Origin of the sequence: Halostagnicola sp. A56 (assembly GCF_000691505.1) — an archaeon.
Lineage (GTDB): Archaea > Halobacteriota > Halobacteria > Halobacteriales > Natrialbaceae > Halostagnicola.
The window spans coordinates 1-55852 of sequence record NZ_JMIP02000016.1 but is presented as its reverse complement, the minus strand read 5'-3'; the positions used below and the strand labels follow the sequence as shown (position 1 = coordinate 55852).

At 63.3% G+C, this 55852-nt stretch carries 57 protein-coding genes (1 of these 57 cut by a window edge); 35 read left to right on the top strand and 22 right to left on the bottom strand.

Annotation, left to right across the window (positions count from 1 at the left end):
- Nucleotides 1-675: the 5' portion of an IclR family transcriptional regulator gene (locus EL22_RS07145; RefSeq protein ID WP_050050853.1), read on the bottom strand. It extends 87 nt beyond the left edge of the window; 675 of the gene's 762 nt are visible here — the first part of the coding sequence; the start codon lies at nucleotides 673-675; the stop codon falls past the left edge of the window.
- A 145-nt stretch (nucleotides 676-820) separates the two neighbouring features.
- On the opposite strand from EL22_RS07145, the gene EL22_RS07140 reads away from it, so the two are divergent.
- The 6 genes from EL22_RS07140 (at nucleotide 821) to EL22_RS07115 (ending at nucleotide 8408) form a co-directional block, all read left to right on the top strand.
- Nucleotides 821-2209, top strand: coding sequence for an acetate--CoA ligase family protein (locus tag EL22_RS07140; RefSeq protein WP_050050852.1), 1389 nt, complete (start codon nucleotides 821-823; stop codon nucleotides 2207-2209).
- Nucleotides 2202-2903 (top strand): acetate--CoA ligase family protein, encoded by a 702-nt coding sequence (locus EL22_RS07135; protein ID WP_050050851.1) that lies wholly within the window; start codon nucleotides 2202-2204, stop codon nucleotides 2901-2903. Before EL22_RS07140 ends, EL22_RS07135 begins: the two co-directional genes overlap by 8 nt.
- 151 nt (nucleotides 2904-3054) lie before the next feature.
- Nucleotides 3055-5004: a 3-hydroxyacyl-CoA dehydrogenase/enoyl-CoA hydratase family protein gene (locus EL22_RS07130; protein ID WP_050050860.1), complete on the top strand. Its 1950-nt coding sequence runs from the start codon at nucleotides 3055-3057 to the stop codon at nucleotides 5002-5004.
- A gap of 1 nt (nucleotide 5005) precedes the next feature.
- The gene (locus tag EL22_RS07125; protein ID WP_050050850.1) at nucleotides 5006-6196 is read left to right on the top strand and encodes a 3-ketoacyl-CoA thiolase; all 1191 of its coding nucleotides are present in this window, start codon (nucleotides 5006-5008) and stop codon (nucleotides 6194-6196) included.
- Nucleotides 6193-6735 carry a Zn-ribbon domain-containing OB-fold protein gene (locus tag EL22_RS07120; RefSeq protein ID WP_050050849.1) on the top strand — a complete coding sequence of 181 codons (543 nt, stop codon included), beginning with the start codon at nucleotides 6193-6195 and terminating at the stop codon, nucleotides 6733-6735. Before EL22_RS07125 ends, EL22_RS07120 begins: the two co-directional genes overlap by 4 nt.
- Nucleotides 6732-8408 carry a long-chain fatty acid--CoA ligase gene (locus tag EL22_RS07115; RefSeq protein WP_050050848.1) on the top strand — a complete coding sequence of 559 codons (1677 nt, stop codon included), beginning with the start codon at nucleotides 6732-6734 and terminating at the stop codon, nucleotides 8406-8408. The genes EL22_RS07120 and EL22_RS07115 overlap by 4 nt, the downstream gene beginning before the upstream one ends.
- Nucleotides 8409-8465: 57 nt before the next feature.
- On the opposite strand, the gene EL22_RS07110 is transcribed toward EL22_RS07115, so the two are convergent.
- The 3 genes from EL22_RS07110 to EL22_RS07100 form a co-directional block, all read right to left on the bottom strand.
- Nucleotides 8466-9797 (bottom strand): methyl-accepting chemotaxis protein, encoded by a 1332-nt coding sequence (locus EL22_RS07110; RefSeq protein WP_082146705.1) that lies wholly within the window; start codon nucleotides 9795-9797, stop codon nucleotides 8466-8468.
- A gap of 183 nt (nucleotides 9798-9980) precedes the next feature.
- On the bottom strand, nucleotides 9981-10838 hold the full coding sequence (locus tag EL22_RS07105; protein ID WP_050050847.1) for a branched-chain amino acid ABC transporter permease: 858 nt from the start codon (nucleotides 10836-10838) through the stop codon (nucleotides 9981-9983).
- A 3-nt stretch (nucleotides 10839-10841) separates the two neighbouring features.
- Nucleotides 10842-12119, bottom strand: coding sequence for an ABC transporter substrate-binding protein (locus EL22_RS07100; RefSeq protein ID WP_197075865.1), 1278 nt, complete (start codon nucleotides 12117-12119; stop codon nucleotides 10842-10844).
- Nucleotides 12120-12245: 126 nt separating this feature from the next.
- Between EL22_RS07100 and EL22_RS07095 the strand changes: the two genes are divergently transcribed.
- From EL22_RS07095 to EL22_RS07085, 3 genes are read left to right on the top strand one after another with little or no spacing between them, the layout of a single operon-like run.
- Nucleotides 12246-13271 (top strand): branched-chain amino acid ABC transporter permease, encoded by a 1026-nt coding sequence (locus EL22_RS07095; RefSeq protein ID WP_082146703.1) that lies wholly within the window; start codon nucleotides 12246-12248, stop codon nucleotides 13269-13271.
- Nucleotides 13272-13284: 13 nt separating this feature from the next.
- The gene (locus EL22_RS07090; RefSeq protein ID WP_050050844.1) at nucleotides 13285-14061 is read left to right on the top strand and encodes an ABC transporter ATP-binding protein; all 777 of its coding nucleotides are present in this window, start codon (nucleotides 13285-13287) and stop codon (nucleotides 14059-14061) included.
- Entirely contained in the window at nucleotides 14058-14780 is a 723-nt protein-coding gene (locus tag EL22_RS07085) for an ABC transporter ATP-binding protein (protein ID WP_050050843.1), read from the top strand. The genes EL22_RS07090 and EL22_RS07085 overlap by 4 nt, the downstream gene beginning before the upstream one ends.
- Before the next feature lie 15 nt (nucleotides 14781-14795).
- Here EL22_RS07085 and EL22_RS17090 read toward each other — a convergent pair whose 3' ends face one another.
- The 4 genes from EL22_RS17090 to EL22_RS07070 form a co-directional block, all read right to left on the bottom strand.
- Nucleotides 14796-15128, bottom strand: coding sequence for a hypothetical protein (locus tag EL22_RS17090; protein ID WP_156184071.1), 333 nt, complete (start codon nucleotides 15126-15128; stop codon nucleotides 14796-14798).
- A 195-nt stretch (nucleotides 15129-15323) separates the two neighbouring features.
- Nucleotides 15324-15881, bottom strand: a complete 558-nt coding sequence (locus EL22_RS07080) for a pre-rRNA-processing protein PNO1 (protein WP_050050842.1) — start codon at nucleotides 15879-15881, stop codon at nucleotides 15324-15326.
- A gap of 123 nt (nucleotides 15882-16004) precedes the next feature.
- Nucleotides 16005-18347, bottom strand: coding sequence for a DEAD/DEAH box helicase (locus EL22_RS07075; RefSeq protein ID WP_050050841.1), 2343 nt, complete (start codon nucleotides 18345-18347; stop codon nucleotides 16005-16007).
- Nucleotides 18348-18488: 141 nt separating this feature from the next.
- Nucleotides 18489-19013, bottom strand: a complete 525-nt coding sequence (locus EL22_RS07070) for a PH domain-containing protein (protein ID WP_050050840.1) — start codon at nucleotides 19011-19013, stop codon at nucleotides 18489-18491.
- A 133-nt stretch (nucleotides 19014-19146) separates the two neighbouring features.
- On the opposite strand from EL22_RS07070, the gene larE reads away from it, so the two are divergent.
- Together larE and EL22_RS07060 are read left to right on the top strand one after the other, a co-directional pair.
- Nucleotides 19147-20040 carry an ATP-dependent sacrificial sulfur transferase LarE gene (gene larE, locus EL22_RS07065; protein WP_050050839.1) on the top strand — a complete coding sequence of 298 codons (894 nt, stop codon included), beginning with the start codon at nucleotides 19147-19149 and terminating at the stop codon, nucleotides 20038-20040.
- Nucleotides 20041-20229: 189 nt separating this feature from the next.
- Nucleotides 20230-20586, top strand: a complete 357-nt coding sequence (locus tag EL22_RS07060) for a hypothetical protein (protein ID WP_050050838.1) — start codon at nucleotides 20230-20232, stop codon at nucleotides 20584-20586.
- 161 nt (nucleotides 20587-20747) lie between these two features.
- Here EL22_RS07060 and EL22_RS17085 read toward each other — a convergent pair whose 3' ends face one another.
- Nucleotides 20748-20900 (bottom strand): hypothetical protein, encoded by a 153-nt coding sequence (locus tag EL22_RS17085; RefSeq protein WP_156184070.1) that lies wholly within the window; start codon nucleotides 20898-20900, stop codon nucleotides 20748-20750.
- 1 nt (nucleotide 20901) lies between these two features.
- Nucleotides 20902-22662 carry a nitrite/sulfite reductase gene (locus EL22_RS07055; protein ID WP_050050837.1) on the bottom strand — a complete coding sequence of 587 codons (1761 nt, stop codon included), beginning with the start codon at nucleotides 22660-22662 and terminating at the stop codon, nucleotides 20902-20904.
- Nucleotides 22663-23033: 371 nt separating this feature from the next.
- On the opposite strand from EL22_RS07055, the gene EL22_RS07050 reads away from it, so the two are divergent.
- The 5 genes from EL22_RS07050 to hjc all read left to right on the top strand — a co-directional run bounded on the left by EL22_RS07050 (nucleotide 23034) and on the right by hjc (nucleotide 27129).
- Entirely contained in the window at nucleotides 23034-24317 is a 1284-nt protein-coding gene (locus EL22_RS07050; protein ID WP_050050858.1) for an adenosylhomocysteinase, read from the top strand.
- Nucleotides 24318-24664: 347 nt separating this feature from the next.
- Nucleotides 24665-25111: a DoxX family membrane protein gene (locus tag EL22_RS07045; RefSeq protein WP_343123187.1), complete on the top strand. Its 447-nt coding sequence runs from the start codon at nucleotides 24665-24667 to the stop codon at nucleotides 25109-25111.
- A 257-nt stretch (nucleotides 25112-25368) separates the two neighbouring features.
- A complete protein-coding gene (locus tag EL22_RS07040; RefSeq protein ID WP_050050835.1) occupies nucleotides 25369-25581 on the top strand; it encodes a hypothetical protein in 213 nt (70 codons plus the stop codon).
- 61 nt (nucleotides 25582-25642) lie between these two features.
- Nucleotides 25643-26443 carry a CPBP family intramembrane glutamic endopeptidase gene (locus EL22_RS07035; RefSeq protein ID WP_050050834.1) on the top strand — a complete coding sequence of 267 codons (801 nt, stop codon included), beginning with the start codon at nucleotides 25643-25645 and terminating at the stop codon, nucleotides 26441-26443.
- Nucleotides 26444-26604: 161 nt separating this feature from the next.
- Complete coding sequence (gene hjc, locus EL22_RS07030; protein WP_050050833.1) at nucleotides 26605-27129, top strand: Holliday junction resolvase Hjc; 525 nt, start codon at nucleotides 26605-26607, stop codon at nucleotides 27127-27129.
- Between the two features lie 13 nt (nucleotides 27130-27142).
- On the opposite strand, the gene EL22_RS07025 is transcribed toward hjc, so the two are convergent.
- Together EL22_RS07025 and EL22_RS07020 are read right to left on the bottom strand one after the other, a co-directional pair.
- The gene (locus EL22_RS07025; RefSeq protein WP_050050832.1) at nucleotides 27143-29053 is read right to left on the bottom strand and encodes an acyl-CoA dehydrogenase family protein; all 1911 of its coding nucleotides are present in this window, start codon (nucleotides 29051-29053) and stop codon (nucleotides 27143-27145) included.
- A gap of 82 nt (nucleotides 29054-29135) precedes the next feature.
- Nucleotides 29136-29774: an SWIM zinc finger family protein gene (locus EL22_RS07020; RefSeq protein ID WP_050050831.1), complete on the bottom strand. Its 639-nt coding sequence runs from the start codon at nucleotides 29772-29774 to the stop codon at nucleotides 29136-29138.
- A 47-nt stretch (nucleotides 29775-29821) separates the two neighbouring features.
- On the opposite strand from EL22_RS07020, the gene EL22_RS19135 reads away from it, so the two are divergent.
- Complete coding sequence (locus EL22_RS19135) at nucleotides 29822-30406, top strand: hypothetical protein (protein ID WP_343123186.1); 585 nt, start codon at nucleotides 29822-29824, stop codon at nucleotides 30404-30406.
- 40 nt (nucleotides 30407-30446) lie between these two features.
- Here the strand turns inward: EL22_RS19135 and priL are convergent, their stop codons facing one another.
- Nucleotides 30447-31520, bottom strand: a complete 1074-nt coding sequence (gene priL / locus EL22_RS07010) for a DNA primase regulatory subunit PriL (protein ID WP_050050829.1) — start codon at nucleotides 31518-31520, stop codon at nucleotides 30447-30449.
- Nucleotides 31521-31654: 134 nt separating this feature from the next.
- Between priL and EL22_RS07005 the strand changes: the two genes are divergently transcribed.
- Entirely contained in the window at nucleotides 31655-32545 is an 891-nt protein-coding gene (locus EL22_RS07005) for an alpha/beta fold hydrolase (RefSeq protein ID WP_050050828.1), read from the top strand.
- Between the two features lie 4 nt (nucleotides 32546-32549).
- Here EL22_RS07005 and EL22_RS07000 read toward each other — a convergent pair whose 3' ends face one another.
- Complete coding sequence (locus tag EL22_RS07000) at nucleotides 32550-32840, bottom strand: HalOD1 output domain-containing protein (protein WP_050050827.1); 291 nt, start codon at nucleotides 32838-32840, stop codon at nucleotides 32550-32552.
- Between the two features lie 73 nt (nucleotides 32841-32913).
- A complete protein-coding gene (locus EL22_RS06995; protein ID WP_050050826.1) occupies nucleotides 32914-33657 on the bottom strand; it encodes a DNA polymerase sliding clamp in 744 nt (247 codons plus the stop codon).
- 206 nt (nucleotides 33658-33863) lie between these two features.
- On the opposite strand from EL22_RS06995, the gene EL22_RS06990 reads away from it, so the two are divergent.
- The 7 genes from EL22_RS06990 to EL22_RS06960 all read left to right on the top strand — a co-directional run bounded on the left by EL22_RS06990 (nucleotide 33864) and on the right by EL22_RS06960 (nucleotide 41546).
- The gene (locus tag EL22_RS06990) at nucleotides 33864-34163 is read left to right on the top strand and encodes an ATP synthase subunit K (RefSeq protein WP_050050825.1); all 300 of its coding nucleotides are present in this window, start codon (nucleotides 33864-33866) and stop codon (nucleotides 34161-34163) included.
- 26 nt (nucleotides 34164-34189) lie between these two features.
- Nucleotides 34190-34771, top strand: a complete 582-nt coding sequence (locus tag EL22_RS06985; RefSeq protein ID WP_050050824.1) for a V-type ATP synthase subunit E — start codon at nucleotides 34190-34192, stop codon at nucleotides 34769-34771.
- A complete protein-coding gene (locus EL22_RS06980) occupies nucleotides 34768-35820 on the top strand; it encodes a V-type ATP synthase subunit C (protein ID WP_050050823.1) in 1053 nt (350 codons plus the stop codon). The genes EL22_RS06985 and EL22_RS06980 overlap by 4 nt, the downstream gene beginning before the upstream one ends.
- Nucleotides 35817-36149, top strand: a complete 333-nt coding sequence (locus EL22_RS06975) for a V-type ATP synthase subunit F (protein ID WP_050050822.1) — start codon at nucleotides 35817-35819, stop codon at nucleotides 36147-36149. Before EL22_RS06980 ends, EL22_RS06975 begins: the two co-directional genes overlap by 4 nt.
- Nucleotides 36150-36152: 3 nt before the next feature.
- Nucleotides 36153-37916, top strand: a complete 1764-nt coding sequence (locus tag EL22_RS06970) for an ATP synthase subunit A (protein ID WP_050050821.1) — start codon at nucleotides 36153-36155, stop codon at nucleotides 37914-37916.
- Between the two features lie 2 nt (nucleotides 37917-37918).
- Nucleotides 37919-39343 carry an ATP synthase subunit B gene (locus tag EL22_RS06965; RefSeq protein ID WP_050050820.1) on the top strand — a complete coding sequence of 475 codons (1425 nt, stop codon included), beginning with the start codon at nucleotides 37919-37921 and terminating at the stop codon, nucleotides 39341-39343.
- A gap of 589 nt (nucleotides 39344-39932) precedes the next feature.
- The gene (locus EL22_RS06960) at nucleotides 39933-41546 is read left to right on the top strand and encodes a long-chain-fatty-acid--CoA ligase (RefSeq protein ID WP_050050819.1); all 1614 of its coding nucleotides are present in this window, start codon (nucleotides 39933-39935) and stop codon (nucleotides 41544-41546) included.
- On the opposite strand, the gene EL22_RS06955 is transcribed toward EL22_RS06960, so the two are convergent.
- Nucleotides 41547-41855, bottom strand: coding sequence for a hypothetical protein (locus tag EL22_RS06955; RefSeq protein ID WP_050050818.1), 309 nt, complete (start codon nucleotides 41853-41855; stop codon nucleotides 41547-41549).
- Between the two features lie 62 nt (nucleotides 41856-41917).
- Here EL22_RS06955 and EL22_RS06950 point away from each other — a divergent pair, with 62 nt between their 5' ends.
- On the top strand, nucleotides 41918-42118 hold the full coding sequence (locus tag EL22_RS06950) for a zinc ribbon domain-containing protein (protein ID WP_050050817.1): 201 nt from the start codon (nucleotides 41918-41920) through the stop codon (nucleotides 42116-42118).
- Nucleotides 42119-42133: 15 nt separating this feature from the next.
- Here EL22_RS06950 and EL22_RS06945 read toward each other — a convergent pair whose 3' ends face one another.
- Nucleotides 42134-42568: a hypothetical protein gene (locus EL22_RS06945; protein ID WP_050050816.1), complete on the bottom strand. Its 435-nt coding sequence runs from the start codon at nucleotides 42566-42568 to the stop codon at nucleotides 42134-42136.
- A 16-nt stretch (nucleotides 42569-42584) separates the two neighbouring features.
- On the bottom strand, nucleotides 42585-42974 hold the full coding sequence (locus tag EL22_RS06940) for a 30S ribosomal protein S6e (protein WP_050050857.1): 390 nt from the start codon (nucleotides 42972-42974) through the stop codon (nucleotides 42585-42587).
- Nucleotides 42975-43153: 179 nt separating this feature from the next.
- On the opposite strand from EL22_RS06940, the gene EL22_RS06935 reads away from it, so the two are divergent.
- The 8 genes from EL22_RS06935 to solA all read left to right on the top strand — a co-directional run bounded on the left by EL22_RS06935 (nucleotide 43154) and on the right by solA (nucleotide 50749).
- Nucleotides 43154-43432: a hypothetical protein gene (locus EL22_RS06935; protein WP_050050815.1), complete on the top strand. Its 279-nt coding sequence runs from the start codon at nucleotides 43154-43156 to the stop codon at nucleotides 43430-43432.
- 61 nt (nucleotides 43433-43493) lie between these two features.
- Nucleotides 43494-44264: a TetR/AcrR family transcriptional regulator gene (locus EL22_RS06930; RefSeq protein ID WP_050050814.1), complete on the top strand. Its 771-nt coding sequence runs from the start codon at nucleotides 43494-43496 to the stop codon at nucleotides 44262-44264.
- A gap of 108 nt (nucleotides 44265-44372) precedes the next feature.
- On the top strand, nucleotides 44373-45359 hold the full coding sequence (locus EL22_RS06925) for a hypothetical protein (RefSeq protein WP_050050813.1): 987 nt from the start codon (nucleotides 44373-44375) through the stop codon (nucleotides 45357-45359).
- Nucleotides 45352-45684 carry a hypothetical protein gene (locus EL22_RS06920; RefSeq protein WP_050050812.1) on the top strand — a complete coding sequence of 111 codons (333 nt, stop codon included), beginning with the start codon at nucleotides 45352-45354 and terminating at the stop codon, nucleotides 45682-45684. The genes EL22_RS06925 and EL22_RS06920 overlap by 8 nt, the downstream gene beginning before the upstream one ends.
- Nucleotides 45685-45693: 9 nt before the next feature.
- Complete coding sequence (locus EL22_RS06915) at nucleotides 45694-46968, top strand: MBL fold metallo-hydrolase (RefSeq protein WP_050050811.1); 1275 nt, start codon at nucleotides 45694-45696, stop codon at nucleotides 46966-46968.
- A gap of 147 nt (nucleotides 46969-47115) precedes the next feature.
- Complete coding sequence (locus EL22_RS06910; RefSeq protein WP_050050810.1) at nucleotides 47116-48990, top strand: formate/nitrite transporter family protein; 1875 nt, start codon at nucleotides 47116-47118, stop codon at nucleotides 48988-48990.
- Between the two features lie 138 nt (nucleotides 48991-49128).
- Nucleotides 49129-49575 carry a hypothetical protein gene (locus tag EL22_RS06905; RefSeq protein ID WP_050050809.1) on the top strand — a complete coding sequence of 149 codons (447 nt, stop codon included), beginning with the start codon at nucleotides 49129-49131 and terminating at the stop codon, nucleotides 49573-49575.
- 49 nt (nucleotides 49576-49624) lie between these two features.
- Nucleotides 49625-50749 carry an N-methyl-L-tryptophan oxidase gene (solA, locus tag EL22_RS06900; RefSeq protein WP_050050808.1) on the top strand — a complete coding sequence of 375 codons (1125 nt, stop codon included), beginning with the start codon at nucleotides 49625-49627 and terminating at the stop codon, nucleotides 50747-50749.
- 67 nt (nucleotides 50750-50816) lie between these two features.
- Here the strand turns inward: solA and EL22_RS06895 are convergent, their stop codons facing one another.
- The 4 genes from EL22_RS06895 to EL22_RS06885 form a co-directional block, all read right to left on the bottom strand.
- Entirely contained in the window at nucleotides 50817-52037 is a 1221-nt protein-coding gene (locus tag EL22_RS06895) for a M24 family metallopeptidase (protein WP_050050807.1), read from the bottom strand.
- Nucleotides 52034-53941 carry a UvrD-helicase domain-containing protein gene (locus tag EL22_RS06890; protein ID WP_050050806.1) on the bottom strand — a complete coding sequence of 636 codons (1908 nt, stop codon included), beginning with the start codon at nucleotides 53939-53941 and terminating at the stop codon, nucleotides 52034-52036. The genes EL22_RS06895 and EL22_RS06890 overlap by 4 nt, the downstream gene beginning before the upstream one ends.
- A gap of 84 nt (nucleotides 53942-54025) precedes the next feature.
- Nucleotides 54026-54184 carry a hypothetical protein gene (locus EL22_RS17960; RefSeq protein WP_197075864.1) on the bottom strand — a complete coding sequence of 53 codons (159 nt, stop codon included), beginning with the start codon at nucleotides 54182-54184 and terminating at the stop codon, nucleotides 54026-54028.
- A 295-nt stretch (nucleotides 54185-54479) separates the two neighbouring features.
- Nucleotides 54480-54662 carry an HVO_0416 family zinc finger protein gene (locus tag EL22_RS06885; RefSeq protein WP_050050805.1) on the bottom strand — a complete coding sequence of 61 codons (183 nt, stop codon included), beginning with the start codon at nucleotides 54660-54662 and terminating at the stop codon, nucleotides 54480-54482.
- Between the two features lie 171 nt (nucleotides 54663-54833).
- On the opposite strand from EL22_RS06885, the gene EL22_RS06880 reads away from it, so the two are divergent.
- A complete protein-coding gene (locus EL22_RS06880; protein ID WP_050050804.1) occupies nucleotides 54834-55688 on the top strand; it encodes a molybdopterin-synthase adenylyltransferase MoeB in 855 nt (284 codons plus the stop codon).
- The last annotated feature ends 164 nt before the right edge of the window (nucleotides 55689-55852 follow it).

Here is a 55852-nt window from a genome sequence, read left to right as displayed (position 1 = left end):
GACGCGTTCCGTGGGACAGGCGATCCCGATACTCCCTTTGAGCTGTTCGTCGACGACGATCGGGACACCGATCGTCCCCATTCCCTCGATCTGTTGGTCCCAATCGACCGCGTAGCCGTCCGCGCGAACCGACTCGAGTTTCTCGAGCAGCGTCGCTCGATCCGTGATCGTCTCGCTCGTAATCGAATCGAGGCCGTGTCTGTCGATTATTTCGTCGACTCGGTCTTCCGAAAGCGTAGAGAGGATGGTTTTCCCGGACGCGTGTGAGTACAACGGGATCGTGATGCCGGAGTACAGTCCGAGTTCGATCGCCGTCTCGCCACGTTCTATGTGGAGGAAGACGGCCCTTCCGGCTTCCTCGACGATGAGCGTAACGACCTCACCGGTTTCCGCCGCGAGCTCCTCGAGGGCTGTCTGGGAGGCCTGGTAGATCTGGTTGCGGTGTTTGAGTCGCGACCCCATCGCCAGAAACGCGTGGCTGAGTTCGTATCTCCCATCGGTATTGACGACGTATCCCGTCGATTGCAGCGTCTGTAGGTAGACGTGGGCGGTACTCCGCGGAATGTCCATCTCCTCGGCGATTTCGGTCGGCCCAGCCCCGTCGAGTTCCCACAGGACGTCGATCACGTCGAAAGAGCGTTGAACCGATTTCATGGGGGATGTCGACCCTGACATACCAACGCGTTCTCGGGTATCGCTATTAAATGTTCGACCATTTTGGATGAGATAGCGGCCATCGGACACGCGCCGATCAGCCCGCCGCCCGATCGGTCGTCCACGGAGGGAAAAGATTTACACCCCCTTCAGCAAAGAGAGGGGTATGCCACTCGAGCGATTGTTCGACCCAGCGAGTATCGCAGTTATCGGCGCGTCCGCGACGCCGGGAAAGATCGGCTACGAGGCCATGCGAAACGTCCAGGCGTTCGACGGCGAGGTATTTCCGGTCAACCCGTCGGGCGATGGCGAGGTGTTCGGCCACGAGTTCGTCCCGTCGGTCGACGACATCGAGACGGCACCCGATCTGGCACTGCTCTGTGTCCCCGCGGCGGCGGTCCCCGACATCGTCGAAGAGTGCGGCGAGGCGGGTGTCGGCGGGGCCGTCATCTTCGCCGGCGGCTTCGCCGAAACGGGCGACGACGGCGCGGAGTTACAGGACCGTCTCATCGAGGCCGCAGAAGCCAGCGGCGTCGACCTTCTCGGGCCTAATACGAGCGGGTTTCTGGTCCCGGGGGACGACCTCTACGCGACGTTCACGACCGACCTCGAGACCATTCCGTCCGGGAATCTCGCGATCGTCGCCCAGAGCGGCGGCCTCTCCTACGCGCTGGGCTTTCGGGCACAGAACATCGACGTCGGCGTCTCGGCGATGGTCGGGCTCGGAAACCGGGCCACCACCGGCTTCACCGAAGCGATCGAATACTTCGACGCGGACGAGCAGACGGACACGATCCTCCTGCACGTCGAGGGGACCGCCGACGCGCGGGCGCTACTCGCGACGTGCGAATCGGTCGAGACGCCCGTCGTCGCCTACCACGTCGGCGAACAGGACGTCGGCGACTTCGCCGAGTCACACACCGGCGCGTTGACCGGGGAGTACGAGCTGTATCAGGCGGGGTTCGAACAGTACGGCGTGCCGACGGTTCGATCCTGCGCCGAACTGATCGACGCGGGGACCGCGTTGGCGAACTGTCCCGAACCGGACGGCCCGAACGTCGGCGTCGTCACCGCCCAGGCCGGACCGGGTATCGCGATCACGGATCAGCTGAAGGCCGCCGGCGCGAACCTGCCGTCGCTAACCGCGGAGACCCAGGACGTCGTGGAGGACATTCTCCCCGGCATTACGTTCGCCGAGAATCCCGTCGACACCGGTCGTCCGATGCCGGAGTTCGGCGAGGTTATTGGAGCCGTCGCCCGCGACGAAAACATCGACATCGTTCTCGTCTACGAGCTCTACGAAGCGGCGCTCGGGTACCCCGTCGAGGACCTCGAGTCCGTCGTTGAGGCAGTCGACAAACCCATCGTCTTCGCCAGCGGCGGGCCCGAGAGCATCCTCGACGAGGAACTGCCGAAACTCGAGGCGATCGGCGTCCCGACCTACCGAACGCCGGAGCGGGGGGCCGACGCCGCTGCCGGACTCGTCCAGTACGCGGTCCGGAACGCGCCACCGGAGGCGGCCGGGGCTCAGGTGGAGGTGCGAGCGGATGACTGAGACTTTCGAGGCCGTCGCTGCCGCCGAGCGTTCGACGCTGACCGAATCCGAGGCGAAGGAACTTCTCGCCGATCACGGCCTCTCGGTCCCGGACAGCAGGCTCGTTCGATCACCGGAAGCCGCGGTCGACGCGGCGACGGATATCGGCTACCCGGTCGTCGCGAAGGTCTCCTCGCCGGCCGTCCAGCACAAAAGCGAGTGGGCCGGCGGCCGCGGCGTCGCCGTCGGTCTCGAGTCGCCCGAGGCGGTTCGAGACGCGGCGGCAGCGATTCTCGAGGCTATCGACGAACAGGGGATCGAGGGTTCGGTCCTCGTCGAAGCCGGCGTCGACCTCGAGGCGGGCATCGAAGTCATCGTCGGCGGGACGCGGGATCCCTCGTTCGGCCCCACGGTCCTGCTCGGTCTCGGCGGCGTCGCCGTCGAACTGCTCGAGGACACGACCCATCGTATCGCACCGATTTCACACGCGGAAGCGGTCGAGATGACGTACGAACTCTCGTCCTCGCCGCTTTTCGACGGCTACCGTGGCGGTCCGACGGTCGACCGGGACGCGATCGCCGAAACCATCCAGACCGTCAGCGAACTGCTGGCGGCAAACGAGGACATCGCCGACGTCGAGATCAATCCGCTGCTCGCCCGCGAAGACGCCGCGATCGCGCTCGACGCGCTGATAACGCGGACTGACGGGGACTGAAATCAGCGGATCCGGAGAATTGCGTTTCCAGTTCCGATCGATTGTACTACCGCCGCGTTCGACACAGACAGCGAGTGACGCCAGAGAGCGAGCACCGCCGGCGTACGTTTCTTCCAAAGATATATGTATGGATCTCCCCCAGTTACGGATGATGACGCAGGACCTAGTGCAACGAGTGGCAGTGCTTGGCGCTGGCAGTATGGGCCACGGCATCGCCGAGGTTGCAGCGCTCGGCGGCTACGACGTGATGCTTCGTGACATCGAAGACGAGTTCGTCCAGGACGGCTACGAGAACATCGAGTGGAGCGTCGAAAAGCTCGCGGAGAAGGGCCAGATCGACGAATCCAGCGAGGCAGTCCTCGAGCGGATCGGAACGACGACCGATCTCGAGGCCGCCGTCTCCGATGCCGACCTCGTGATCGAGGCCGTCCCCGAACAGATCGAGATCAAGGAGGACACGTTCTCCTCGGTCGACGAACACGCGCCCGAGCACGCCATTCTGGCGTCGAACACCTCGAGTCTCTCGATTTCGGCTATCGCCTCGGCGACCGACCGCCCCAAGCAGGTCGTCGGACTGCACTTTTTCAACCCGCCGGTGAAGATGGACCTCGTCGAGGTCACGTACGGCGAGGCGACGAGCGACGAGACGGCAAAAATCGCCCACGAGTGGGCTGAATCGGTCGACAAGCGACCGATCTACGTGCGCAAGGATGTCCACGGCTTCGTCGTCAACACCGTCCTCGTCCCGTACATGGAAGAGGCAGCCTGGATGCTCTCGAACGACGAGACGACAGTTCAGGAAGCCGATGCGACGATGGTCTACGAGCGAGGCTATCCGATGGGGCCGTTCGAACTCAACGACTTCGGCGGCATCGACATCGCGTATCACTACCGCGACTCCTCCGACGATCCGATCCCGCCGGTCATCGAACGGAAAGTCGAGAACGAGAACCTCGGCAAGAAAACCGGCAGCGGCTTCTACGAGTACGAAGAGAGCGAGGGCGTCGACTACACGCCCGAGGACATCGCCGAGTTCGACACGCTTCGCACTGAGGCGGTCATGATCAACAAGGCCGCGTGGCTCATCGGCAACGACGTGGCGACGCCCGAAGCGATCGACATCGGCCTCCGCCTCGGCGGAAACTTCCCCGAGGGAATGTGCCGGCGCGGCGATCGTATCGGCCTCGACGCAGTCCTCGAGAAACTCGAGGAACTACACGCGGAGTACGGTGCCGATCGCTACGAGCCGGCAGAGTACCTCGTCGAACTCGTCGAGGACGGCTTCACCGGCGAGGACGCCGGCAAGGGCTTCTACGACTACCGCGTCGACCCGCCGTATCACTACCTCGACTGGGAACTCACCGACGAGGGCGTCCTCGACGTGACGATCGATCGCCGCGAGAAGCTGAACTCGATGTCCGAGGACGTATTTATGGAGATCGATCGGCTCCTGACCGATATCGACGTCGACGACGTCTCCTGTGTCGTTTTCGAGGGCGCCGGCGAGAAGGCGTTCAGTTCGGGAGCGGACATCACCGGCTTCACCGCCGGCGAGCCGACAGACATCATGGATCCCGACGAAGTGTTCCAGACGGTCTACGAGTTCGAGCGGCCGACGGTCGCGAAGATCGACGGGTACTGTCTCGGCGCGGGCATCGAACTCGCGCTGGCCTGTGACATCCGCGTGGCGACGACGGACTCCACCCTCGGCACGCCCGAGACGAACCTCGGCCTGATCCCCGGCGGCGGCGCGACCCAGCGACTCGTCAGACTCGTCGGCGAGAACCGAGCGAAGGAGATGGTCTTCCGCGGTCTCCAGTTCGACGCCGAACGAGCCGAGGAGTGGGGGATTCTAAACCACGCCGTCCCGAAAGACGAATTTCAAGAGCTCGTCGATGACATCGTCTCGGATCTCGTCTCCGGCCCGCCGGTCGCGCTCAAGGCGGCGAAGCAGGTCATCAACGACGGACAGGAGGCCAGCCTCGAGGCGGCGCTCGCGATGGAAAAACAGTCGTTCGCCCTGCTGACGACCACCGACGACATGTACGAGGGCGTCACGGCGTTCAGACGGAATCGAGCGCCGGAGTTTACGGGTGAGTGAGATGACCCGCAACGTCGCAATCGTCGGCGGCGGCACCTCGGACTGGGGCGACCGCGACGCGAGCTGGAAGGACCTCGCCCAGGAGGGCGGGAAGGCGACCTTCGACGCCGTCCCTGATATCGGCCCCGAAGACATCGAGGGGCTGTTCGTCGGTGCGGTCCAGCCCGAGCGATTCGCCAATCAGACACACGTCGCGCCGATGGTCGCCGAGTTACTCGGCATCGACGTGACGGAGATGATCGCCCGGACCGAGCTTGCTTGTGCGAGCGGGCAGGCCGCGCTTCGCTACGCCTGGCTCGCGATCGCGGCCGGCCAGTTAGACACCGCGCTCGTCCTCGGTGTCGAGAAGATGAACCTCGGCCGCGAACACATGCCCGAAGTGCAGTCGTCAATGGCGAACGTGCTCGACCGGGAGTTCGACGGCGTCAACGGCCTCGCCGCGCCGCCGTTTTTCGCCTGGTACGCCCAGCGACACATGCACGAGTACGGCACGACCCGCGAGCAGCTCTCGAAAGTCGCGGCCAAGAACAAGACCAACGCCTCCCGCACCGACTTCGCGCAGTTCCAGTCGACGGTTGAGGAAGACGAGATAACCGAGTCTCCCGAGATCGCGCCGCCGCTGCACCTCTACGACTGCAGCGGCATCACGGACGGTGCAACGGGCGTGATCGTGATGAGCGAGGAGAAAGCCCGCGAAGTCACCGATACCCCAGCCTGGATCACCGGCAGCGGCCAGTCCTCGATGGCAGGCAACTCCATCAACAACCTCCCGTCGTTCGACGGCTGGCCCCAGGCTCGCGAGGCCTCTCAAAACGCCTACGAGCAGGCGGGAATCGAAGACCCGCTCTCGGAGATTGACGTGGCCGAAGTCCACGACTGCTTCTCGATCAGCGAGATCATTGAGTACGAGGAACTCGGCTTCTGCGAGCGCGGCGAGGGCGGCCAGTTCATCGAGGACGGCCGGAGCCACCTCGACGGCGACGTGGCGGTCAACCCGCGCGGCGGCCTGCTGGGCTGTGGCCACCCGCTCGGTGCGACCGGCGTCTCCCAGGCCCTCGAAATCACCCAGCAGTTCCAGGGAACCGTCTCGAGCGACCGGCAGGTCGAGGACGCCACGACCGGGCTCATCCACAACTTGAGCGGCAGTGCGTCAGTTCACAGCGTCATGACGCTGGGACGTGATCCACAATGACAGACCAGCAAGACACCACCGATTCGACCGATCCGGGAAGGTCGAGCGACGCCAACGGATCGGTCCCCAGAGAGACCGTATCGATCCCCTCGGAGATCGAGCTTCCCGATCTGCTCGATTTCTACGAGCGACAGACGCCGGAGCACACGCAGATCGCCGAGTTCTACGAGAACCTCGACGACGGCAGGCTCACGACGACACGGTGTACCGACTGTGGTGAGATCCACTTCCCGCCGCGAATCGTCTGTCCGGAGTGTATGGCCGACGACCTCGAGTACGTCGACTTGCCCCACAAGGGCGAACTGTTCGCGTTCAGCGAATCGCGCGGCGGCACGCCGCTTGGCTACCACGACACGTCGCCGTTCGTCGTCGCCGTCGTCGACCTGGGCGAGATCAAGCTCTCGGCGCGGATCGACGACGCCCGGTACGACGACCTCGAGATCGGCGATCCGGTCTCGCTAAAGATCGTCGACATCGAGGGAGGGAGTGCGTCAGAACGGGTCTTTTATCGGTTCGTCCCGAAAGGTGACACACAATGAAAGACTACGAACTCACGCTGCAGGTCATGCTCGATCGTGCGGTCTCCCAGTTCGGCCACAAGGAGATCGTCTCGGAAGAAGCGGACGGAACGACACACCGGTACACGTACAACGAGGCAGCGGATCGAATGGCCCAGCTCGCGAACGCCCTCGACGAACTCGGCCTCGAGATGGGCAGCAGGGCGTCGGTGATGGCGATCAACCACCACCGCCACTACGAGCTCTACTTCGGGCTGTCCTGTAGCGGCCGGAGCATCCACATGACGAACCACATGCTCCCCGACGAGCACATCGTCGAGATCGTCAACGAGGCCGAAGACGAGGTCGTCTTCGTCGATCCGGCGTTCGTCGAGACCGTCGAGAACGTCGCCGACCAGTTCGAGACCGTCGAACACTACGTCGTCCTCGACGACGAGGTGCCCGAGACGGACCTCGAGCCAGTCCAGTCCTACGAGGACCTCCTCGACGGCCACGAGACCGACTACGAGTGGCCGGACATCGACGAGGAGCGAGAGGCGGGTATCTGTTATACCTCCGGAACGACCGGACTCCCGAAGGGCGTGGCCTACACCCACCGAAACATCTACCTGCACACGCTGACCCACAGCCACATCGACGTCTTCAAAATCAGCGAGAACGACGCCGTTATGCCCGTCGTGCCGATGTACCACGTCAACGGCTGGGGACTGCCCTACACCGCGACGTTCTGTGGCTCGAAGCTCGTGTTGCCGGGGCCGAAGACCGATTCCGAGCAGATCGCCGAACTGATCGATCGGGAGGGCGTCACCATCACCGCCGCCGTCCCGACGGTCTGGCGCGAGATGGCCAGTTTCTACGACGAGCGCGAGGACATCGAACTCGAGAGCTTAGATCGGGTCCTGACCGGCGGCAGTTCGCCCCCAGAGTGGCTCATGGAGAAATTCGACAAGGAGATCGGTGCGCCGATCTACCAGGGTTACGGGATGACCGAGGCCGCGCCGAACCTCGTGAACACCATGACCACCACCGAAGTCAAAGAGGAGTTAGACGAGAGCGGCCAGTATCAACAGCAGATGAAGCCTGGCCTCCCCGCCCCCGGCGTGCAGATCCGCCTGCGTGATCAGAACGGCGAAGAAGTCCCCCACGACGGGGAATCCTCCGGCGAGATCCAGGCCCGCGCGCCGTGGCTCATCGACGAGTACTACGAGCGCCCGGCGGCCACGGCCGAGTCGTTCACCGACGACGTCCCCGAGAGCGAAGCGAACGGGGAGTCGGAAGACGCGTCTTCCAAACGGTGGTTCAAGACCGGCGACATCGGCACCATCGACGAGTACGGTTACATCGAGGTCGTCGACCGACTCGACGACATCATCAAGAGCGGCGGCGAGTGGATCTCCTCGATCGAACTCGAGAACGAACTGATGGCCCACGATGCGGTCGAGGAGGCGACGGTCATCAGCGTCGAACACGAGAAGTGGGACGAACGACCGGTCGCCTACGTCGTCGCATCCGCGGACGACGTGACCGGCGACGAACTCCGGGCGCACCTCCGCGAGCGCTATCCCAAGTGGTGGATGCCCGATAAGATCGTCTTCGTCGAGGAGATCCCGAAGACGACGACCGGGAAGTTCAACAAGAAGGTCCTGCGCGAGGACTTCGACGAGGAGTACGACGGACTGCCGCTCGAGGAATAAGCGCTGTCGTCCACTCGAGGATGATCGCTTTCTGGCACTCGAAGAAGAATCGACGGGTTACAGTTCCGACTCGAGCTCGGCGACCTCGTCTCTGACTTCGCGGACCTTCGCGGCCTGCTGATCGTTCGTTTCCGCGAGGGTTTCGATTTCGGCGGCGACGGCTTCGATCTGCTCGAGGGAGTTACCGAGCATCGTCGTGACCTCCTGTGCGGTCGCGGCCTGATCGTCGGTCGCGTCGGCGATCTGATCGATCCCGGTCGTCGCCTCGCCGACCGCAGATTGGATCTCGGACTGTTTGTCGTCGACCGTCCGGGCGCGTTCGATGGCGTCGTCGACGCGCTCGATGGTCGTCTCGACGTTGTCGATCGTTTCCGTGGTGTTCTGGGTAACGTCGTCGACGATATCTTCGATCGTTCCGACCTCGCCTTTCGACTGGTCGGCGAGCGCTTTGACCTCGTCGGCGACGACCGCGAAGCCCGCTGCACCAGAATCGACCTGCGCGGCCTGGATGTTGGCGTTGACCGCGAGCAGGTTGGTCTCGTCGGCGATCTGATCGATCACGTCGACCACTTTGTCGATCTCTTGCATCCGCTGTTCTAGGTTCTGGGTCGTCGCAGAGAGCGTGTCCGTCGCGTCGCGAACGTCGTCGATGATCGAGACGATATCGGCGGTCGCGTCCTTCGATTCGTCGGCGAGTTCGGCGGCGGTCTGACTCTGGCTGCTGACCTCCTCGGCGCTGGCTGAAATCTCCTCGACGGTCGCCGACAGCGACTCCATCTCGTTTCGCACCTGCGCGAGGTTCTCGACCTGCGTCGCGGCCAGCGCGTCGACGTCGTCGGTCGTCTCCGCGTTCGTCTCTGCGGCGCTGAGTAGTTCGTCGACCGCGCCGTCGACGATGTCGCTGATGGCCGTCTGTACCTCCTCGAGTTCGTTGCGCTGTTCGACCAGTTCCGTCACGATCGTGATGTACTCGAAGGCACCGATCGACTCGCCGTCGGGCGTTCGAAGCGGGACGCCGGCCGTGCGGATGTGCCACTGATCGTCCGGCGGGCCGCCGGATCGGATCTCCGACTCCTGAATCGCCTCGCCCGTTCTTGCGATCTCTTCGGCCAGCGTTTCCTCGACGCCCTCGGTGCCGATCACTTCGAGCGCCTGTTCGCCGAGCGCGTCGCCATCGGAAACGCCGGTTAGCTCCGCGCTCTCGTCGTTCCAGTGGGTGATAGCACCGTCGTCGTTGACGACGAGAATCGGTTCCGGGAACTCCTCGACCAGCCCTTCGAAGAGCGTTCGCCAGAAATCGCGTTCCGCCCGCACGGCTTCGATCGATTCTTCGCCCGCGTCGTCGGGCGACTCGAGGCGGTCCGGGAGCAAGAGACGTCTGCCAGTCATTCGCGAACTTGTTCACAGAGGGTGGAAATATAGCTACTGGCCGGGCGGACGAAACGCGGGTCCGGCAACGAGTCGCCGAAAGCGGGCGGTCGAGGACGTAACGCAGCGCCCGCGGGATCGAGTCGAGAAACGTTGCTGCGTGGGCTCGAGCGTCGAACGGAGCTCGAAACGAAAAGAGCCGCGTCAGGTCGGCAGTTCCCGGCCGTAGAAGCCGGTCGGCTTGTAGAGCAACACGAGGATGATCAGAATCAGCGCCGTCATACCGCTCAGCCGCGGCGAGATGGCGGACGTGGTGAACACCTCGAGAAAGCCGATGACGTACGCAGCGATGAGGCTTCCCCGAATTGAGCCGATGCCACCGAGGATGACGATCGCGAACGCGAGCGTCAGCGGCGTCATCCCCATGTCGTAGGAGGCGGCGCGGAAGGTGCCGTAGAGAACGCCGGCCGAACCCGCGAAGACGCCCGCGAGCGCCCAGACCAGGAGCGTGATCCTGTCGGTGTCGATACCCACCAGCGCCGCGCCTTTCTCGTTCATCCCCGTCGCGATGATCGCCTGTCCGTGCTTCGTGTGGTTGATGAAGACGAACAGGCCGATGATGAACAGCCACGAGACGGCGAAGATCAGCAGGTTGTTGTAAAGAAAGGAGACGCCCCCGATGGACGTGGCGCCGTCGAGCATGGATGGGACCGATCGCGGATTGGTGCCGACCGCCGCCCGGAAGGAGTACTCGATGACCAGCCAGGACAGCAGCGTGATGATCAGGACGTTGACCGGGTCCTCCGTGTGTTTGACCAGTAAACTATGCAGGACGACGTGAAAGAGCGCACCGGTGACGGTGGCCGCGAGCAGCCCGATCCAGACGCCGTATCCCATTCCGGAGACGTACCAGGCGGTGAACGCACCGATCGTAATGGTTCCGCCGTGGGCGAGGTTCGCCTGTCCCGCGACGCCGAACACCAGCGTGAACCCGATCGCGATGAGCGCGTACAGCGAACCGAGGATGAGCGTGTTCGCTGCGATACCGACGATGTCGACCATGCGTCAGAACCACTCAGGCTCCTGGTAGTCCGAGGTCGCCAGGTCTTCGGGGTAAATGACTTCCTGTACACCGTCTCCGTCGTCGTTGACCTGCCACTGGAAGTTGACTCGACGGAGGCGATCCTCGCCGAACTTCGCGTCGTGTGGGAACTGGGAGTCCTCGCCGTTGAACTCGATCGTTCCGCGCGTTCCCTCGTAGGTGTGGTCGGCGAGCGCCGGAACGATCGTCTCGGAATCGGTCGTCTCCTCTTGGGCGACGACTTCGGCCCACATCTTGATTCCGTCGTAGGTGGCGTACGAGAAGGCGTCGTTCGGGTAGACGCCGTACTCGTCGTAGTAGTTCTGCGCGAATGTCGTCGTCTGATCGGAGAGTTCAGCCTTGTGAACGCCGGGCGTGTTACTCATCGCGAACTCGGTCGCGCCGTCGAACGCTTCGTGTGCGCCCGGATCGTTGATCTGCGAGATCAGGCCCGCGATGGCGAAGTCCCGTTCCTCGTCGCGCCACTGGATCTGTGCGGGACCGGCGGTGTGAGCCATACTCATCAAGACCGCATCGACGCCTTCGGACTCGAGGCTGTCGAAAAGCGGCGTGAAGTTGTCGGTGTTGCCGGGGTAGCGCTCGTTGTACGGAACGTCGATACCCTGTTCCTCGAGCAGTCCAGGGAGGTCGTTCGAGAACGGCTGGGTCCACTCGAACTCCTCGTTGAGCACGCCGATCGTATCCCACCCTTGTGCTTCGTGCATGTAACCGGCGAACTCCGCGACCGACTCCACCCAGATGTCCGCGTTCCCGTAGGGGCGAAAGTGGTACTTGTACTGGTCGTAGTCCTCTGCGAGGAACCGCGAGATCTCCGGCGACGTGTTTCCGCCGCTGATGTGGACGACCTCGTGCTGGGCGATGTTGTCCATGAGATCGATCATGATCTCGGTCTGGAACACGCCCGCCGTCATGTCGACACCGTCCTCGACAACGAACTCGAGATAGCGATCCTCCGCCGTCGTCGTGTCGCCCTGCGAGTTCGCGACCTGAAGTTCGATATCCTCGCCGAGCAACCCGCCGTCGTCGTTGAGTTCGTCGACCGCCATCTGAGCCGCCTGTTCCTGTGCGGTTCCTTGCGGGGCGCTTCCCGGTTCGAACGCGATCAATCCGATCTGGACGCCGCTTCCGCCGCCGCTGCCGTCTGTCCCACCGAGACAGCCGGCGACGCCGACGCTCGCTCCTGCACCGATCATTCCGACAAACTGCCGTCTGTCGATACCCTGGGTTGCGTTATCACGCATAATTGCTGAGATACGCACCATCCTAAATAAGTGTGTTGGTAACATACCACCGATGGACGATACCGAATCGATGGCAAGATATAAGTATCATGTTGAGACTTCTCTAACGAGAGGGTAAGTGATGACATGACACGTTTAGATCTCGAACCGCGGCACGTGGTGGGTATCGTCTGTCTGGGAGGGCTCGCGTTTGCACCGTTTTTGCTGGACGTACTTACGGTACGACAGCTACAGGGGGCACTGTTCCTCGGTATGTTCGCGATGAGTTGGGACTACGTTTCGGGGTACACCGGACAGTTGAGTTTCGGTCACAGCATGTTCTTCGCAGCGGGCGGGTACACCGCGACGCTCGTCAACCTCCACCTCGGGGTAACGCCCGTACTCGCGATCGTCGTGGGAACGGCCGTTGCGGGCCTGCTCGGAATCATCGTGGGATTCCCCGCACTCCGGCTCCGAGGCCCGTACCTGGCGCTCATCACGCTCATTATTCCGCTCATATTAGTGCAGATCGCCAACATCTTCCCGGGGATTCTCGGCGGCGAGGCGGGCCTCAGAAGTCCAGACAGCCTCGTTACCATCGGCGACACGGTCGCGTCGATCCTGACGACGATCGGGTTCAGAACGCCGTTCGACCAGGAAGTATTCGTCTACTATTACATCAGTCTCTTCTTTTTCCTGGGGATCTTCACGCTGTTTTACGTGTTCACTCGCTCGTACGTCGGTGAGATCTTTACCGCAATCCGAGAGGACGAAGACGCGGTACTGGCGTCGGGTATCAATCCGGCCAAATTCAAAGTGTTCTCGTTCACGATGAGCGGTGCAGTGGGCGGGTTCGCCGGCGCGGCGTTCGTCCACACGGGCGGGAGCCCGTCACCGGACGCCCTGTTGCTGGTGGTCGTCAGCATCGAAGTCGTGTTGATCAGTATCCTCGGCGGGATGGGAACGATCACCGGCCCCGCAGCGATCGGGATCGCCTACTATTTCGTTCGTGACTTCCTGCAAACGACGTTCAGTCACGTCTCGATGGTGATTTTCTTCACGCTCGCCTTGCTCGTCCTGTTCTTCCTACCGAAAGGACTCATTCCGGGGCTAGGAGACCTGAGTCGCAAGATACTCGAGTTACGAGATCGACGCGCGAACCCAACTACCTAACACGGAGATATCAATGAGTTCACACGCTACGCAATCGGTCGATGGCACAGCACGCACGGACGACATCCTCCGCCTCGAGAACGTGACCAAACGCTTCGGCGGCGTCGTCGCGGTCGACGACCTGTCGTTTTCGGTCCGCGAGGAAGAGATTCTGGGCTTTATCGGCCCAAATGGGGCCGGCAAGTCGACAACGTTCAACTGCGTGTCGGGGGCTTTTCCGCCCACCGATGGCACGATCTATTATCGAGACGAAGACGTCACGGGGATGCCCCAGTATGCACTCGTCGAGAAGGGACTAGCCCGGACGTACCAGACCTTCCGACCGCTCGAGGATCGAACCGTCCTCGAGAACGTCTCGCTGTCGATGGTTCCGAACAAATTGTTCTCGTTCGACGAGTTCCGAACCGACGTCGAGGACCGAGCCAGGGAGATCTGCCAGCAGGTCGGACTGACCGAGTACATGCATCAGACGCCCGACGAACTCCCCCACGCCGGATTGTTACGGCTCGAGGTCGGTCGGGCGATCGGAACCGAGCCGGATCTCCTGCTGGTCGACGAACCGTTCGCCGGGCTCACGCCGGAGGAGGTCGAACGAACGGCGACGCTGTTTCGGTCGCTGCGCGAAGACGGGATGACGTTGATCGTCATCGACCACAACATGCACGGACTCCTCGATCTCGTCGACAGGGTCGTCGTGATTTCCTTCGGCGAAAAGATCGCCGAAGGATCCCCCGACGAGATTCGAAACGATCCGACGGTACAGGAAGCCTACCTCGGAGGGGAACTATGAGCACGACGAAACAGGAGACCGACGCCGTTCTCTCGGTCGAGAACCTCTCGGTCTCGTACGGGAAAGTACAGGCGCTCGAGGACGTGAACGTCGACGTCAAAAGCGGCGAGACCGTCGCGGTGATCGGCCCGAACGGGGCCGGCAAGTCGACGCTGGTCGATACGATCGGCGGGTTCCACGACTACGACGGATCGATCCGATACAACGGGATGGAGGTCGCCGACTCCTCGACGTCGAACCTGATCGCGGACGGGTTGTTTTACTGCACCGAGCGTCGAGACCTGTTCGACTACATGAGCGTCGAGCAGAACCTACGTCTCGGGTCGTATCTAAACGACGAGGGCGAGGAACGACGACTCGAGGAGGTGTTCGATCTCTTCCCGCGACTCGAGGAGCGACGGACCCAGGAAACTCAGTCGCTGAGTGGCGGCGAGATGCAGATGCTCTCGCTCGGCCGCGGACTGATGAGCGACCCCGAGTTTCTCATCCTCGACGAGCCGTCGATCGGGCTCGCGCCAGTCATCCTACAGGACATCAGCGAGGCGCTCGAGTCCATTCAGGAACTGTCCGTCGAGATCCTCATCTGCGAGCAGAACATCACGTTCGCACTCGAGCACGCCGACCGACTCTACCTGCTCGAGAACGGATCAGTGAGACGCTCGGGGACGCCGGATAGCCTCGAATCCGACAAGTTCGTCGAGACGTATATCGGCGGGTAAATGACGGTTTCTTATTTATATATGAATTAAAATAGGTACTAAATCGCCGTGTCGAATTCTTTTATTTAGTGTATGTATCCAATCTATAATTGCTTTTTCAGGCCAATATAAATATATAATAGGCCAAATACAACAAGCAGCTATATTTGAGTGGTATTGGTACTCTACCGCTCTTGCCTCATCTGGGAATGTTTGGGAACGGAACCCCTTTCCCGCCTTAATTGTGGTTTGGCCATCATGCAGGATAGAATTCTCTTCTCCACGTACAATATATTCAATCATCATTGAATGTTTGGTTAAATTATTGATAATGAGGACTGCGCCATTTTGCTCTTCGGTCCCAGTCACCCACTCGAGACAACCTTGTAGCGGGAGGCTGAAACTGACGACCGTTGTTTGAAGCAGTCTTCTTCGGGTAAATAAATACAAACTTGCATCGTTACACATCTAGCTAGTAATCTTCTATTCTAGCTACTACCTATAAAATATTGAATCTCTAACAGAGATATTTCATTTGATCTCCAGTTCTTAGACGAAAACGCTTCAGGACTTGCCGCCAGGATACTCGTGGTACTGCATCCCCTGGTGTTTCATCTCGTTGTGTCGTTCCTCGAGGAACGAGTAGACCGCGCCGTGTGGCGCGCCGTCGAGTAACATCTCGGCGGCGGTTCGGACGGCGTCGACTTCCGGCGGGGAGCCGATGACCCCCAGCGTCGAGCCGTAGATGACGACCGACGCGCCCGCGAGTTCCTCCATTAGCTCTCGAGTGCGGCCGTTTTCGCCGATCAGTCGTCCCTTCTTGCGTTTCAGGTCGTTTTTGTTGCGCGAGGCGGCGTCGATGTCGACGACGTCGAACAGCATCATGTCGTCGTCGAGCAGTCGAAGCGCGTCCTCCGGCGGAAAGCCGCGACCGATCGCGCGAACGATTTCCGGGCCTTTGAGCCCCTTGACTGGATCGCCGACGGTGTCGACGGCGACCGACCCGTTCTCGGAATCGATGTCCAGTCGAACCTCGGCCGCCGCTTCGATCTCTCGCATCGTCTCGCCTCCTTCGCCGATGAGAACGCCGATACGGTCCTGCGGAATCTTCACGTGCTGCATGCTCGCTACTACTGGACGAGACAGCAAAAGGCCTTGGACCGCGTTCGCGGGTCGTCCCCACGGATTTGGCGGCTTCTCGGACTCGCTCGCCGAGAGGCAACGCTGACGACGGGCGCTCGTCGCCTAGACGATGTCGACCGTCTTCGACTCCCGCTGGGGCACGAGCGGCAGGTCGGGGAACGCGACGCTGACCGTAAACTCGAGTTCGTCCGCGTTGGCCCCGAAGACGCCGACGGGGACGGTCTCCTCCCCTCGGAGGTACGTGCTCGTCTTCGTCATCTCGACCCCGTTTACGGTGACGCGAATGCCCGCCTGTGCGGGTTCGCCGACGTTGCGAACCGTCACCTCGCGGGCGTCGTTCTCGCCGGTCGCGATCTCGTCGGGGAACCGCCCCCACCCGAGTTCGACGGCAGGAAGCGACTGCGCGCTTTCGTAGACCCGCTCGGCGACGCCGTCCGACAGGCCCGCCGAGACGAGTCCGTCGATCCCCGCTTCGACGAGGTCGCCGGGCGTCGAATGTCCCTCTTTGGCGAGTTTGCTCGCGCGACCGGGCCCGACCCCGTCGATGGCCGTGAGCCCGACCGCGTCCTCGGCGACGCCGTTTTCGATCCGGGCTTCGACCCGCCGGGCGAGGTTCGCCTCGTGTGGCCCCGAAAACCGCTCGAGAAACGCCTGTAGCGCCGAGAGGAGCCGGGTCGCGTTCCGCCGGATGACCCACGCGTCGCTCCGGAGTTCGCTCGGCGTTGACCCGCTGGCGGCTCCCATAAGAATCGCGAGCACCTTCCGCTGGCCCGCATCGAGATCGTCGGTCTCCTGGCCGACCAGCACGGCGTTGATCGCGTCGCGTTCGGACTGGCGCGCCGAGACCGAATCGAACTCGACCGCGCCGGCGACGGTCTCGAGCACGTCCGCCGTCTCGATCGACTCTCGCTCGGTCAGCGAGGCGAACCGCGCCGCCGTCTCGAGGCGCAGGTAGTACTTCGAGGCGAGCACGCCCCGCGGCGTCGCTTCGATCGAGAGGTCCTCGCCTGTCTCGACGAATCCGCGTTCGACCAGGCGCTCGAGACAGTCTCGAACCCGCTGTCGGAGGTTCGGGAAGTCGTACTCCTCGGGCCGGGATTGCCCGCGGACGTAGTAAAACGTCGTCTCGAGCCAGTCCATCACGTCCTCTAAGTCCGTGATCGTCCCCATCGCGATCTCTGCGTTGAGGTGAGTCTCTAAGCTCTCGGCGAGTCGCGATTCGATCTCCTTGCCGTCTTTGAGCAACTGTCTGTACTTGTCGGCCTCCGAGGCGTCGCAGACGACCCAGCCGTACCCGATATCGTCGTAGCCGGGCCGCCCCGCTCGTCCGAGCATCTGGAGGACGTCGAGCGGGCTCATGTCGACCTCGCCCTCGAGCGGGTCGTGGAGTTTCGTGTCCCGGATCACGACACAGCGGGCGGGCAGGTTCACGCCCCAGGCCAGCGTCGAGGTCGAAAAGAGCAGTTCGACAATCCCTTCCTTGAACCACTCCTCGACGAGGTCCCGGTCGTTCTTCGAGAGCCCCGCGTGGTGGAAGGCCACGCCGTCGAGGACGGAGTTTCGGAGCGTGTCGTTCTCGAGTTCCTGTGCGTCGGTGTGGAAATCGTAGTTCCCGCGGGCCCCCATCGGTATGTCGCGTTCGGCAATCTCGTCTCTGGCTTTCTCCGCGGCCCGAACCGTGTCCTGTCGCGAGGAGACGAACACGAGCGCCTGCCCGTCTTCGCGCAGGTGTGGCTCGGCGAGGTCGAGCGCCCGGTACAGTCGTCGGTACTTGTCCGCGAACGCGTTCTCGCCGTGCGTGTAGGTTTTGACTCCCGCGTTGAGGTCGACGGGACGGTACTCCTCGCCGAACTCGAAGGTCGTCTCGGCGCTCGCGTCGAGCCACGCCGCGACGTCTTCGACGTTCGGCATCGTCGCCGAGAGCGCGACGATGCGGGGCTCACAGAGCCGTCGCAATCGCGAAATCGTCACCTCAAGGACCGACCCTCGCCTGTCGGCATCGAGCAAGTGCACCTCGTCGATCACGCAGACGTCGATGTCGGTGACGAAATCGTAGCGTCTCGAGTCGTGTTTCCTGGTCGCCGAGTCGAGTTTCTCGGGGGTCATCACGAGGATGTCCGCCCGCCGCGCCCGCCGCGGGTTCAGGTCGCGCTCGCCGGTGACGACGTAGACCGAGTGGCCCAGTTCCTCGAAGCGATCCCAGTCGTCTTCTTTCTCGTTCGTCAGCGCTCGCATCGGGGCGATAAAAAGCGCCGTCCCGCCGTCGGCGAGCGCCTTACAGATCGCCAGCTCCGCGAGCGCGGTCTTTCCGGACGCGGTCGGCGCGCTCGCGACCACGTTCTCCTCGCGCTCGAGTAAGGCGGGCAGGGCTTCGCGTTGCATCCGGTTGAACTCCTCGAACGCGAAGGCGTCGGCGAACTCCGGCAGCACCTCGGCGACCTCCATCGTCCGAAAACGGGAAGCGGTCGGTGAAAGGCGTTTCCTTCGCACGCCGCCGGGGCGTTCGAGGCCGGCCGCGAACGCACAACGCGATCGCGAACGGCCGCTCGGAGCGCGAGCGCCTCGAAAACGAAACCGGGAACGAAATCAGGGCTGTTGGTATTGACTCGATCGCTCGGAGACGTTCTGGAGTTGATCGCTCAGCAAGCTACTCGCGCGGTCGGGTCTGGGAACGTGTTCGAAGGTTAGCTCCGGATCGCCCGACCCTGCGGTGTAGACCGTTAAATCCCCGTATCCCAGCACCCGACCGATCGCGTCCTGCTCGAGACTGATGTTCTGGACGCGCTCGAGGCGAAACTGGGTGACGTCCCTCGAGACGACGCCGTCTTTCTTGTAGAGTTCGGCGGTCGTGATGACGTACCGGGTGTTCGTCCAGACCAGGTATCGAACGAGCACCAGCGAGACGCCGACGAGCGCGAGCGCGAAGCCGATCGCCAGAAACAGGGTGGTCTCGGTCGTCGTACTCCAGCCGACGACGACGATCCCGACGAGCGTGACGAGAACGCCGACCGGGAGCCCGGTCCCCATCGCGACCGGGTGGGGACGACTCTCCCAGACGATGTCGTGCTCGTCGCTCAGGTGAAACCAGTCCGGCGTGGAGCCGAAGGCCATTGGCCCCTCGCTATTCCGTTGGTCACCGTAAAGCTGTCGCGAGAATGGTGTGCTTACCGCGAGGTACTGGCGGTAACCGGGTGCCGACCGCGGTGACAACGTCCTTTTGCCTGTCCGGTCCGAACGGGTGGGCATGACTCCGGTCGAGACCAAACTCGAGGCCGCCCGCGCCGACCTCGCGGACCGCGACGGCGCGCTGGTCGCGTTCTCCGGCGGGGTGGACTCGAGCGTCGTGGCCGCTATCGCACACGACGCGCTGGGCGCAGACGCCGTCGCCTGTACGGCAAAGAGCGAGACGCTTCCCGAGGCCGAACTCGAGGATGCGAGACGGGTCGCCGCGGAGATCGGTATCCGCCACGAGATCGTCTCCTTCTCGGAACTCGAGAGCGACGACTTCGTCGAGAACGACGGCGATCGGTGCTATCACTGTCGAACGATGCGGTTGGGCGAGATGCTCGAGACGGCAAAACGCCTCGACATCGGGACGGTCTGTGACGGAACTAACGCCGACGACCCCGGCGCGGGTCACCGGCCGGGACTGCAGGCCGTCGAGGAACTCGACGTCGCCTCGCCGCTTTTGGCCCACGACATCACGAAAGACGAGGTTCGCGAGATCGCCGAGCGCTACGACCTCTCGGTCGCGGACAAACCGTCGATGGCCTGTCTCTCCTCTCGCATTCCGACGGGGGTTTCGGTCACCGAGGAGCGACTCACACGCGTCGAGCAGGCCGAAGCCGTCCTCCGCGACTGGGGGTTCGACCAGTTCCGTGTGCGCGACCACGACGGACTCGCACGAATCGAGGTCGCCCCCGACGAACTCGAGGTCGCGCTCGATCCGGCCTTCGTCGAGGCCGCGCGCGAGGCCCTCTCGGATATCGGTTTCGAGCACGTCACCCTCGACCTCCACGGCTACCGGACCGGGAGCGTGAGCCCCGAGACCGACGGAGCGGATGCCAGCGGGAGGGACGTCGTCAGCGCGAATGTCGATGGAGCGAGCGTCGACGACGACGTCCCGAGTACGGACTGACGGCCCTCGGCCGAGGCTCGACACGTGATAGGCGAATTCTTCGACTTCGACGACATCTGAAACACGTTCGTCCAGAATATAATCTTCTTCGACCAGCAAAACCACTCATTGGTCCGATTTCGCAACTAACGTCCGGGAATATTGCGTAATACGATACGAACGTATCCCTTGCCTGAATAGGGGGACACGATGGAGATCGAGGTTCCCCCAGACTGGACCGAAGCGGAACACAGGAGCTACACACCGGCGGACAGCGATCGGGAAATGCAGTACCGCATCTATCGCCACGAATCGGGCGATCTGCGAGTCAAAGTCGCACCGGCGTCGCTCGACGGCGAAGACCATCCCGGGTACACGCTCACGACGACCAGCTATCCGGGCCTCGAGTTCTCCGAGACGAACACCGTCAGAACCGTTCTCACCTTCGAACGCTGCGGAAAAATCGCCCGGCGCTTCATGGAACTCTTTTCGGCGAGCTACGACGGGCCGGGCTCGCTCGAGGACGCCGTCGAGTACGCACACGACCGGACGTGCGAACACCGGTAGTCCGGATCCGACGCCGCTCACGTGTAGTTGCCGTCGCCCTCCTTGGATCTGGGCGCTCGTCGCCGTTCCGCGGCTTACCGCTCGTCGCCGTTTTCGTGGCTTACCGCCCGTCGAACACGGTCGCGTCGCTTGGACTCGAAACGCAGCGCAGAAACGCTATCCTACAGCCCCTCGTCGAACAGCTCCGGGGCCGCATCGCTCGAAGCGTGTTGCCGGTGCGCGGAGCGCCGTCGTCGCTTTCGATCGTCCGAACCGTCCGCTACCTGCTCGAGGCCATCGACCACCCGGTCGGTTCGCCGGCGTTCTCGAGTCATCTCAGTCGTCGCCCGGCGCGGCGGAGCCGTCGGCGTTCGCCGCGGCATCGTCGTCGGCGAAGGGGTACCACGCCTGTTTGCCGTCGTCCATGTACGGCGCCTCGAAGTCCGACTCGACGGGTTCGCAGAACTCGACGAGGGCTTCGGTGCCGGTCGCCTCGACCCACTGGCGGAACGTCTGTCCTTCCTCTCGGTGGGCTGCGAAGGTCTCGAGGAGCCGCTTGATCGCCATCGGCGCCTCGTCGGCCGGCACGCGCTGTTGGATCCACTCGACGAACGAGGGGTTCTCGCCGACCCCGCCGCCGACGCCGATGTCGAAGGCCTCGACCATCTCGCCGTCCTTGCGCGCGCGCATACCCTGCAGGCCGATATCGGCCGTCATCGCCTGTCCGCAGTCGGCCGTACAGCCCGAGTAGTGCATGCGGATCTGTTCGACATCGTCGGGAAGTTCGACGTTGGCGTTGAGCCAGCGCAGCATCTTTGCCATTCGCGCTTTCGTCTCGGTCAGCGCGATCGAACAGAATTCGGTGCCGGTACAGGCCATTGCGCCGCGGTCGAAGACGCTCGGTTCCGGCGGGTAGGTCTCGAGCAGCGGTTCCGCGAGAAGCTCCTCGAGGTTCTCGTCGGGGACGTCCGTGATGATGCAGTTCTGTCGACGGGTCAGTCGAATTTCGCCGGAACCGTACTCGTCGGCCAGATCGGCGATCGCGATCGCGTCCTCCGCGGGGAGCCGCCCGACGGGGACCGTGAGACCGACGTAGTTCGTCCCGTCGGATTGGTCGCCGACGCCGACGTAATCTCGGGGACCGTCTCCGTCCGGTCGACCCGCGTTGTACGTGTACTCCTCGCGGAAGTCCTCGCCGGCGGTTTTCAGCTCGAAGTCGACGTACTCCGCCTGAAGCGTCTCGCGAATCTTCTCCTCGCCCCAGTCCTCGACGAAAAACCGCGAGCGGTTCTTCGCCCGCGTCGTCCGGTTGCCGTAGTCGTGGTAGAGTTCGACGAAGCCGCGGCCGACCTCGTAGGCGTTCTCCGGCGTGACGAAGATGTCGAGCGGCGTCGCCGCACGGGGCTGGCGACCGCCGAGGCCACCGCCGACGCGCACGTTGAATCCCTTGACGACCTCGCCGTCGATCTCCTTGCGGGCCGCCTCGAAACCGATGTCGTTGAGCGAGTCCTGGGCGCTGCCATCTTTCGAACCCGTCGCGCTGATGTTGAACTTCCGGGGCATGTTCGACAGCGCGTCGTCGCCGCGACACTTCTCTTGAAACTCCTCGAGCAGCGACAGCGGGTCGACGTACTCGTCGATCTTCCCCGCGAGCGCACCGCCGGAGATGTTTCGCATCGTGTCGCCGCCGGCGGATCGACTCGAGACGCCCGTCGACTCGAGGTGCTCCCAGACGTCTGGAACCTCCTCGAGATCGAGCCAGTGGAGTTGGACCGACTGGCGGGTCGTCAGGTCGAGAAAGCCGTTCCCGAACTCCGGGTTTTCGACCGGGCCGGTCGCGTAGTCGCGAGCGACCTCACCGATCGCACGGAGTTGGCCGGGCTCGAGCACGCCGCTCGCGTTCGTCAGGCGCATCATGAAGTACGATTCCTGGCCGTCGCGCTGGTGGAACAGCCCCCAGAACTTGAACCGGGTGAACCACTTGTCTCGCTCGTCTTCCGGAATCGACTCGAAGCCTTCGTCGGCGAACTCGAGGATGTGTTCGCGGACTTCGTCGCCGTAGCAGTCTTTTTTGTGCTCCTCTTTTTTATGAACCATCGTCGATCACCACGGCACTGTCTGACCGTTCGTCCTCTAAATTAGCAGATTTCAATTGGATCATTGCTCAATGTACGATTCATAGCCATGGTAGTGAACAATATAATGCTAACTGTTTACAAACAACCAAATATGGGCGCATTCTCGTACGACTACCCGATGTACAATGACATATTGTGTGTATTAGGACGATGATCGAAATTATCGGCCGCGGCAGTCCCTATCTTTTCATCGCTTTCGCGGTGAAGCACGACCGATTGCGGCCGTCATCGAAGCTCGAGTACGACGTATCGTGCCCGACGAATACCCTCGAGCGCCGACCACCGAAACGGTTCGGTAGCGTTTTCCCGCCGGTCACACTCTGTTCAGCCATGACAGCGTACCCGCCGATCAGCGAGCAGCTAGACGATCTCGAGGCGGCTCGAGAAGAGGGTCGCCGAAAGATGGACTGGGCCGCCCAGCACATGCCGATCATGGAGGCCGTCGGCGACGAGTTCGATGCGAACCAGCCCTTCGAGGGCGAGCGGATCGCGATGGCGATGCACGTCGAGGCGAAGACGGCGATTCTGGTCGAAACGCTCGCCGACGGCGGCGCCGAGGTCGCGGTCACGGGCTGTAACCCCCTCTCGACTCACGACGACGTGAGTGCGGCGCTCGACACCCACGAGAACATCACGAGCTACGCGAAACGCGGCGTCGACGACGACGAATATTATGAGGCGATCGAAGCCGTCATCGACCTCGAGCCGACCGTCACCGTCGACGACGGCATGGACCTCGTCGCCGCGATCCACGAGGACTATCCCGAACTGATCGACGGCATCGTCGGCGGGGCCGAGGAGACGACCACCGGCGTCCACCGCCTGCGCGCGATGGACGACGACGGCGCGCTCGAGTACCCCGTCTTCGCGGTCAACGACACGCCAATGAAACGCCTGTTCGACAACGTCCACGGCACCGGCGAGTCCTCGCTGGCCTCCATCGCCATGACCACGAACCTCTCGTGGGCGGGCAAGAACGTCGTCGTCGCGGGCTACGGCTACTGCGGCAAGGGCGTCGCGAAGAAGGCCGCCGGCCAGAACGCGAACGTCATCGTCACCGAAGTCGAACCCCGCCGCGCGCTCGAGGCCCACATGGAAGGCTACGAGGTCATGCCGATGGCCGACGCTGCGGAGGTCGGCGACGTGTTCCTCACGACGACGGGCAACCGCGATGTAGTCGTCCGCGAGCACTTCCAGTCGATGAAAGACGGCGTCTTGCTCGCGAACGCGGGCCACTTCGACATCGAGATCGACCTCGACGCGCTCGACGACCTCGCGGTCGACCGCTACGAGGCCCGCGACGGCGTCGAGGCCTACGAGATGGAGGACGGACGCCGATTGAACGTGATTGCCGAGGGTCGACTGGTCAATCTTGCGGCTCCCGTCTCACTCGGTCACCCCGTCGAAGTGATGGACCAGAGCTTCGGCATTCAGGCCGTCTGCGTCCGAGAGATGCTCGAGAACGCCGACGAGTACGACGCCGGCGTGCACGACGTTCCCGACGAGCTGGACAAAGAGATCGCGGAGATCAAACTCGAGGCCGAGGGCGTCGATTTCGACTCCCTGACCGACACCCAGCGTGAGTACATGGGCTCGTGGGACCACGGAACGTAACGGAGAACGTGTAATCTCGAGGTAACGGGACGTAGAGACGTATTTTCGCGGACTAATGGGTGTCGGTATATCTCGCGTCACGCCACGTTCTCGGTTCCGCCTGCGGCGATTCCAGAACACAAATCGCTTCCTCCGGAGAGAGAACTCGTCGTCGCTTTTCGCAGGTCCCGTTCCGACGTACAACTTCCCGCCCGATAAGAAGCCTCTGTGCGGTATATGCGGATCCGAAGCCAACGAGTAGCTGTAAGAGGTGACCGATTATGGCAGACACTTCGGTAAACCGGTTGGAAAGCACGCTCGGCGGGATTTGACTCGAGTGCCGTCCGCATCAGCTCAGTACGTGGGCGATCGTCGGCCTTCGACTCGTGATGGGCTGGGTCATGCTGTCGGCGGGGTGGGGAAAGTTCACGGGCGGCTTTAGCACCTACGGGTGCCTGTCGAACGTCGATCCGGCGAGCCCGGCCAGCGGCGTCTTCGGTGCGATGGCCGAGAACGCGGCGATGATGGTCGCGGTGGACGCGATCGTCCCCGCGACCCAGATTCTGATCGGGCTGGCCCTGCTCGCCGGCCTGTTCGTCCGACTGGCCGTGTTCGGAGCGGCGACCCAGATGGTGCTTTTCTACCTGGGTAGCTGGCACGTCGCCGGCGGTGCGGTCAACGACCAGTTCGTCTACGCCGCGGTCTTCCTCGCGCTGGGTGCGTTCGCGGCCGGCCGGGTCCTTGGCGCCGACCGGTACCTCGAGGAGCACTCGCTCGTCGAGCGCTTCCCGTCCCTGCGCTACCTGCTCGGATAGGCTGGGGTATCCCATAACCGGCGCTTCCAAGGCAGTGCGTTTCCGATCGGTCGAGCCCATCCATCGCCCGCGATCACGCCCGAACGCCGCTTCGTGCGGACGGTCGTTCGATTCGTAGCCGACTATCGTTCCGAAATACCTAAACCTAACTATATTCGCAATATATAGCTACGAACGTACACCGATACGCTGTGTCTGAATACGATCAAAACATATATCTCCTACTACTCCAAGATATGAGTACGGAACGATCCACAATGTCCAACGTTTCACGCCGCGGTATCTCGGACGGCGATACGCTCGAGGCGGATACGGAGTCGACCGGTGCGCTCGAGCACGTCACGGCAGCGTACGAGGACGGCCCGGACGCCTGTACGATGTACCCGCGGAACTGCACCGATCACGAGATCGCCACCCACTGGATCACCGCCGAGACGGGGTCGTACGTCGACCTCTCGGATATGCGCTAGGTCACCTGATGACTGTTCTGCAAAAGGAACGCCCAAGGGGTTCGTCGATGTACGCCCTTCCATGGCTCCGCCAACTCGCTCTGAGAGTCCAGCACGATCTGTTCTCGTCGGGTTCGGTCTCGCCGCGTTCGCCATCGTCTTCGTCAACCTCCTCGTGGCTCCGCTGGCGGTTCTCGAGCCCGCGCTGGCGGAACAGGGCCAGTCGGCCGACCGAGGACTGACGATCCTGCTGTTGGTGGTGAACTTCGGCGGGTTCTTCCTCGCCGGCGGGATCTACCTCGCCCTCACCGACCGCGGCTGGTCGTTCGTCGATCTTCGAATTCCCACGTTCGACGACTGGGCGTGGGCCATCGCGGCGACGCTCGGGAGCATTCTGTTCATCGTCGTCTTCGGATTTCTCATCCAGTTCCTCGAGTTGCCCCAGAGTTCGAACGAGGTCGTCTCCCTCGTCGGCGACGATCGGATCTTGCTGCTCGCGATGTTCGCGATCGTGGTCTTCGCGAACGCGCCGGCCGAGGAGTTCTTCTTCCGGAACATCGTTCAAAAGCGCCTCTACGAGTCGCTCAGCCGGGACGGCGCGGTCCTCACGGCGAGTCTGATATTCGCGCTCGTCCACATCCCATCGTACGTTGCAAGCGGATCGCTGTCCGGCATGTTCGTCTCGCTGACCGCCGTCTTCTGTGGCTCGCTGATCTTCGGCTACGCGTACGCCAGAACGGACAACGTGCTCGTCCCGACGGTCGCACACGCCGGTTTCAATCTCTTTCAGTTCGGACTGCTCTACCTGCAACTCGAGTACGCCGACTCCGGGGAACTGCCGTCGCTGCTCCTCGAAACCGCCGTCGCGCTCTTCCCGCTGTAACTGCCTGGAAGCGGCGCGTCGGAGCTCGGTGTATTGGTTTGACACACCGACTGCGGCGCATTCGATTGTCCTGTACCGCCCCGGAACGCGAACCGCATCGAACCGCTCGCGTTCGACGCTGGGTCGCCTCGTTTAAGAGGGGCCGCGCGTGAGTGTGAGATATGTCCCAGGCGAAAGGCGATCGCCGCGAGCGCGAACTCGTGAATATCCTCGACGAGGCGGGCTTTGCGGTGATGCGGGCCCCGGCGAGCGGTTCGGCGACCGAACGGGAACTGCCGGACGTGCTCGCTGGCGACGGCGAGACCTTCTACGCGATCGAAGCCAAATCGAGCTCGGGCGACCCGATCTATCTCACCGGCGAGGAGGTCGAGGCACTCACCTACTTCGCGCAGAACTTCGGCGCGAAACCCCGGATCGGCGTCCGGTTCGACCGCGAGGACTGGTACTTCTTCCACCCCGGCGACCTCCACGTCACCGACGGCGGCAACTACCGCGTCAAAAGCGAGACGGCGATCGCCGACGGCACCGACTTCGCCGAGTTCGTCGGCGAGAGCGAGAAGGTCACCCTCGAGGAGATCGACGAAGGCGGCGTCGACACCGGCCCCGACCCCGAGATCGTCCGCGTGCTCAACGCGGTCGAACAGGGCGTCATGGACGTCGAGGAAGCCGCGACCCTGCTCGAGTAGCGCTCGCTCACAGTCATTCCCCGCCGGTCGTCGCCCGCTCCAGTTCGTCCGGTTCGACCGATCCGTAGTGCACGATGGCTTCGAAGCGCTCGATGGGCGTTCGATCACCGTCTGCGATCCCGCGTGCGTCCCGTTCCTCGAGTTCGTTCGCGACGAACCGCCTCGCGACGAGCGCCGTTCGTCCGTCCCCGCCCTCGAGACCTACCTGTGCCTGCTCGAGGAGGAGCGCGGCGGTGAAGACGTCGAAGACGTAGTGAGCGAGTCGCTTCGCCGACAACTGCGCGTCGTCGGCGTCCGCATTGGCGAGCGTCGCCGTCGCGTTCGCGAGATCGTGGAACTCCGATTCGACGGCCGCCGCTGAGTCCTCGAGGACGGGATGGGTCACGCCCTCGAGTCGCTCCCGTACGGCTTCGAAGAACGGCTCGTGGGCGTCCTCGCGCTCGAGGGCCCGGAGCACGTCGAGCGAGAGAATGTTCTCGGTTCCCTCCCAGATCGGCAGGACCTGCGCGTCCCGAAGCAGTCGGTTGGTGACGAAGTCGTCGACGTAGCCGTTGCCGCCGTGGACCTCCATGGCGTAGGAGGCGGTGTCGACCGCCATCCGCGCGGTTCGGGCCTTCGCGATCGGAATCAATAGCCGTAGCAGCCGGTAGGTGTCTTCGGGTGTCTCGCCCCCTCGAATCTCCCGGTTTTCTCGACCCTCTAGATTCTCTTGATCCTCTCGACTGTCCTGACTCTCGCGCTCGAGTCGCTCGCGTTCCGAGAACAGTCGCGCGGCCTCGAACGTAAACGCCGTCGCGGCCTCGTGATCGACGGTCATGTCGACCAGGTCGGCCCGCAGCAGCGGGTGCTCCTCGATCGGTTTGCCGAATGCCTCCCGGTTCGCCGCGTAGATCCGACTCTCGAGGAGCGCGCGGCCCATGAGTCCACACGAGGCCGCGGCGTTCGACAGTCGCTCGACGTTGAGCATCTCGGTCATCTGTTTGAATCCGTTTCCCTCCTCACCGACGAGGATCCCCTTCGCGCCCGTGAACTCCACCTCGCCGGTCGGTACGGAGATAGTCCCGAGTTTGTCCTTCAGCCGGCGGTAGTACTGGTCGTTGAGAGCGTCGGGTGCTAACCCGCGATTCCCGCCCGCCGCCGCGGCGCGCGCTCGTCGCTCGCGTTTGGTCAGCACGCCGTCGTCCGGATCGGCGTGGGGGACGAGAAACAGGGAGAGGCCGCCGGTTCCGGCCGGCGCGCCCTCAGTGCGAGCGAGCGCGAGGGTCCCTTCGGCATCGATGTTCGAACAGAACCACTTCTCGCCCTCGAGTCGCCAGTAGCCCGACTCCTCGTCGTACGCCGCGCGGGTCTCGTTGGCCCCGACGTCGCTCCCGCCTTGCTTTTCGGTGAGAAACATCGCGCCCTCGATGTGGTTGTCGTGTTCGCGACTGGTCAGCGCTCGGTAGTACGGCTCGAGCGCCTCGTCGCCGAACTTCTCGAGAACGAGCGCCGCGCCCGTCGTCATCGCGACGGGACAGTCGAAGCCGGGATCGGCGTAACTGAGCAGGTACTGCATCGCGAGGTTGTGGCTGTACGGCATCGGTTCCTCGCGGTCCGGCGGCGCGCGAAACGAGTCCGCGACGATGCCCGCCTCGTACGCGAGTTTCTCGTTTTCGTGTTGTTCGGCGGGGTAGCGGACGTAGTTTTGAATCTCGCCGTGTTTGTCGTAGGACTCGAGTACCGGCCCGTCGTCGTCGATGTAATCCGCATTGTCGGCGATCGTGTGGCCGACTGCGCGGCCGAACGACGAGAGTCTGGGCGCCGCCCACGCGAATTCGGATTCGGTGTAGATCCGCTCGAGTTCGCGCTGGAGGGTGCGGTCGAGAGTCCAGTAGTTGACACCCCGCCCCTCCTCGAACTCGCCGAAGTCGATCCTCGAACGCATATCGTGCGTGTAGTTGACGAATCACAATAAAATAGCAGTGCCTCGAGCGGATTCGCTCGCCCCCCTACGGCACGGCTGCGGATCAGTTCCGGCCGTCGGCCCGTACGCGCTCGAGGCGCGTTCGCGGGAAGACGTAGACTTTCAGCGCCGACGGGACGACGCCGTTCTGTGCCACCGTCGCGTGGGGGTAGACGGCGCCGACGACCGGTACGTCGGGGTCGTAACGCTCGTTGGTTCCGTACTCGGAGACCGTCGCGTTCGCGTCGGGAATGCTGACGGCGTCCGCTCGCAAGTCCGAGACATCGACGATCGTCAGCCGGTCTCCGGTCTCGCGGTCGCGGACCGTCACGCCGGGATAGAGTCGATGGCGCTCGCAGTAGAACGGCCCTTCCGTGTCTTCGTCGACGAAGATCGAGTCGCCGCAGTCGGTACACGCGACGGCGATCTGACCGAGCGGCGGCACACGCCCTGCCGTAATCTCGATGGCGACCCGGCGAACGTGCTTGCAGCGGACGTTCCGGAAGACGTGGTCCGGACAGGTACATCGCCCCGCCTCGAGGTCGACGAGGTAGGTGTGGCCGCTCTCGGATTCGACCTCGTAGAGGCCGTCGCCGAGTGCGAGGACGGACATCGCCTCCGTGCGCGCCCGGAGCGATCGCTCCTCGAGTCGTCTATCGGTCGGTACTGGAAGGCTGGTTTTCGGTGACGCGGTCGTTATCATGTGCGTCGAAGGCTGCAGGCGGTCGGCTGGCTATTCGATGTGTGTAGGTGCTCGAGGCGCATAACGGCCGCGCCTGCACACCCACCGTCGCCGATACGTCTCACGTTCTCGTTCGGTTTCCCGCCGTCGACTCGTTGTGCGTTCCCGCTCGATTCACCGTCACCGACTCATTGTGCGTTCCCGCTCGATTCACCGTCACCGACTCATTGCGCGCTCCCGCTCGATTCACCCTCGCGGTTCGTTTCGCGCTCCCGATCGATCGCCGTTCGTCCGAAGCCGTGGTCGAACCCCTCGAGCGCCGCGTTCACCCTCGAGGGCGCATCTCGCGGACGATCCCTTCGATACGTTTTTCACCGGTCCGTCGAAAGCATCGGGCAATGATCGAGCGCGACAGCCTTATCGAAGCCGCCGCCGCCGTCCTCTCGGTTCTTCTCATGGTTTCGACGATGATGTACATCGGGACGACCCACTCCGGATCGGGCGGCCAACTGTCGGCCGACGGCGGCCAGATGTTGGTCGCGGCGATCGTCGGGTTCGTCATCGTTCTCACGGGCGTCGGAGTCGTCCTGGCGTACACCCTGAACGATCCGGAGGATGGACTCGAGGACGCGGACACGCAGGGTTCGGCGTAGGCTACTTCTCCGTTGTATCGCCGCTCGTATCGCTTCCCTCTCAGGCGTCGCCTTCGGCCGTCGTCTCCCGCCAGTCCTCGAGTTCGTCCTCGTCGGCGTCGTCGATCCGGTGTTCGTAGTACGCCATTGGGTGAGGGATCTGTTCGCAGAGGTCGTCTTTGTTCACGCAGTCGCCGTAGGACTGCATCGTCGCACACGAGGGCGGGGAATACTCCGTCGGCGAGGTATCGCCGCGGATGTGATCCGTCTGGTACCGCGTCATCTCCTCGCCGAACGAGGAGTTCACCCGATAGAGGTCGACGATGTCGTCGGTCTCCATCCCGATGCTCGCCAGAAACGCCGTGATCGCAAACCGGGAGTGATGGGCCAGGTGTTCGCCCTTCTGAATTTGATCGAGCAGCGCCTTCATACACGGCGGGAACAGGTCTGGAACGACGGTATCGATCTCCCGAGTCAGGTCCAGTTCCGCGAGCACCTCGCGGACTTCTTCGGCTTCGTCCTCGAGTGCGTTCCCGATCGCGTCGGGGACGTCGAACGGGAGTCCGTCCTCGATCCGTTCACGCACGGCTTCACGCAGAAGCGTCAGTAACTCTCCCGCGTCGACCGGCACCTCGCCGTCCGCGAGCGGTCGGTTGACCAGCCGCCACTCGTCCTCCCAGAGGTCGCCGGCGAGGGGGAGGTACGTTCCCACGTCGACCCGGTAGCGCTCCTCGTCGACCGCCCGAACCGACTCCTCGAGGTCGAACTCGTCGAGGAGGTCCTCGAGGTCGAGTCCGGTCGTCTCGACGCTCTGTAACTCCGTCGTGTCCGCGAGGTCGTCCGTGAACCGGTCGAAGGCCGCTTCGGCTTCGGCGCGGGCGTACTTGCGCACGAGTATCGACTCGCCGCCGAGTGAGACGAGCACCCGGGCGACGGGATAGGAGAGCAGTTCCACGCGGTGATCCCGGTGGGGCTCGCCCGTCGTTCCCTCCTCGAGCGAGGCGACGACGCGCTCGCGGGCGCGCTCAACGACGTCCCGGTCCTGCTCGACGACGGTTGCCAGATCGACGGCCTCCGTGGCGACCGAATCGCGGGCTGCCTCGAGGAACGGGTATCGGGCGTGCAGTCGCTGCATCGATACAACGATTTCACTGGGAGGGGTTAAACGCGCTGGTTGTCGGTGCTCCCTCCGACCTTGCTCGTTCGCTCGTCGGGACCACCGCCGCGTCGATGCTCGATTTCAAGGCCGTCGGCCACGTCGGATGACGTATGCCACGGGTCACTCGAGACGGCGTGTCGATCTACTACGAGCGAGACGAGCGCGCGGACGGGACGGCGGGTGAACCGGTCGTCTTCGTGCAGGGACTGGGCTACGGGCGGTGGATGTGGCGCTGGCAGCGCGAGGCGCTCGCGTCCGAGTTCGACGTGATCGCACCCGACAACCGGGGGACCGGCCGATCGGACACCGGCCTCCCGCCGGGCGTTTCGAAACTGCCGCGGCGACTGCGCGCGCCCTTGCTTTCGACCCTCGGCAGCTACTCCATCGAGGGGATGGCCGCTGACCTCGAGGCCGTCCTCGAGGACGCCGGGATCTTCGACGCCCACATCGTCGGCGCGAGCATGGGCGGGATGATCGCCCAGCAGTACGCCGTCGACTACTCGCGGGCCGCCTCGCTCACGCTGTGTTGTACGAGCCACGGCGGACCGGACGCGGTTCCGATCCCCGAGGAGACCCGCGAGCACGTCTTCTCGACACCGAAGGGACTGTCCGAACGGGAGCGGCTTCGCCACCGGATGCGCCCGGCGTTCTCAGAGCGCTTTACCAACCGAAACCCGCATCTCGTGGATCGGATTATCGAGTGGCGTCTCGAGCAGGACGCCCCGGAACCGGCCGTCGAGGCACAGGCCGGGGCGGTCCGGAGCTTCGACATCGCGGATCGACTCGATCAAATCCGGGTGCCGACGCTCGTCGTCCACGGCACCGCGGATCGGGTTATCCCGGTCGAAAACGCCCGGCTACTCGAGACGAAGATCCCGGACGCGACCCTCGAGACGGTCGAGGGCGGCTCACACTGCGTTTTCATCGAAGCGAGCGACGCGGTGAACGATCACCTTCGATCGTTCCTTCGCGATCGACTTCGACCGAACGCCTCGGCGTGAGCCGTTACGGCGTCTCGAGTCGGATCCGACCGTCGAACTCCACGCACACCTCGTAGCCCTCGTAGGGGAACGTGACTCGATAGCCGTTCGTCTCGCCTCCGGTCCGCGTTCGAACGTGTTCGTAGAGCGCGTCGAGAGCCTCGGGATCGATGACGTCGTACAGCGGCGGTAACGAGGCAACGTCCGTTTTCGAGAGGGCCGCTACTGTCGCGACGAGGACTTCGCTCGGCCGTCCGCCGTCGATATCGACGACGTGTTTCGACGGAAAATCAGCAGGGTCGCCGGAGGAGACCATGTCCCTTCTAGGGGCTTCGCGAGGGTAACTTCTCCCCTTTTTGACACGACACAGACATGTCGTCCACTCTCGATCAGTCGCTCTGGATCCGCGGTGCGAGCATGTACGTGACCTGCCCGTTTCCGTCGCCGTAGCCGAAGAACATCTTGATCGGGAACTCCTCGCCGAGCGCGAGCGTCACTTCGGTGTCGGAGGGAATCGCCTTGTTCATGTCTTTCAGGTAATCGAGCGAGAACAGCGAGCGAGCCGGGCCGACCTGCAGGTCGATCAGATCGTCGCGCGTCAACTCGAGGTGGACGTCGTCGGTGTCCCCCTCCGCGTTGACGTAGAAGAACTCCTCGCTCTCGTCGACGCCGAGTGCGATGTGGTCCGAGACCATGTCGGCGGCTTTGACCGATCGGTTGAGGTCCTTGCCCTCGAGGACGACCTCCGCCGGCAGGTCGAGGTCCGGGATATCCGGCTCCTGTCGAATCGAGTCGGGGTCGATCAGCGCGAGGGTGTACTCGAGCCCGTCGATCTGGATGTGGAGTTTGCGCGTCTCCTCGTCGAGTTCGAACTGGACGAGCTGGCCGGATTCGGCCATGCCGGCGATGTCCTCGAGTCGCGAGAGATCGACGCCGATGACGCCGCCGTCGGCTTCGTAGGATTCGAACGCGGCCGCCTCGAGCGAGAGGTCGACCATCCCGACGTTGGCGGGATCGACGGCCCGAATCTCGAGGCCCTCCTCCTCGAGGTGGATCTTACATTCGTCGACCAGCACGCTGATCGAATCGAGCGTGCTGGTGAGCGTTTCCGCGCTCACGATGGCCTTGAACATATGCGACGGCTACGAACGGTCCGCATAAAAAGCCACCTTTTGCGGTCGACCGGAGCCGCTTCCGGTCTGCGTTCGGCGACATCTCGAGGCCCGTCATCCCCGCGGTGAGGGCGACCAGTGTCGGCGGTTTGGTTTGGGAAGTTTTAAGAAGACACTGCGGAGTAGTACTACCTGTCCGGTTGCAAAACCACGAGTAAACTACAATCATGATCGAAGCTCCACTCGAACTTGGACTCGCGCTGAACAGTTTCGCTGAGAACGCGGTTGTGTTGCAGGAACAGACCGCAAGTGGTGGCGGCGGCCCGATGATCGAACGAGGTGCGGCGGCGGCCCTCGGTATCGGTCTCGCAGCTATCGGCGCAGGGTATGCAGAGCGAGCGATCGGCGCGTCGGTCGTCGGTGCACTCGCCGAGGACTCCATCTCGCCCGGTATCGGCATTCTCCTGACGGTCCTTCCCGAGACGCTCGTGATCTTCGCACTGGTCGCGCTCTTCGTCGGACCTTAAAGCGTCTCCCTTCGAACCTTCTTACAATGAGTTTGGACACAGTCGTTGAGGACATTCGAGAAGAGGCTCACGCGCGTGCGGAGGATATCCGCTCACAGGGCGAAACGCGCGCCGAAGAGATCGAGTCCGCCGCCCGTGAAGACGCAGACGAGATCGTCGCCGACGCCGAAGACGAAGTCGAGCGCGAGATCGAGCAGTTGCGCGAACAGCGACTCTCCAGTGCGAAACTGGAGGCGAAACAAAAACGTCTGGAGGCACGCCGCGACGTGCTCACGGAAGTCCGTGCGTCCGTCGAAGACGAACTCGCCTCGCTCGAGGGCGACACCCGCGAGGAACTCACTCGCGAGCTCCTCGAGGCCGCGACGGTCGAGTTCGACGACGGCGACGACGTCTCCGTCTATGGTCGCGACTCCGACGAGGAACTGATCGAATCGATCCTCGAGGAGTACGACGACTACGAGTACGCCGGCGAGTACGACTGTCTCGGCGGCGTCGTCGTCGAGAGCGAGGCGTCCCGGCTTCGAGTCAACAACACGTTCGACTCCGTGCTCGAGGACGTCTGGGAAGACAACCTCCAGGAGATCAGTAACAGACTCTTCGAGCAATGAGCACAGGTGCCTCGAATCCGGAGTACGTAAACGCCCGTGTTCGCTCGCGCCGAGCGGCGATGTTGTCCGACGAGGACTACCGCAAGCTGATCCGGATGGGGCCGAGCGAGATCGCGCGGTTCATGGAAGAGACGGAGTACGAAACCGAGATCAACGCCCTCGGTACCCGCTTCTCCGGCGTCGATCTGATCGAGTACGCGTTGAACCGAAACCTCGCGAAGCACTTCGACGATCTGCTCGAGTGGTCCGAAGGTGAACTGTACGATCGCATCGTCCGATACCTCCGAAAGTTCGATGTCTGGAACCTGAAGACGATCGTTCGCGGGATCTACACCGAGAGCGATCCCGAGGAGATCCAGACCGACCTCATTCGCGCCGGCGAACTCGACGATGGCACGCTCGATCGACTGGTCGAAGTCGATTCGATAGAAGACGTCGTCGAGATCCTCGAGGGAACGATTTTCGCCGAACAGCTCGAGGACGCCTACGAGGACTACGAGGAGAGCGGGACGCTCGTTCCGATCGAGAACGCGCTCGATCGAGCGTTTTACGAGAACCTACTCGAGGACCTAGGTCGGCCCCGAGAGGGACCACAGGCGAAGTACGTCGAGTTCCTCGAGGCGGAAATCGACTTCCGAAACGCACGGAACGCGTTGCGTCTCGCGCGAAGCGGTGCGGATCTCGACCCCGCCGCGTACTTCATCGAAGGCGGGGTTCTGTTCGACGAATCCGACCTGAACCGACTGATCGACGACTACGACACGCTCGTCGACCACATCGCGGAGAACAAACGCTACGGCGACCGCCTGTCGGGGGCGCTGGATCAACTGCGCGACGCTGACAGCCTTATCCAGTTCGAGCACGCACTAGACGCCGCGTTGCTCGAGTACGCCGATACGCTCTCGAGCGTGTACCCGACCTCGATATCGCCGGTTCTGTCGTTCGTGCTCGCCAAAGAGCGCGAGGTCGATAACATCCGTGCCATCGCGCGCGGTCGCGAGGTCGGACTCGACGAGAACGAGATCGAAGAAGAGCTGGTGATCCTATGAGCCAGGAAATCGCAGTCGTCGGCAGCCCGGAGTTCACCACCGGCTTTCGCCTCGCTGGCGTCAGTCGGTTCGAGAACGTTCCGGACGACGAGAAAGACGAGCAGTTAGACGACGCAGCGACGGCGGCCCTCGAAGACGACGGCGTCGGTATCGTCGTCATGCACGACGACGACCTCGAGTACCTGTCGCGAAACGTTAGACAGGACGTCGAGACGAGCGTCGAGCCGGTCGTCGTCACGATCGGGAGCGGTACCGGTGGTGGCGGGCTGCGCGAACAGATCAAACGCGCGATCGGGATCGACCTGATGGACGAGGACGAAGACAGCTAAACTATGAGCCAGGCAGAACAAACCGAAACCGTCGACGAAGACGGTGTAATCGAAAGCGTGAGCGGTCCGGTCGTGACCGCCACGGACCTCGACGCCCGGATGAACGATGTCGTCTACGTCGGCGACGAAGGGCTGATGGGCGAGGTCATCGAGATCGAAGGGAACCTGACCACGATTCAGGTGTACGAAGAGACCTCCGGCGTCGGCCCCGGCGAACCCGTCGAGAACACGGGCGAGCCCCTCAGCGTCGACCTCGGACCGGGGATGCTCGACTCAATCTACGACGGCGTCCAGCGCCCGCTCGACGTTCTCGAGGACAAGATGGGGACGGCGTTTCTCGACCGCGGGGTCGACGCCCCCGGTATCGACCTCGAGAAAGAGTGGGAGTTCGAGCCCGAAGTCGCGGAAGGAGACGTCGTCGAGCCCGGCGACATCGTCGGTGTCGTCCCGGAGACGGTCACCATCGAGCACAAAGTGATGGTCCCGCCGGACTACGAGGGCGGGGAAGTCACCAGCGTCGAGAGCGGCGAGTTCTCCGTCGAGGAGACCATCGTCGAACTCGACAACGGCGAGGAGATCCAGATGCACCAGGAGTGGCCGGTCCGAGAGGCCCGCCCCGCTGGCGACAAGGAGACCCCGACCGAACCGCTCGTCACAGGACAGCGCGTACAGGACGGTCTCTTCCCGCTTGCGAAGGGCGGGACGGCCGCGATTCCCGGTCCCTTCGGTTCCGGGAAGACCGTCACCCAGCAGCAACTCGCCAAGTGGTCCGACGCGGATATCGTCGTCTACATCGGCTGTGGCGAGCGCGGCAACGAGATGACCGAGGTTATCGAGGACTTCCCGGAACTGCCGGACCCACAGACCGGGAACCCGCTGATGGCTCGGACGTGTCTCATTGCAAACACGTCGAATATGCCCGTCGCAGCGCGTGAATCCTGCATTTACACGGGAATCACGATCGCGGAGTACTACCGCGATATGGGCTACGACGTCGCGCTGATGGCCGACTCCACCTCGCGGTGGGCGGAGGCCATGCGAGAGATCTCGAGCCGACTCGAGGAGATGCCCGGCGAAGAGGGCTATCCCGCGTATCTCGCCGCGTCGCTCTCTGAGTTCTACGAGCGCGCCGGCAAGTTCCAGCTGATCAACGGCGACGAGGGATCGATTTCGGTCGTCGGGGCAGTCTCGCCGCCGGGCGGGGACTTCTCCGAGCCGGTTACCCAGAACACGCTCCGTATCGTCAAGACGTTCTGGGCGCTCGACGCAGACCTCGCGGAACGGCGGCACTTCCCGTCGATCGACTGGAACGAGTCGTACTCGCTGTACAAGGACCAGCTCGATCCGTGGTGGGAGGACAACATCGCGGGCGACTGGTCCGACGTGCGACAGTGGGCGGTCGACGTCCTCGACGAGGAAGACGAACTGCAGGAGATCGTCCAGCTCGTCGGCAAGGACGCGCTGCCAGAAGACCAGCAGCTGACCCTCGAGATCGCACGCTACCTGCGCGAGGCATGGCTGCAACAGAACGCGCTCCACGACGTCGACACCTACTGTGAGCCCGAGAAGACCTACCGAATGCTCACGGCGATCAAGACGTTCAACGACGAGGCGTTCGAAGCGCTCGAGGCGGGCGTTCCCGTCGACGAGATCCAGAACGTCGACGCCGCACCGCGGCTCAACCGCATGGGAACGGCCGAGGAGTGGAACGAATTCATCGACGAGATCGAAGACGACCTCAAAGAACAACTGCGAGCACTGTACTAACAATGAAAGAGTACCAGACTATCACGGAAATCAGCGGTCCGCTGGTGTTCGCCGAAGTCGACGAGCCGGTCGGATACGACGAGATCGTCGAGATCGAGACGCCACAGGGAGAGACCCTGCGCGGACAGGTGCTGGAATCGAGCGAGGGTATCGTCTCGATCCAGGTGTTCGAAGGCACTGGCGGGATCGACCGCAACGCCTCCGTTCGCTTCCTGGGCGAGACGATGAAGATGCCCGTCACCGAGGATCTGCTCGGACGGGTGTTAGACGGCTCCGGCAACCCGATCGACGGCGGCCCGGAAATCGTCCCCGACGACCGACACGACATCGTTGGCGAAGCGATCAACCCCTACTCGCGAGAGTACCCCGAAGAGTTCATCCAGACCGGCGTCTCTGCCATCGACGGCATGAACACGCTGGTTCGCGGCCAGAAGCTGCCGATCTTCTCCGGCTCGGGGCTGCCACACAACGAACTCGCGCTCCAGATCGCCCGACAGGCGACCGTTCCGGAAGAAGAAGACGGCGAGGACGACGACGGCTCCGAGTTCGCGGTCATCTTCGGCGCGATGGGTATCACCGCCGAAGAGGCAAACGAGTTCATGGACGACTTCGAGCGCACGGGCGCACTCGAGCGCTCGGTCGTCTTCATGAACCTTGCGGACGACCCTGCCGTCGAACGGCAGGTCACGCCGCGACTCGTCCTGACGACCGCCGAGTACCTCGCCTTCGAGAAGGATTACCACGTACTGGTCATCCTGACGGACATGACCAACTACTGTGAGGCGCTCCGAGAGATCGGCGCCGCACGCGAGGAGGTCCCGGGCCGACGTGGCTACCCCGGATACATGTACACCGACCTGGCCCAGCTCTACGAGCGGGCGGGTCGAATCGAAGGCCGCGACGGATCGGTCACCCAGATTCCGATCCTCACGATGCCCGGCGACGACGACACCCACCCGATCCCGGACCTGACCGGCTACATTACGGAAGGTCAGATCATGATGGATCGGAACCTGAATAGTCAGGGTATCGAGCCGCCGGTCAACGTTCTCCCAAGCCTCTCGCGACTGATGGACGACGGTATCGGCGAAGGGCTCACTCGAGAGGACCACGGCGACGTCTCCGACCAGATGTACGCCGCCTACGCGGAGGGTGAGGACCTGCGCGACCTTGTGAACATCGTCGGTCGCGAAGCGCTGTCCGAGCGGGACAACAAGTTCCTCGACTTCGCCGACCGCTTCGAAAAGGAGTTCGTCCAGCAGGGCTACGACACCAACCGCTCGATCGACGAGACGCTCGAGATCGGCTGGGACCTGCTGTCGATGCTGCCCAAAGACGCGCTCAACCGTATCGACGAGGACCTCATCGAAGAGCACTACCGCGAAGACGAAGCCGGCGAGGAAGCCGAAGCCGTTTCGGCCGACTGATCGTCGCGGATCGCCTGCATCCAGTTTTCGCTGTTTCGGTCGTCTGTTTTTGACTCAGCGACGCCTCGAGTGCCAGCCGACGCGGAACAGTGAACAGAGAAATGAATTAGATGCCGAACAGGGTCGATTCCTGTTGAAATAGAAAAATAAATCCAGCGCGTATACATCATATATTAGTAGTGTATAATTCAGTAGCCGCCCTTTGTATCGGCGTCATAGTTGGATTTGCGTTACTCATCTACGAGTTTGTCTTGACATCATATATTGAGGATCGCATCGATGAACGTGGTACAACCGTTTTACATATATTGGGTACAGGTGGCGGATCAGGAGTGATGATCTGGCTCACGGACACCTACCTCTCGTCGTTCGTGTATGGACTCGTCGGACTCGTACTCGTGGTTGTCACAGTTACACTCGCCCGCCGTCTGACCGAGTACCGCTGACCGCGGCTCACCCTCGAGTTGACGGCCGTTTGTCTCATCGCGAACATTCTATGTTGCTTGGTGATTATTCCGAGTCGGTGAGCAGATTCGAGAGAACCATCTGACCGAAAAAACTGTATTTATCGATGGTGATATTGGTATGTATGCACAAACCACTGCTCGTCACGGAGTTCCTCGACAGGGCGCGAACGCACTACGGCGACGAGGAGGCGGTCGTCGCAACGACGGGGGAACGGTTCACGTACGACGAACTCGGCGATCGGGCCGACCGATTCGCGGCGGCGCTTCAGGAGCGAGGCATCGAAAAGGGCGATCGGGTGGCCGTACTGGATCCGAACACCCACTACCACCTCGAGGCGGCCTACGGGATCATGCAAGCGGGCGCGATCCACACGCCGTTGAATTACCGGCTCACGCCGAACGATTTCGAGTACATCCTCTCGGACGCGGGCGTCGACGCGATCTACGCCGACTACGAGTACGCAGACGGGATCGAGGCGGTGCGCGACGTGGTGCCGACTGAGACGTTCATCACGAACGACGCCGACGCCGTCGAGGGGGACTGGGAGAGCTTCGACCAAGTGCTCGAATCGGCGGGCACCGAGTACGACCGGCCGGAGATGGCCGAAGACGAGATCATCACGATCAACTACACGTCGGGGACGACGGGCGATCCGAAGGGAGTCTGTCGAACCCATCGCTGCGAGACGATTCACGCCTACCTGCTGGTGGCCCACCAGGAGATCACCGACGACGACGTCTACCTGTGGACCCTGCCGATGTTCCACGCCAACGGCTGGGGCCACATCTTCGCCGTGACCGGGATCGGCGCGAAACACGTCTGCACGCGGGGTGTCGACGCCGGTGGCATCTTTGACGCGGTTCGAGACGAGAACGTCTCCTACATGTGCGGCGCGCCGACCGTATTGAACATGCTGGTCGACTACTACGGCGAGCACGAACCCGAGACGACCGGCGACGCGCCGGTGCGACTCGCGACCGCAGGGAGCGCACCACCCGAGGCCACGATCCGGACCGTTGAGGAGGAGTTCGGCTGGTACTTGAAACACGTCTACGGGGCGACCGAGACGGGCCCGCTCATCACCACCTCCGACGCGAGTCGGCACTTCGAGGCCGACAGCGACGACCGGTTCCGGATCAAGAAACGCCAGGGTCTGGCCTACCTCGGCACCGAGATCCGGGTTGTCGACGAGGACGGGGAAGACGTTCCCCGCGACGACGAGACGCTCGGCGAGGTCGTCGTCCGGGGCAACCAGATCATGGAGAAGTACTGGAACAAGCCCGAGGCGACCGAGGAGGCCTTCTCCGATCGAATCGAGGGCTACTATCACACGGGCGATCTCGCGACTATCGACGAGCACGGCATGATCGCGATTCGCGATCGGAAAAAAGACATTATCATCTCCGGCGGCGAGAACATCTCGAGCATCGAACTCGAGGACGCGCTGTTCGACCACCCCGACGTGTCGGACGTGGCGGTAATCCCGGCACCGAGCGAGGAGTGGGGCGAGACGCCGAAGGCGTTCGTGGTTCCCGAGAGTGGCGATCCCGGCGACCCGGGGGTCACGACGGAGGAACTACTCGAGTTCACGAAAGAGCACCTGGCTGGCTACAAGGCGGTTCGGCGGACGGAGTTCGTCGAGCAGTTACCGACGACGGCGACCGGAAAGGTACAGAAGTACGAACTTCGCCAGGACGAGTGGGAAGACCAGGATCGAATGGTGGGACAGGGGTAGCTATCGCCACCGGTCGTCGCTGTCGGAGTCGTCCACGGATCGTCCCCACGGGTCGTCGTCTTCGGCCCGGTCCCACCCGGACTCGGCGTCGTGTTCGTCGCGCTTTCCCCCGTCGTCGGGTCGACCACCAGTTCGGTTCGAGGACGCCTGTCCGTAGCGTTGGCTGCCTTGCTCTCGAGCGCGCCGTTCCGCCTCGCTTCGATCGACGACCGTCGGGTCCGACGTTTCGCTGTCGATCCCGACCCAGAGTGCGATCGTGATGGCGACGCCGACGAGCACAAACGCGCCAAAGACGAGTACACCGAACATTGGTACTGTCTTTCTCGCGGTGTGAGCACAAATGTTTTGTTACGTTACACGAAAGAGAGAATATGAAAGACGATCAGGGCTGTCCGAAGTGCGATCACACGGAGACGGAAATCGACGAGATATCGACGACGGGCACGGGCTTATCGAAGTTCTTCGACATACAGAACCGAAAGTTCATGGTCATCAGCTGTACCAACTGCGGCTATTCCGAACTGTACAGGGGCCAGTCGTCGGGCGATATGGTCGACCTATTTTTGGGCTGATCGGGCCTCGAACGCCTAGCCGTCGATGTCGTTTGCGATATCGGAGAGGCTGGACTTTGGCGGCTCCGATGCGTCGTAAAACGTCGTTTCGCCGGGTCCACGAATCCCGTAGGCGAACTCGGGTTCGATGACGTCGATCAGCACCGACCCCCCGTCTCGTCTGGTGTGCTCGTCGCACCACTCGGGCAAGATGTCGGTTCCGGCCCGCGGGTCGCGAGCGCCGTCTGCCGTCTCGTAGACGCCTTCGATCGTGAGTTCGTCGCCGGTGAGCGCTCGCTCGACTCGAGCGAACCGCTCCGTTCCCTCGAGCGTGATCCGGACGAGTTCGTCGATCGCGAAGGCGTCGCGTTCCTCGCCGGGAATCTCCAGTCTGACTCCCGTCGTCGTCTCAGAAAGCGTCGCTCTGACGGTTCGAATCGACGGGTGGTCACTCGAAAGTCGATCTGCCATAACTGAGTTGCTGTCGTTACTCGTCCTCGGCGAGCAGCTCCTCGACGTCGGTTTCGCCGGATTCGACGATCGTCGCGTTGATCTGTGCGACGGCGTCGGAAACCTCGCGCCCGCGGACCGTGATACGGCGTCGCTCGCCGTCCCGTTCGGGATGGTAGCCCGTCTGTTTTTCTTCCATCAGCACTTCCTGCAGGTCCGCTCCCGCGACGGTCTCGTTGAGCGGTCGACCCGCGTCGTCCGAGCCGCCGGTGATCTCGAGGGTGTAGCCGTCCAGGCCGACGGCGGAGCCGTCGACTTCGTCGCCGATCGATTTACCGAGGAATCGATTCGCGTCCTGTCCGTCCGCCTCGAGTTGGTGTGCGAGCCCGGAGTCCGGGTCGCCGACAACGACAGTGAAACTTGCCATGCCCGAGGGAAAACGGTCTGCAGTCAAAAATACGTCGAATCCAGACCGGGCGAGTTCGGTGCGATCGCTGACGCGACCGCGGTGCTCTGTTCGCAATCGATCGTCTCTCGTCGCCCCCTCTCGCACTGTTCGATCGATTCACGGGTGCATTCAAGTTCGTCGCGCACCTCATCGCATCCGTGGCCATCGAACCGGAATCGCTCGAGCGGCGATTGCGCGAGGCGTTCGGCGGGTCCGCCGGGGCGGCCAGGGTGGTCGCCCGCCAGGCCGTCGACCTCGACGATTCCGGTCGGTACAGCGCCGATCTGGCCTGCGAGCTGACGAACGACGTGGTCGTCGACGAGCTTTCGGACGCGCCCGACGGGACCGCGCCAGCGCGCTGGAACTGGTGGATCGGCTCGCTCGAGGTCGCGTTCGGCGGCTACGAGCGGTTCGAGGTCAGTCGCTACCGGCGGTAACGAGAACGCGGTTCGGCGGAAGCGAAACCTCTTTGAACGGATTTGACTAACTAGTCAGTTAGTGACCGATCCGGACGTTCGCGAAGCGATCATGACCGCGACCTACGAGGCGTTGTGTACCCACGGGTACACCGATCTGACCGCACAGGACATCGCTGATCGAACTGACAAGAGCAAGTCGCTCCTGTTCTACCACTACGACTCCAAGGAGGACCTCGTCGCCGATTTCATCGACTACCTCTTAGAGCGCCACGACGATCACGTCGAGGCGGCCGCGAACGAGCCGCCGGTCGAGCGGCTTGCGACGTTCCTCGATCTGTTCCTGTACGGTCCCGACGACACCGACCAGACGTCGTTTCACACGGCGATGCTCGAGTTGCGGGCCCAGGCACCGTACAACGACACCTATCGCGAGCAGTTCCAAAAGAGCGACCGACGACTGCAGGCCACGCTCGAGACTATCCTCGAAGACGGCATCGAGTCCGGCGCGTTCGTCGACCACGATTTCGAAGCCGTCGCGACGCTGCTGGTTACGCTCGTCAACGGCGCGCGCATCCGAGAGATAACCTTCGAGGACGACGACTACCTCGAGACCCTCAAAGCGACGGCCGTCGACAGGGTGATCGACGATATTCTCGCCGACGGCGTCGAACTGCCGACGGACCCACGCACTGACGGCCCGTTCGAACCCAACGAGAAACTGGGGGCGGGAGCCGACTCGAGAGCAGAAACTACAAACGGGTTGGACGAAGAACATGACCGTAGCTCGCATGACGACGAATCTGCGAGTTCGGACGATCCCGCCGACGACCACGATGAACGTACCCAGTGACCGGTTCCGACGCCGTCTCGAACGCCGCTCTTGGCAGCCAGTCGGCCGGTCAGGGTCCGTCGCCGCGGGCGCCATGGCGGATACGACGATGTCTGCCGGTGATCGACCATGACTGAACGCACCTCTACGCCCGCCCGAGAACCGATCGCCGACCGACTCGATCGAACGCTCCCCGCGCTCTCCCCGGAGGTCCGATCGATCGCGTTCGACGCGCTCGAACCCGTCGATCGGTCGTTTCCGGTCGCTCTGTGTCGAGCGAGCGCCGGAGCCGTCTCGAGCGACGGCCCGAGCGCGCGAACGCTCGAGTCGATCGCGCTCGTCATCGAACCGCTTCAGGGCTACGTTCGACTCCGAAACGACCTGCTCGCGGCGGATCGGTACGAAAGCGCTGCCGAACGTGACGCGGCTATCCTCGCGGGCGATTACCTCCACGCGTTCGCCCACGCCTCGATCGGCGACGCCTCGCCGACCGACGGCAGTCGGCTCGAACTGTTCCGCGTGCTCACGAGCGCCTCGAACGCACTGGCGAGTGCCTACGCGACATCCGAGAGCGATTCGGGATCGGACACGACGCCGGTATCGGAACCATCGCGGACGACCCGGCCGGGCCAGTCGACCGGCGACGCGCCGACCGCGATACTCGCGGGTGCCGCCGCCGAATTCGGTGTGACGGCGGCCGGCGCAACCGAAACAGTTCGTAAATCCGCTCGCGCCTACGGCGCGTCGCTCTCGCGGGCCCTTTCGATTGCCGAACGCGGGTCGGTCGACGCCCGAGACGAATCACCGCGAGGGGCCGCGACTCGAGTTCTTTCAGCCCGATCGTTCGACGATGACACCGACGAACCGCCGCTGTCGGCGAGCGAGAACGCGCTCGACGGACCGGTCGGCAACCGAGACGGCTCGCTCGAGGCAGGTGATCGCTCGGCCATCCTCGAGCGCGAACTCGAGTCCGCCCGTAGCGCCCTCGAGACGATCGAGACGGTCGATTCATGCGATCGTGCCGGCGGACCACACCGGTCCGGACTCAAAGCCCGGGCGCGCCTCGAGCGGGCCACGCGCGTTCCGTTCGAAAACTTGCTCGCCGCCGATGAGTGACGCCGCCCGCCCCCGCTTGCCGGCGTACGTCTTTTCCGCGTTCGTCGCGGGCGCCGGGCACTGGTATCTCGGGAAGTGGCGTCGCGGACTCGCCTGGTTCGGTCTGTACGCGCTGGCGCTCGCCTTCCTGAGCGCCCGCACCGTCGCCGGTGCATTCGATCCGAGCGATCCGTTCGTCGTGACGGCCCTGCAATTCGAGTCGGTCGCCTACACCGACGTGGCCGTTCCGCTTGCGGTTTTGCTCGTCTGTCTACTCGATCTCTATCTCATCGGCGTCGCGACGGACGCGGGCGAACCGATGGACGAAAACCCCTCGAACCGGTAGGACCGCCAGATGGAACTCGAGTTTCGCGGCGGTGCCGGCGAAGTCGGTCGAAGCGCGCTCGTAATCGACGGGACGCTGGTGGTCGATTTCGGCATGGATTCGGGGAACCCGCCGTCGTTTCCCGTCGGTGATGTCGATCCCGAAGCGGTCGTCGTGAGCCACGGCCACCTCGATCACGTCGGGTCGCTGCCCTCGCTGCTCGCGGGCGACGCGCGACCGGAGATCCACTGGACGCCGCCGACTCGAGACCTCGCGATGGTACTCGCTCGAGACACGCTGAAGCTCCACGGCGTCTCCTCGAACGGGCCGACCCGGCGCGGCGGGAGCTACGACTGTCCGTTCACCGAGGCCGAGCTCGCGCGGGTGAGTCAGGTGTCCGAAACCCACGGCTACCGCGAGATCTTCGAGGTCGCCGGCTACGAGGTCACGTTCTTCGACGCGGGACACATCGTCGGCAGCGCGCACGTGCTCGTCGACGACGGGGATACCAGGCTCCTCTACACGGGCGACCTCCAGACCGAAGACCAGCAACTGGTCGCCGGCACGACCGCGCGACCGGACGCCGACGTGGTCGTCTGTGAGAGCACCTACTCCGACACGTCGCGACCGCCGCGCGAGTCGATCGAAACGTCGCTCGTCGAGAGCATCGAGCGGACCGTCTGGGACGGCGGCACCGTCGTCGTCCCCGCGTTCGCGATCGGCCGGACGCAGGAACTGCTCTGTCTCTGCGAGCGACACGACCTCGAGTGTTACGTCGACGGCATGGGAAAGCGCGTGACGGAGCTGTTCCTGCGGGATCGAAACCGCGAGTTCCTCCGCGATCCGGACCTGTTGCGCCGGGCGAAGGGCAACGCTCGGTTCGTCACCGGCAGGGACGGCCAGCGAAAGCGAATCGCCGAGCAGAACACCGTGATCGTCACCACGAGCGGGATGCTCCATGGCGGTCCCGCGATGACCTACGTCCCGGCGGTTCGAGACCACCCGACGAACAAGATCACACTGACGGGTTATCAGGTCGAGGGGACCCCGGGACGGGACCTCCTCGAGACTGGCAGCGCCGAGATCGACGGCCGGATGATGCCGGTCAGCGCCCAGACCGAAGCCTACGACCTGTCGGCGCACGCGGATCGAGACGGACTGCGTTCGTTTCTCGAGTCCTACCGCGAGACGGAAATTCTCGCGGTTCACGGCGACCGGTGTGGGGCGTTCGCGGCCGAGTTAGCCGACGACGGGTTCGACGCGAGCGCACCCTCGGTTGGCGAGACGTGGACGAGTGCGGATTGACGATTCGTTTCGGCGGTCGGCTCGTCGAACGAGAGCCGACTCGAATAATGCTCGACTCGGGTCTCCGTTCGTTTCGGCGGCACGTATCGCCGGTTTTGCGCGCTCAAAAGCCAAACGCTTAGTCGCTTTGCTCGTTTGACCCAACCAATGAACGATTCCGACCCCTCCGCGGAGGCGGGGACGACACGGGAGGCGGAGATGACTCAGGAGCAGGATACGGGACCGCCCGACGAGGTGGATGCGGTCCGTGATGCGGTCGAGCGGTCCAGAAGCGGGGCACCGGCGGTCGGCGCGGTCGTTCGAGATCGGTTTTCTTCCGACGAAGTGTTCCAGCGGATCGTGGCCGCCGCCGACGAGGAGATCACCTCCGGAAGTCGCGAACTGCTGTTTAGCAGCATCGCCGCCGGGCTGGCGATCTCGATTACGGTGTTGCTCTACTCGTCGCTGTACGGTTCGACCGACGGACACCCAATCTTGAGCGCGCTGTTGTACCCGCTCGGGTTCATCTACATCATCATCGGCGGCTACCAGCTTTACACCGAGAACACGCTTCCGCCCGTCGCGCTCACGCTCGAGCGACTGGCCAGCGTCCCGGCGTTGCTTCGCCACTGGCTGATCGTCATCATCGGTAACTTCATCGGCGGGACGATCGGTGCGGCGGTCCTCGCGTGGGGCGGTGTCTTCTCACCCGAAGCGGAGGAAGCGGCGGTCTACCTCGGCACCCACGGCGCGGAGACGCCGTGGTTCGATCTCTTCTTCAAGGCCGCCTTCGCCGGGCTCATCGTCGCCGGCGTCGTCTGGGTCGCCTTCGCTTCACGCGATACGATTTCCCGGCTCGTCGTCGTCTACCTCGCGTTTCTCGCGATCCCGCTTGGGAACCTCTTTCACGTGGTCACCTCCTTCACCGAACTGGCCTACGTCGTCTTCGTCGGCGAATATCCGTTACTTCCGGGACTGACGGGATTCGTCCTCCCGGTGTTGCTCGGCAACACCATCGGCGGCGTCGTATTGGTAACCATCGTTAACTACTATCAAACGAGTGAGGAGCGCCTCGAGTCCGCACGCTTCGGCGGGGCGGATTCGCGTCTCACCCCGACCGAGTGGCTGTTGGGCGGCATCGCCGGTCGCTCGTTCGTGCCCCTGATCGACACCGTCGAGGAGACCGCAGCGGACCCCGATACGTTCCGCATTCTCGTTCCGATCGCCAATCCGCGAACCGAGTCGGCGCTCGTCAACTTCGCGAGCACGCTCGCCAGCCAGAAGGAGTCGGCGGTCGTCCACGTCGTCCACATCGTCCAGCTTCCCGACCAGACGATCGCTGGCTACAGCATGGACCAGCGCCAACAGATCATCGACGAGTCCGACAGCCAACTCGAGGGGATCCGCGAGACGGTCGAGAGCTACAACGTCGGCGTCGAGACGTCGACGGTCGTCACCTACCGCTCGTTCGAGGAGATCTTCAGGACCGCAGAGCGAAAGCACACCGACCTCGTCGTGATGAACTGGGAGGTAAACGACCTGTGGGACGCCGCCAGAGCCGAACGACCGCTCGGCGAACTGACCCAGCAGCTTCCCTGTGATTTCCTGGTCCTTCGGGAACGTGATCTCGACGCCTCGAGAATCGTGCTTCCGACCGCCGGTGGCCCGGACTCCGATCTGAGTGCCGAGGTCGTCAAACTGCTCCGGTCGGGGACCGGGTCGGAGATAACGCTCTTGCACATCGTCGACGGACCGGACGAGCGCGAGGCGGGCGAGCAGTTCCTAGAGGAGTGGGCCGCTGAACACGGGCTGGAAGACGTCACGCTCGAGGTCGACGACTCCGGGGATGTCGAGGACGCGATCTGTCGAGCCGTCGAGGACAACACGATGCTCGTCATCGGCGCGACCGAGCGCGGGCTTCTCTCGCGACTCGTATCGGGCTCGTTGCACCTCGATATCATCGAGGACATCGACAAGTCGATCGTCCTCGCCGAACGGCCGACCAAGCGGAGTCTCTACGAGCGACTGTTCGGGCGTCGCTAACTCGGCCGGCCAGTGCCGATCCGATCGCACCGTTTGACTGACCCGCCGATCCGATCGCACCGAGTTGGGTCGGCCCGGCAGTCAATCCACCTCTCCCGTCTGTAACTTTTTGCCGCTACCCCCCGTCAGAGGGGTATCATGGACGATCCAGAGACACCGCCGACCGGCGGAGCCGACGACCTCGAGCTGACCGACGCGGAACTCGAGGCGCTTCACAATCTCCAGTTGGGGATCGAGCACGTCCACCGGGCCTACGGGTCGCTGCTTGCGTTTCACCACCAGCTCGGACACGCGATGGATCGAATGGCGGACGCGGAGTCACGACTTCGAGACGCAGATCACGACGCGTGGGCCGACGAACTCCGGGACCAGCATCTCCCGGCGGGCGCGGTCAGCGACCAGTGGACGTTCGAACTCGTCGAGGAGTTCTCCGAGGTCTTCCTCGAGGAACTCGACCGGTTCGAGGGCGAGGTGCGAGACGAGTTAGCCGACGGCCTCGATCACGTGACCGAACGTCGACAGAAGCGCCGTGTTCGCGACCGGGCGGCGAACGGACGCTCGAGTGGCGACGATTCGGACGAGTGAGCCGACGGAAGTGAGAAGCGTTTTCGTCCGTGCCGTGATACGTCGGTGCATGACCGACCGGTACGACGCGATCGTCCTCGGCGTCGGCGAGATGGGCGCCGCGACAGTCGCGCACCTCGCCGAACGGGGGGCGACCGTCCTCGGCCTCGAGCGCGACGACGTTCCGCGCGGAGACGGTGCCGCAGGGACGCGTCTCATCCGCCGAGCGTACGATGAGGGCCCCGCGTACGTTTCCCTGCGTCGGCGAGCCGACGAACTCTGGACCGACCTCGAGGCGGGCCACGACCGGCGGCTCAGCTACGAGACCGGGTCGATCGAGGCCGGACCCGCGGGAAGCGATCGTCTCGAGAAATCGCGCCGGACCTACGAGGAACACGGCCTCGAGTACGAAATGCTCTCGAGTGGGCCCCTCTCCGATCGCTATCCGGGCTTTCAGCTCCCGGAGGCGTACGAGGCGGTGTATCGACCCGACGGCGGCTTTCTCGCTTCCCAGCGGTGTATCGTCGCCCACGTCGAGCGCGCACACGACGCAGGGGCGACGATTCGGGCTCGAGAGCGCGTCGTCGGCTGGCAGTCGACGGGAGACGGCGGCGTCACCGTCGACACGGACCACGCGAGGTACGAGGCGGACAATCTCGTCGTCACGGCCGGCGCGTGGACCGCACAGTTCGTCGACGAACTCGAGGGAATCGTCGTTCCCGACCGGCAGGTGGTGGCGCGGCTCCAGCCCGAGGTACCAGCGTATTTCGAACCCGGAGCACACCCGGTCTGGACGCTGCAGGTTCCCGAGGGTCTATTCTACGGGTTTCCCGTCCACGACGTCCCCGGGTTCGAGTTCGGTCGGTGCAATCGTCGAGAGACCGCCGACTCACCTCGCGCGTTCGAACGCGAACCGACGCAGGCGGACGAGCGTCTCCTCCGGGAGTTCGCCGAGGAATACTTCCCGGACGGCGCGGGGCCGACGATGGGCCTGCAGACGCGTCCGTCCGCGAACACGCCGGACGGCGATTTCGTCCTTGATACGCTCGCCGACCACCCACAGGTCGCTGTCGGCGCCGGTTTTTCGGGTCACGGGGCCACGTTCGCGACCGCGGTCGGCGAGGTACTCGCGGACCTCGCGCTCGAGGGCGAAACCGAACACGATATCGAGCCGTTTTCGCTGGATCGGTTCTGAGCGGTTCAGTCGCCGGCCGATCTCCCCTTTTCATCCGTGTCTGTGCGGTTGTTCGTATACTCTGTATCTATTGCGGCTCTGCATCCGCGTACGCCGCGGGCTCGAGCGAGCGAGATGGCGTCGCGAGCCATTGCGCGGGTCGACCGGGGGCGAGCAGATCAGCGATGCGAACCGATCGGCCGTCGCCGACGCGAACCGTCGCTTCGATTCGGACGACGGTTTCGGGTCCAACGTCAGAATCGGCTGCTGCGGGCGCTTCTCGTGGCTCGAGCCCGACGCCGGTAACGCGGGTCTCGATGGCGTCCGCCTCGCCGAACCCGTACGCCCGAATCTCGGCCTCGAGTTCTGCTTCGACGGCCGTAATCGAGTGCGTCGCGTCTGTCAGCATCGATCGCACGGACCGAAACGCTTGCGTCAGTGCGACGTGTGCCCGCCGAGAATCGCCGCCGTCGCCGTCGACGACGAACGTACGGACCAGCCCGCCGTGGTACCCCTCGCGGCCGCGCGGCGAGGCGACGACGGTGATCGGTTCGCCCGCGCGGAGCAGACCGTCGCTCACTCCGGCACTGTCGGTGCTCGCCCTGACCCTGTCATCGCCTCTCCCGGTACCGTTGTCGCTCGTTTCGAGTGCGTCGTTTCGCATCCCACCAGTAACCCGCGTCCGTCCGTCGGGAAGCGATCCCGCCGCCACGATTGCCTCGTCGACCGCAATTCGAAGTTGCTCGTCCGTTAGCCGCGTTTCGCCGGCGAGCAGCGCCCCTTCGTCGTCGCTGTCGGATTCGGCGAGCACCGTCGCCGCCCGCTTTACGCCGGCTGCGGTCGCCTGTTGGGCCTGTTCGATCAGTTCGTGCTCGAGATCTGTTTTCGAACGTCGGGAGCGAGTCAGGATGTCACTCGAGGCGAGTGTGAACCCTGTCTGCTCGAGATAGAGCGCGGCGTCGTGGGGGATCGTCGCCGGCGCGAGAACGGGTCCGGAGACCCCATCGTCCGCGAGTCGAGTCGCAAGTTCGTCGGCCGGATGCCGTGGCCAGTCTTCGGGGACGCCGCGCCAACTGACGTGGTGCCATTGCGTGCCGTCGAACGCCACGGCGTGGGTCGTATCGAACGAACCGGTTGTCGGATCGTTTTCGAACGAATCGGCCGCTGGAGCGCTCTCGCTCGAATCGATTGCCCGCAAACAGTACCGAACTGCCGGGTCGCGGGACGGCCCGGCGTGGACGAACGCCGCGGCGTCTCTCGAGGACAGCGTCGACGCGACGCGTGCGGTCGGGGACACGCGCTCGCTCACGGCGCTTCCGCTTCGACCTCGAGTTCGGCTTCCTCGGCGTCAGGATTCTGGGCCTGTTCGACAAGTTCCTCGAGGGGCGTGTCGGTCAGGCGATTGTTGAGCAACACGTCGACCGGAAGCGTCGGCGCGCCGTCGACGAGGTTCTCGAGTAAGACCAGCCGTTCTCGAGCGCGGGACATGCCGACGTAGAAGACCCGGCGTTCGTTGTCGGTGAGGACGGGGACCGGGGAGGTCGTCTTGGTGAACTCCTCGCAGCCGGGGATGTCCGTGATTCCCTTGGACTCGCTCTCGAGGTCGGCGGTCGATCGGTCCTCGATGGTCGCGACCATCTGTTCGACGACCTTCTCGGTGAGGTCCGTGCCGACGACGACGTGGTCGGCTTCGCGACCCTTCGCGGAGTGGATCGTTCCCACGCGGACGCGGTCGGTCGGCATCTTCTGGTAGCTGCCGATCGCGAAGTAGGCTTTGACGCTCTTTTTCTGGAAGTTCGTCACCTTTCGGAGCATGTCCGAGGCGGATTCGGGCCCGGGCATAAACGGCGTGTGGTCGGCGACGACCTCGGCCGGAATCATGAGTTCCTCGAGATCGTCGATGCCGGCTTCCTCCTGGCGATCGTCGATCGTATCGAAGAGGTCGTCACGCTCGTTGGTTCCGAACGCGGAGTCCTGGAGCATGTCGGCGAGCCGACGGGCCTGCAGTCCGGTGACATCTTCGCCGCTATCGATCGCCTCGACCGCGCGTACGTACTGGGTGAGACGGTCGGTCCACATCCGCTGGTCGGTCAGCGAGGTGAAGGGAACACCCTCGGTGATGAACTCGTCGATGAACTGGAACATCTGATACCGGGCCCGGAACAGGATCATTATCGTCCCCTCGCCTTCGACCAGCGTCTGGCGGACGAGTCTGACGACGTCGAGCATCGAGGCGTTGCGCTTGGCCTCGACGGCGCCGCCTTCCTTGCGTGGTTTGAGGTCCTTGTCCTGGCGCTTCTCGATGTGTCTGATCTCCTGGTTGACCGCGTTGAGTACGTTCGACGGCAATCGGTAGGAGTTCGGGAGGATAATGTCGTCGTCGACTTCCTCCTCGAGCAGCAAGGCTGGATCCGCGCCCTGCCAGGAGTAGACGACCTGGTCATCGTCGCCGGCGATCAGGACCTGATCGACGTGGGGTTTCCACTCCTGGTAGACGTCGTACTGCAGCGTGGTGATGTCCTGGAACTCGTCTATCACCAGGTAGTCGACGTTCGGGACGAGCGAGCGCTGTCTGACCCGCTCTAGCATGTCCGCGAAGCCGATCTTCTCTTCGGAGCCCTTGTAGTTTCGCCAGGCGCGGATCGCCTCCGGCACGTCGATCCGGTCGTCGTCCGAGGGCCACGTCGGGGTGTACTTGTTCCCCTCCTGGGCGTTCGGATCGATCTCCGGGGGGAGCCGAACCTCTTCGACATCCCACTGGAAGGGGACGTCGTACCAGTCGACGACCTCCCGGCGGGTCCGCTGGAGCCACTGGCTCGTCGCGATGATCTTGTTACCGATCGTCGTCGATCGGGCGGTCCGTCTGCCGGCACCGCTGTATTCGTCTTCGAACTCGATGCCGTAGTCCTCGCAGAACTCCTCTTTGTCGGATTCGCCGATTACGTCGCCGCGAGAGAGATCGAGCAGATCGTAGGCCTTGGCGTGCATCGTACAGACGTTTCCTTGCAGGGCTCGCGGACTCTCGTCGAGTCGGTCAGCGAGCCGTTCGCGGACCTCCTGTGCGGCTGCTCGCGTGTACGAAACGACGAGGATGTCTCTGAAGGTCACGTCGTCGTCCTCGAGGATTTCTTCAACGTGGTCGAGAAGGGCGGTCGTCTTCCCGCTTCCCGGGCCGCCGAACAACCGGGTAACCGTCGTCTCCGTGGTAGCCATTGTACCGGTACAAGGGCGCGAGACGCATAAGTCACGTGGATTGTCGCCGATCGAATCCCTCTCTGGCGGAGGGTTTTGGATACGTCAGGCAGTTCGCGTCGAGCGGGCGGCTCTGATTTCGGCTCCGTCTCGGACTTTGTCGGGACAGCGGGGGCAGACTCGCGGCTCGTCGACTCCCTGCGGGGTGAACACTTTCGCGTACCGCTCCGTGACGAACGAATCGCAGTTCTGGCAGGTGGGCATCGTCGTTTCGAGATCGGTTCCTCTCGTATTTAATCATTACTACTAACATATATAAGACAAAAATAAGCGCGCTGAACCGCTGTGAGTAGAACCCGGCGGCCGGGCCAAAACCGAACGTTCCGATCGTAATTGCCCCTCTCGCTGATCGGGCACGAACGTACAGCGGGACGACAATAGAGTCCGTCTGACGATGCTTCTCTCGAGTCACCGCTCGCGACGAACACGCGACGGGTCGATTCGCGGCGTCTGTTCCCGAAATCGACCCGAGAAACCTCGATTTTCTCGGTGGCAGAAGTTATCGGTGTGGCGTCCAGCCGCAGACAGTACAGTTCGTCGCGGCCGTATCGTGTACGCCGCCACACTCCGGACACTGTTTCTTGTTATACGTCCGTTCCCAGCCGGCGTCTGTGACATCGTGACCGCGTTCTGCGAGGAATTGATCGAACACGTCGTCGGCACCACTGGGTGAGGTTGCCATAGTCATGGTATGGCACACCAGAGTATTAAATCAATTGGTTGGCCCACTTCGTCGCCGCGAAAGAAACAAAATCGGCTTCTAACGGCCGCTTCCGTCGGATATGGTCGGTACATTCGACGTGTTCGGCCACGGACCCTCGCCCTTTTGTTCACCATCGCCCTATCGATTGGTATGAGCGATCTTCGCCTCGACGCGACGCAACTCGAGCGGTACTCGAGACACGTGATCATGGACGAGGTCGGTCCTGAGGGCCAACAGCGGCTGCTCGAGGGATCCGTGCTGGTCGTCGGCGCCGGCGGGTTGGGCTCGCCGGCGATACAGTACCTCGCCGCGGCGGGTGTCGGTCGCGTCGGGATCGTCGACGACGACGTCGTCGAGCGCTCGAACTTGCAGCGCCAGATCGTCCACGCCGACGGCGACGTTGGAACTCCGAAAGTCGAGAGCGCGGCCTCGTACGTCAGGGCACTGAATCCCGATATCGACGTTGAGACCTACGAAACGCGACTCACCAGCGAAACGATTGCGGGTATCGCGGGGGACTACGACATCGTCCTAGACGCGAGCGACAACTTCGCCACACGATACCTGTTGAACGATTACTGCGCACTGACCGGGACGGCACTCTCTCACGGCGCGATATATCGATTCGAGGGCCAGATCACGACGTTCACGAACGGTAGTCTCGCGGCCGAAGACGAGTCAAACCGGGAGCGGCCGTGTTACCGGTGTCTGTTCCCCGAAGCGCCCGAACCCGGCACCGTCCCGGACTGTGCGACCACCGGGGTGCTGGGAGTTCTCCCCGGAACCGTCGGCTGCGTGCAGGCGACCGAGGTCGTCAAGTACCTGCTGGGGACGGGCGACTTGCTCAAGGGGCGACTCCTCATGTACGACGCGATGGACATGTCCTTCGAGACGATCGAGATTCGACGGAATCCGGACTGCCCGGTTTGTGGCGACTCGAGTGCGATCGATTCCGTCGGCGAGGTCAGCTACGACGGCACGTGTCAACTCTCACAGGCGGAGTGATTTCGGTCGAGACCTCGGTAAACACCTGCACCCACATTTCGGGCTGCTATCGGCCGCTTTTTGCACTCGAATAATAAACCTACAGCAAACAGAACTTCAGTTAATTCAGAAGGTTCAAAAACTCTGACTGTTGAGTGAACGGATATGGTACAATCCGATGACAC

Bases quoted from the DNA above. Each gene is read 5' to 3' on its own strand.
- EL22_RS07140 (WP_050050852.1), top strand. From the start codon at position 821: ATGCCACTCGAGCGATTGTTCGACCCAGCGAGTATCGCAGTTATCGGC.
- EL22_RS07135 (WP_050050851.1), top strand. From the start codon at position 2,202: ATGACTGAGACTTTCGAGGCCGTCGCTGCCGCCGAGCGTTCGACGCTG.
- EL22_RS07130 (WP_050050860.1), top strand. From the start codon at position 3,055: ATGACGCAGGACCTAGTGCAACGAGTGGCAGTGCTTGGCGCTGGCAGT.
- EL22_RS07125 (WP_050050850.1), top strand. From the start codon at position 5,006: ATGACCCGCAACGTCGCAATCGTCGGCGGCGGCACCTCGGACTGGGGC.
- EL22_RS07120 (WP_050050849.1), top strand. From the start codon at position 6,193: ATGACAGACCAGCAAGACACCACCGATTCGACCGATCCGGGAAGGTCG.
- EL22_RS07115 (WP_050050848.1), top strand. From the start codon at position 6,732: ATGAAAGACTACGAACTCACGCTGCAGGTCATGCTCGATCGTGCGGTC.
- EL22_RS07110 (WP_082146705.1), bottom strand. From the start codon at position 9,797: ATGACTGGCAGACGTCTCTTGCTCCCGGACCGCCTCGAGTCGCCCGAC.
- EL22_RS07105 (WP_050050847.1), bottom strand. From the start codon at position 10,838: ATGGTCGACATCGTCGGTATCGCAGCGAACACGCTCATCCTCGGTTCG.
- EL22_RS07100 (WP_197075865.1), bottom strand. From the start codon at position 12,119: ATGCGTGATAACGCAACCCAGGGTATCGACAGACGGCAGTTTGTCGGA.
- EL22_RS07095 (WP_082146703.1), top strand. From the start codon at position 12,246: ATGACACGTTTAGATCTCGAACCGCGGCACGTGGTGGGTATCGTCTGT.
- EL22_RS07090 (WP_050050844.1), top strand. From the start codon at position 13,285: ATGAGTTCACACGCTACGCAATCGGTCGATGGCACAGCACGCACGGAC.
- EL22_RS07085 (WP_050050843.1), top strand. From the start codon at position 14,058: ATGAGCACGACGAAACAGGAGACCGACGCCGTTCTCTCGGTCGAGAAC.
- EL22_RS07080 (WP_050050842.1), bottom strand. From the start codon at position 15,881: ATGCAGCACGTGAAGATTCCGCAGGACCGTATCGGCGTTCTCATCGGC.
- EL22_RS07075 (WP_050050841.1), bottom strand. From the start codon at position 18,347: ATGGAGGTCGCCGAGGTGCTGCCGGAGTTCGCCGACGCCTTCGCGTTC.
- EL22_RS07070 (WP_050050840.1), bottom strand. From the start codon at position 19,013: ATGGCCTTCGGCTCCACGCCGGACTGGTTTCACCTGAGCGACGAGCAC.
- larE (WP_050050839.1), top strand. From the start codon at position 19,147: ATGACTCCGGTCGAGACCAAACTCGAGGCCGCCCGCGCCGACCTCGCG.
- EL22_RS07060 (WP_050050838.1), top strand. From the start codon at position 20,230: ATGGAGATCGAGGTTCCCCCAGACTGGACCGAAGCGGAACACAGGAGC.
- EL22_RS17085 (WP_156184070.1), bottom strand. From the start codon at position 20,900: ATGACTCGAGAACGCCGGCGAACCGACCGGGTGGTCGATGGCCTCGAG.
- EL22_RS07055 (WP_050050837.1), bottom strand. From the start codon at position 22,662: ATGGTTCATAAAAAAGAGGAGCACAAAAAAGACTGCTACGGCGACGAA.
- EL22_RS07050 (WP_050050858.1), top strand. From the start codon at position 23,034: ATGACAGCGTACCCGCCGATCAGCGAGCAGCTAGACGATCTCGAGGCG.
- EL22_RS07040 (WP_050050835.1), top strand. From the start codon at position 25,369: ATGTCCAACGTTTCACGCCGCGGTATCTCGGACGGCGATACGCTCGAG.
- EL22_RS07035 (WP_050050834.1), top strand. From the start codon at position 25,643: ATGGCTCCGCCAACTCGCTCTGAGAGTCCAGCACGATCTGTTCTCGTC.
- hjc (WP_050050833.1), top strand. From the start codon at position 26,605: ATGTCCCAGGCGAAAGGCGATCGCCGCGAGCGCGAACTCGTGAATATC.
- EL22_RS07025 (WP_050050832.1), bottom strand. From the start codon at position 29,053: ATGCGTTCGAGGATCGACTTCGGCGAGTTCGAGGAGGGGCGGGGTGTC.
- EL22_RS07020 (WP_050050831.1), bottom strand. From the start codon at position 29,774: ATGATAACGACCGCGTCACCGAAAACCAGCCTTCCAGTACCGACCGAT.
- priL (WP_050050829.1), bottom strand. From the start codon at position 31,520: ATGCAGCGACTGCACGCCCGATACCCGTTCCTCGAGGCAGCCCGCGAT.
- EL22_RS07005 (WP_050050828.1), top strand. From the start codon at position 31,655: ATGCCACGGGTCACTCGAGACGGCGTGTCGATCTACTACGAGCGAGAC.
- EL22_RS07000 (WP_050050827.1), bottom strand. From the start codon at position 32,840: ATGGTCTCCTCCGGCGACCCTGCTGATTTTCCGTCGAAACACGTCGTC.
- EL22_RS06995 (WP_050050826.1), bottom strand. From the start codon at position 33,657: ATGTTCAAGGCCATCGTGAGCGCGGAAACGCTCACCAGCACGCTCGAT.
- EL22_RS06990 (WP_050050825.1), top strand. From the start codon at position 33,864: ATGATCGAAGCTCCACTCGAACTTGGACTCGCGCTGAACAGTTTCGCT.
- EL22_RS06985 (WP_050050824.1), top strand. From the start codon at position 34,190: ATGAGTTTGGACACAGTCGTTGAGGACATTCGAGAAGAGGCTCACGCG.
- EL22_RS06980 (WP_050050823.1), top strand. From the start codon at position 34,768: ATGAGCACAGGTGCCTCGAATCCGGAGTACGTAAACGCCCGTGTTCGC.
- EL22_RS06975 (WP_050050822.1), top strand. From the start codon at position 35,817: ATGAGCCAGGAAATCGCAGTCGTCGGCAGCCCGGAGTTCACCACCGGC.
- EL22_RS06970 (WP_050050821.1), top strand. From the start codon at position 36,153: ATGAGCCAGGCAGAACAAACCGAAACCGTCGACGAAGACGGTGTAATC.
- EL22_RS06965 (WP_050050820.1), top strand. From the start codon at position 37,919: ATGAAAGAGTACCAGACTATCACGGAAATCAGCGGTCCGCTGGTGTTC.
- EL22_RS06960 (WP_050050819.1), top strand. From the start codon at position 39,933: ATGCACAAACCACTGCTCGTCACGGAGTTCCTCGACAGGGCGCGAACG.
- EL22_RS06955 (WP_050050818.1), bottom strand. From the start codon at position 41,855: ATGTTCGGTGTACTCGTCTTTGGCGCGTTTGTGCTCGTCGGCGTCGCC.
- EL22_RS06950 (WP_050050817.1), top strand. From the start codon at position 41,918: ATGAAAGACGATCAGGGCTGTCCGAAGTGCGATCACACGGAGACGGAA.
- EL22_RS06945 (WP_050050816.1), bottom strand. From the start codon at position 42,568: ATGGCAGATCGACTTTCGAGTGACCACCCGTCGATTCGAACCGTCAGA.
- EL22_RS06940 (WP_050050857.1), bottom strand. From the start codon at position 42,974: ATGGCAAGTTTCACTGTCGTTGTCGGCGACCCGGACTCCGGGCTCGCA.
- EL22_RS06925 (WP_050050813.1), top strand. From the start codon at position 44,373: ATGACTGAACGCACCTCTACGCCCGCCCGAGAACCGATCGCCGACCGA.
- EL22_RS06920 (WP_050050812.1), top strand. From the start codon at position 45,352: ATGAGTGACGCCGCCCGCCCCCGCTTGCCGGCGTACGTCTTTTCCGCG.
- EL22_RS06915 (WP_050050811.1), top strand. From the start codon at position 45,694: ATGGAACTCGAGTTTCGCGGCGGTGCCGGCGAAGTCGGTCGAAGCGCG.
- EL22_RS06910 (WP_050050810.1), top strand. From the start codon at position 47,116: ATGAACGATTCCGACCCCTCCGCGGAGGCGGGGACGACACGGGAGGCG.
- EL22_RS06905 (WP_050050809.1), top strand. From the start codon at position 49,129: ATGGACGATCCAGAGACACCGCCGACCGGCGGAGCCGACGACCTCGAG.
- solA (WP_050050808.1), top strand. From the start codon at position 49,625: ATGACCGACCGGTACGACGCGATCGTCCTCGGCGTCGGCGAGATGGGC.
- EL22_RS06890 (WP_050050806.1), bottom strand. From the start codon at position 53,941: ATGGCTACCACGGAGACGACGGTTACCCGGTTGTTCGGCGGCCCGGGA.
- EL22_RS17960 (WP_197075864.1), bottom strand. From the start codon at position 54,184: ATGCCCACCTGCCAGAACTGCGATTCGTTCGTCACGGAGCGGTACGCG.
- EL22_RS06885 (WP_050050805.1), bottom strand. From the start codon at position 54,662: ATGGCAACCTCACCCAGTGGTGCCGACGACGTGTTCGATCAATTCCTC.
- EL22_RS06880 (WP_050050804.1), top strand. From the start codon at position 54,834: ATGAGCGATCTTCGCCTCGACGCGACGCAACTCGAGCGGTACTCGAGA.